This is a genomic window from Ruegeria sp. BJ6 (assembly GCF_056537885.1).
In genome coordinates this window covers 166094-223379 of record NZ_JBQFSG010000006.1, presented here as the reverse complement: position 1 = coordinate 223379, position 57286 = coordinate 166094, and the positions used below count along the sequence as shown (strand labels likewise).

The 57286-nt window shown below is 58.3% G+C and carries 54 protein-coding genes and 1 tRNA gene (2 of these 55 cut by a window edge); 22 read left to right on the top strand and 33 right to left on the bottom strand.

What is annotated here, in order from left to right; translation table 11 throughout:
- Positions 1-1016, top strand: partial view of an AMP-binding protein gene (locus ACR0D6_RS14555; RefSeq protein WP_480766003.1) — the 3' portion only. The gene continues 496 nt to the left of window position 1, outside the view; the window shows 1016 of its 1512 coding nt (coding positions 497-1512); the start codon falls outside the window, past its left edge; its stop codon occupies positions 1014-1016.
- A 257-nt stretch (positions 1017-1273) separates the two neighbouring features.
- Here ACR0D6_RS14555 and ACR0D6_RS14550 read toward each other — a convergent pair whose 3' ends face one another.
- From ACR0D6_RS14550 to ACR0D6_RS14520, 7 genes are all read right to left on the bottom strand, one after another.
- A complete protein-coding gene (locus ACR0D6_RS14550; RefSeq protein WP_480766002.1) occupies positions 1274-2461 on the bottom strand; it encodes an ABC transporter ATP-binding protein in 1188 nt (395 codons plus the stop codon).
- Between the two features lie 58 nt (positions 2462-2519).
- Positions 2520-3032: a cupredoxin domain-containing protein gene (locus tag ACR0D6_RS14545; RefSeq protein ID WP_480766001.1), complete on the bottom strand. Its 513-nt coding sequence runs from the start codon at positions 3030-3032 to the stop codon at positions 2520-2522.
- Positions 3033-3098: 66 nt separating this feature from the next.
- A complete protein-coding gene (locus ACR0D6_RS14540; protein ID WP_480766000.1) occupies positions 3099-3821 on the bottom strand; it encodes a copper resistance protein B in 723 nt (240 codons plus the stop codon).
- Positions 3818-5698, bottom strand: coding sequence for a multicopper oxidase domain-containing protein (locus ACR0D6_RS14535; protein ID WP_480765999.1), 1881 nt, complete (start codon positions 5696-5698; stop codon positions 3818-3820). The genes ACR0D6_RS14540 and ACR0D6_RS14535 overlap by 4 nt, the downstream gene beginning before the upstream one ends.
- A 580-nt stretch (positions 5699-6278) precedes the next feature.
- The gene (locus tag ACR0D6_RS14530; protein WP_480766018.1) at positions 6279-6683 is read right to left on the bottom strand and encodes a c-type cytochrome; all 405 of its coding nucleotides are present in this window, start codon (positions 6681-6683) and stop codon (positions 6279-6281) included.
- A 59-nt stretch (positions 6684-6742) separates the two neighbouring features.
- Positions 6743-7177: a c-type cytochrome gene (locus ACR0D6_RS14525; RefSeq protein WP_480765998.1), complete on the bottom strand. Its 435-nt coding sequence runs from the start codon at positions 7175-7177 to the stop codon at positions 6743-6745.
- A complete protein-coding gene (locus tag ACR0D6_RS14520) occupies positions 7174-7626 on the bottom strand; it encodes a hypothetical protein (protein WP_480765997.1) in 453 nt (150 codons plus the stop codon). Before ACR0D6_RS14520 ends, ACR0D6_RS14525 begins: the two co-directional genes overlap by 4 nt.
- Positions 7627-7736: 110 nt before the next feature.
- Here ACR0D6_RS14520 and ACR0D6_RS14515 point away from each other — a divergent pair, with 110 nt between their 5' ends.
- Together ACR0D6_RS14515 and ACR0D6_RS14510 are read left to right on the top strand one after the other, a co-directional pair.
- On the top strand, positions 7737-8207 hold the full coding sequence (locus ACR0D6_RS14515) for a hypothetical protein (protein ID WP_480765996.1): 471 nt from the start codon (positions 7737-7739) through the stop codon (positions 8205-8207).
- Positions 8208-8750: 543 nt separating this feature from the next.
- Entirely contained in the window at positions 8751-12059 is a 3309-nt protein-coding gene (locus ACR0D6_RS14510; RefSeq protein WP_480765995.1) for an ATP-binding protein, read from the top strand.
- 311 nt (positions 12060-12370) lie between these two features.
- On the opposite strand, the gene ACR0D6_RS14505 is transcribed toward ACR0D6_RS14510, so the two are convergent.
- Positions 12371-13567, bottom strand: coding sequence for an oxidoreductase (locus ACR0D6_RS14505; RefSeq protein ID WP_480765994.1), 1197 nt, complete (start codon positions 13565-13567; stop codon positions 12371-12373).
- A gap of 104 nt (positions 13568-13671) precedes the next feature.
- Between ACR0D6_RS14505 and ACR0D6_RS14500 the strand changes: the two genes are divergently transcribed.
- Positions 13672-14568, top strand: a complete 897-nt coding sequence (locus ACR0D6_RS14500; RefSeq protein ID WP_480765993.1) for a LysR family transcriptional regulator — start codon at positions 13672-13674, stop codon at positions 14566-14568.
- 318 nt (positions 14569-14886) lie between these two features.
- Here ACR0D6_RS14500 and ACR0D6_RS14495 read toward each other — a convergent pair.
- The 8 genes from ACR0D6_RS14495 to ACR0D6_RS14460 form a co-directional block, all read right to left on the bottom strand.
- Positions 14887-14963: transfer RNA gene (locus ACR0D6_RS14495), tRNA-Met, on the bottom strand.
- A 102-nt stretch (positions 14964-15065) separates the two neighbouring features.
- A complete protein-coding gene (locus ACR0D6_RS14490) occupies positions 15066-15950 on the bottom strand; it encodes an alpha/beta fold hydrolase (protein ID WP_480765992.1) in 885 nt (294 codons plus the stop codon).
- 88 nt (positions 15951-16038) lie between these two features.
- Positions 16039-17517, bottom strand: a complete 1479-nt coding sequence (locus ACR0D6_RS14485; RefSeq protein ID WP_480765991.1) for a flavin-containing monooxygenase — start codon at positions 17515-17517, stop codon at positions 16039-16041.
- Between the two features lie 86 nt (positions 17518-17603).
- Entirely contained in the window at positions 17604-18407 is an 804-nt protein-coding gene (locus ACR0D6_RS14480) for a PaaX family transcriptional regulator C-terminal domain-containing protein (RefSeq protein WP_480765990.1), read from the bottom strand.
- Between the two features lie 77 nt (positions 18408-18484).
- Positions 18485-20515 (bottom strand): phenylacetic acid degradation bifunctional protein PaaZ, encoded by a 2031-nt coding sequence (gene paaZ / locus ACR0D6_RS14475; protein ID WP_480765989.1) that lies wholly within the window; start codon positions 20513-20515, stop codon positions 18485-18487.
- Positions 20516-20646: 131 nt separating this feature from the next.
- Positions 20647-21999 carry a TRAP transporter large permease gene (locus ACR0D6_RS14470; RefSeq protein ID WP_170654363.1) on the bottom strand — a complete coding sequence of 451 codons (1353 nt, stop codon included), beginning with the start codon at positions 21997-21999 and terminating at the stop codon, positions 20647-20649.
- Positions 21996-22502 carry a TRAP transporter small permease gene (locus ACR0D6_RS14465; protein WP_480765988.1) on the bottom strand — a complete coding sequence of 169 codons (507 nt, stop codon included), beginning with the start codon at positions 22500-22502 and terminating at the stop codon, positions 21996-21998. Before ACR0D6_RS14465 ends, ACR0D6_RS14470 begins: the two co-directional genes overlap by 4 nt.
- A 61-nt stretch (positions 22503-22563) precedes the next feature.
- Positions 22564-23583: a TRAP transporter substrate-binding protein gene (locus tag ACR0D6_RS14460; protein WP_480765987.1), complete on the bottom strand. Its 1020-nt coding sequence runs from the start codon at positions 23581-23583 to the stop codon at positions 22564-22566.
- Positions 23584-23885: 302 nt separating this feature from the next.
- Here ACR0D6_RS14460 and paaG point away from each other — a divergent pair, with 302 nt between their 5' ends.
- From paaG to ACR0D6_RS14435, 5 genes are all read left to right on the top strand, one after another.
- Complete coding sequence (gene paaG, locus ACR0D6_RS14455; protein ID WP_480765986.1) at positions 23886-24671, top strand: 2-(1,2-epoxy-1,2-dihydrophenyl)acetyl-CoA isomerase PaaG; 786 nt, start codon at positions 23886-23888, stop codon at positions 24669-24671.
- 1 nt (position 24672) lies between these two features.
- A complete protein-coding gene (paaI, locus tag ACR0D6_RS14450; protein ID WP_480765985.1) occupies positions 24673-25101 on the top strand; it encodes a hydroxyphenylacetyl-CoA thioesterase PaaI in 429 nt (142 codons plus the stop codon).
- A gap of 15 nt (positions 25102-25116) precedes the next feature.
- On the top strand, positions 25117-26427 hold the full coding sequence (paaK, locus tag ACR0D6_RS14445; protein WP_480451734.1) for a phenylacetate--CoA ligase PaaK: 1311 nt from the start codon (positions 25117-25119) through the stop codon (positions 26425-26427).
- Between the two features lie 3 nt (positions 26428-26430).
- Positions 26431-27027: a TetR/AcrR family transcriptional regulator gene (locus ACR0D6_RS14440; protein ID WP_480765984.1), complete on the top strand. Its 597-nt coding sequence runs from the start codon at positions 26431-26433 to the stop codon at positions 27025-27027.
- A 63-nt stretch (positions 27028-27090) separates the two neighbouring features.
- Positions 27091-27303: a hypothetical protein gene (locus tag ACR0D6_RS14435; RefSeq protein WP_480765983.1), complete on the top strand. Its 213-nt coding sequence runs from the start codon at positions 27091-27093 to the stop codon at positions 27301-27303.
- Between the two features lie 140 nt (positions 27304-27443).
- On the opposite strand, the gene ACR0D6_RS14430 is transcribed toward ACR0D6_RS14435, so the two are convergent.
- The 13 genes from ACR0D6_RS14430 to ACR0D6_RS14370 form a co-directional block, all read right to left on the bottom strand.
- Positions 27444-28205 carry a Phenylacetic acid catabolic protein gene (locus ACR0D6_RS14430; RefSeq protein ID WP_480765982.1) on the bottom strand — a complete coding sequence of 254 codons (762 nt, stop codon included), beginning with the start codon at positions 28203-28205 and terminating at the stop codon, positions 27444-27446.
- Positions 28206-28217: 12 nt separating this feature from the next.
- A complete protein-coding gene (locus tag ACR0D6_RS14425) occupies positions 28218-29291 on the bottom strand; it encodes a 2Fe-2S iron-sulfur cluster-binding protein (RefSeq protein ID WP_480765981.1) in 1074 nt (357 codons plus the stop codon).
- 24 nt (positions 29292-29315) lie between these two features.
- Positions 29316-29777, bottom strand: coding sequence for a 1,2-phenylacetyl-CoA epoxidase subunit PaaD (gene paaD, locus ACR0D6_RS14420; RefSeq protein WP_480766017.1), 462 nt, complete (start codon positions 29775-29777; stop codon positions 29316-29318).
- A 6-nt stretch (positions 29778-29783) separates the two neighbouring features.
- Positions 29784-30545: a 1,2-phenylacetyl-CoA epoxidase subunit PaaC gene (gene paaC, locus ACR0D6_RS14415; protein WP_480765980.1), complete on the bottom strand. Its 762-nt coding sequence runs from the start codon at positions 30543-30545 to the stop codon at positions 29784-29786.
- On the bottom strand, positions 30545-30829 hold the full coding sequence (gene paaB / locus ACR0D6_RS14410; protein ID WP_170654343.1) for a 1,2-phenylacetyl-CoA epoxidase subunit PaaB: 285 nt from the start codon (positions 30827-30829) through the stop codon (positions 30545-30547). The genes paaC and paaB overlap by 1 nt, the downstream gene beginning before the upstream one ends.
- 24 nt (positions 30830-30853) lie before the next feature.
- Positions 30854-31846, bottom strand: a complete 993-nt coding sequence (gene paaA, locus ACR0D6_RS14405) for a 1,2-phenylacetyl-CoA epoxidase subunit PaaA (protein ID WP_480765979.1) — start codon at positions 31844-31846, stop codon at positions 30854-30856.
- Positions 31847-31914: 68 nt separating this feature from the next.
- Positions 31915-33117, bottom strand: coding sequence for a 3-oxoadipyl-CoA thiolase (gene pcaF, locus ACR0D6_RS14400; RefSeq protein ID WP_480765978.1), 1203 nt, complete (start codon positions 33115-33117; stop codon positions 31915-31917).
- A gap of 193 nt (positions 33118-33310) precedes the next feature.
- Positions 33311-33703 carry a carboxymuconolactone decarboxylase family protein gene (locus tag ACR0D6_RS14395; RefSeq protein ID WP_480451748.1) on the bottom strand — a complete coding sequence of 131 codons (393 nt, stop codon included), beginning with the start codon at positions 33701-33703 and terminating at the stop codon, positions 33311-33313.
- Positions 33704-33734: 31 nt separating this feature from the next.
- Complete coding sequence (locus ACR0D6_RS14390; RefSeq protein WP_480765977.1) at positions 33735-34475, bottom strand: sulfotransferase-like domain-containing protein; 741 nt, start codon at positions 34473-34475, stop codon at positions 33735-33737.
- A gap of 54 nt (positions 34476-34529) precedes the next feature.
- Positions 34530-35348 (bottom strand): aspartate racemase/maleate isomerase family protein, encoded by an 819-nt coding sequence (locus tag ACR0D6_RS14385; protein WP_480451751.1) that lies wholly within the window; start codon positions 35346-35348, stop codon positions 34530-34532.
- A 4-nt stretch (positions 35349-35352) separates the two neighbouring features.
- The gene (locus ACR0D6_RS14380; protein ID WP_480765976.1) at positions 35353-35772 is read right to left on the bottom strand and encodes a GFA family protein; all 420 of its coding nucleotides are present in this window, start codon (positions 35770-35772) and stop codon (positions 35353-35355) included.
- Between the two features lie 61 nt (positions 35773-35833).
- Entirely contained in the window at positions 35834-36925 is a 1092-nt protein-coding gene (locus ACR0D6_RS14375) for an aromatic ring-hydroxylating oxygenase subunit alpha (RefSeq protein WP_480729683.1), read from the bottom strand.
- A complete protein-coding gene (locus tag ACR0D6_RS14370) occupies positions 36922-37809 on the bottom strand; it encodes a MurR/RpiR family transcriptional regulator (protein WP_480765975.1) in 888 nt (295 codons plus the stop codon). The genes ACR0D6_RS14375 and ACR0D6_RS14370 overlap by 4 nt, the downstream gene beginning before the upstream one ends.
- A gap of 68 nt (positions 37810-37877) precedes the next feature.
- Here ACR0D6_RS14370 and ACR0D6_RS14365 point away from each other — a divergent pair, with 68 nt between their 5' ends.
- The 7 genes from ACR0D6_RS14365 (at position 37878) to ACR0D6_RS14335 (ending at position 46842) form a co-directional block, all read left to right on the top strand.
- Complete coding sequence (locus ACR0D6_RS14365; RefSeq protein ID WP_480765974.1) at positions 37878-40331, top strand: FAD-dependent oxidoreductase; 2454 nt, start codon at positions 37878-37880, stop codon at positions 40329-40331.
- Positions 40332-40425: 94 nt separating this feature from the next.
- The gene (locus tag ACR0D6_RS14360) at positions 40426-41508 is read left to right on the top strand and encodes an alcohol dehydrogenase family protein (RefSeq protein WP_480765973.1); all 1083 of its coding nucleotides are present in this window, start codon (positions 40426-40428) and stop codon (positions 41506-41508) included.
- Entirely contained in the window at positions 41505-42083 is a 579-nt protein-coding gene (locus tag ACR0D6_RS14355) for a dimethylsulfonioproprionate lyase family protein (protein ID WP_480765972.1), read from the top strand. Before ACR0D6_RS14360 ends, ACR0D6_RS14355 begins: the two co-directional genes overlap by 4 nt.
- Positions 42080-43186 carry a mandelate racemase/muconate lactonizing enzyme family protein gene (locus tag ACR0D6_RS14350; RefSeq protein WP_480765971.1) on the top strand — a complete coding sequence of 369 codons (1107 nt, stop codon included), beginning with the start codon at positions 42080-42082 and terminating at the stop codon, positions 43184-43186. Before ACR0D6_RS14355 ends, ACR0D6_RS14350 begins: the two co-directional genes overlap by 4 nt.
- Positions 43183-44298 (top strand): mandelate racemase/muconate lactonizing enzyme family protein, encoded by a 1116-nt coding sequence (locus ACR0D6_RS14345; protein ID WP_480765970.1) that lies wholly within the window; start codon positions 43183-43185, stop codon positions 44296-44298. The genes ACR0D6_RS14350 and ACR0D6_RS14345 overlap by 4 nt, the downstream gene beginning before the upstream one ends.
- A 106-nt stretch (positions 44299-44404) precedes the next feature.
- A complete protein-coding gene (locus tag ACR0D6_RS14340; protein ID WP_480765969.1) occupies positions 44405-45508 on the top strand; it encodes a mandelate racemase/muconate lactonizing enzyme family protein in 1104 nt (367 codons plus the stop codon).
- A gap of 53 nt (positions 45509-45561) precedes the next feature.
- Positions 45562-46842 (top strand): aspartate aminotransferase family protein, encoded by a 1281-nt coding sequence (locus ACR0D6_RS14335; RefSeq protein ID WP_480765968.1) that lies wholly within the window; start codon positions 45562-45564, stop codon positions 46840-46842.
- Between the two features lie 42 nt (positions 46843-46884).
- Here the strand turns inward: ACR0D6_RS14335 and ACR0D6_RS14330 are convergent, their stop codons facing one another.
- The 3 genes from ACR0D6_RS14330 to ACR0D6_RS14320 all read right to left on the bottom strand — a co-directional run bounded on the left by ACR0D6_RS14330 (position 46885) and on the right by ACR0D6_RS14320 (position 48947).
- Positions 46885-47103: a DUF1127 domain-containing protein gene (locus ACR0D6_RS14330; protein ID WP_480729705.1), complete on the bottom strand. Its 219-nt coding sequence runs from the start codon at positions 47101-47103 to the stop codon at positions 46885-46887.
- A 183-nt stretch (positions 47104-47286) separates the two neighbouring features.
- The gene (locus tag ACR0D6_RS14325; protein ID WP_480765967.1) at positions 47287-48105 is read right to left on the bottom strand and encodes a cyclase family protein; all 819 of its coding nucleotides are present in this window, start codon (positions 48103-48105) and stop codon (positions 47287-47289) included.
- Between the two features lie 128 nt (positions 48106-48233).
- Positions 48234-48947: a type 1 glutamine amidotransferase gene (locus ACR0D6_RS14320; RefSeq protein ID WP_480765966.1), complete on the bottom strand. Its 714-nt coding sequence runs from the start codon at positions 48945-48947 to the stop codon at positions 48234-48236.
- 270 nt (positions 48948-49217) lie between these two features.
- Here ACR0D6_RS14320 and ACR0D6_RS14315 point away from each other — a divergent pair, with 270 nt between their 5' ends.
- From ACR0D6_RS14315 to ACR0D6_RS14290, 6 genes are all read left to right on the top strand, one after another.
- Complete coding sequence (locus tag ACR0D6_RS14315; protein WP_480765965.1) at positions 49218-51314, top strand: 3-hydroxyacyl-CoA dehydrogenase NAD-binding domain-containing protein; 2097 nt, start codon at positions 49218-49220, stop codon at positions 51312-51314.
- Positions 51314-52489 carry an acetyl-CoA C-acyltransferase gene (locus ACR0D6_RS14310; RefSeq protein ID WP_480765964.1) on the top strand — a complete coding sequence of 392 codons (1176 nt, stop codon included), beginning with the start codon at positions 51314-51316 and terminating at the stop codon, positions 52487-52489. The genes ACR0D6_RS14315 and ACR0D6_RS14310 overlap by 1 nt, the downstream gene beginning before the upstream one ends.
- A gap of 103 nt (positions 52490-52592) precedes the next feature.
- Positions 52593-53783 (top strand): acyl-CoA dehydrogenase family protein, encoded by a 1191-nt coding sequence (locus ACR0D6_RS14305; protein WP_480765963.1) that lies wholly within the window; start codon positions 52593-52595, stop codon positions 53781-53783.
- Positions 53784-53787: 4 nt separating this feature from the next.
- A complete protein-coding gene (locus ACR0D6_RS14300) occupies positions 53788-54915 on the top strand; it encodes an acyl-CoA dehydrogenase family protein (RefSeq protein ID WP_480765962.1) in 1128 nt (375 codons plus the stop codon).
- A 61-nt stretch (positions 54916-54976) separates the two neighbouring features.
- Positions 54977-55327: a PaaI family thioesterase gene (locus tag ACR0D6_RS14295; RefSeq protein ID WP_480451780.1), complete on the top strand. Its 351-nt coding sequence runs from the start codon at positions 54977-54979 to the stop codon at positions 55325-55327.
- Positions 55328-55363: 36 nt separating this feature from the next.
- Positions 55364-56854, top strand: a complete 1491-nt coding sequence (locus tag ACR0D6_RS14290; RefSeq protein ID WP_480765961.1) for a class I adenylate-forming enzyme family protein — start codon at positions 55364-55366, stop codon at positions 56852-56854.
- Between the two features lie 158 nt (positions 56855-57012).
- Here ACR0D6_RS14290 and rpe read toward each other — a convergent pair whose 3' ends face one another.
- On the bottom strand, positions 57013-57286 hold the final stretch of the coding sequence (rpe, locus tag ACR0D6_RS14285; protein WP_170654294.1) for a ribulose-phosphate 3-epimerase. 413 nt of this gene lie beyond the right edge of the window; the window shows 274 of its 687 coding nt (coding positions 414-687); its start codon lies beyond the right edge, outside the window; it ends in the stop codon at positions 57013-57015.

Here is a 57286-nt window from a genome sequence, read left to right as displayed (position 1 = left end):
TGGTTCACACCCATTCCAGCCTGTTGGCCGGTGGCTGGACCACAGCGGTAGCACATGAATTGTCCGAAATTGATCGCGGGTTTTGCGTATTACCGATCTACCACATCAACGGGCTGTGCGTTACCGTCATGGGAACGCTTGTTTCGGGCGGATCACTGGCCATGTGTGAGCGTTTTTCGGCTAGCAGATTCTGGGGTAACCTGGGAAAGGTTGAGGCAACTTGGTTTTCGGTTGTGCCGACCATAATATCTCACCTGCTGCACTCCGATACCAAGCCAGATGCGGACACCCGCCAGCGTGTGCGTTTCGGTCGTTCGGCATCTTCGGCATTGGCGCCGGACGTACAACGCGCCTTTGAAGACCGGTTCGAAATCCCAATCGTTGAAACAATGGGATTAACGGAAACCGCTGCGCAAATTTTGTCCAACCCGTTGCCTCCAGGTGTTCGCAAGATTGGGTCTCCAGGCGTCGCGTACGGCAATGAGGCGGCGATCTTTGACACCAACCTTCGACGGGTTCCAAACGGAACCGAAGGTGAATTGGTCATTCGCGGACCAAATGTGATGCGGGAGTATCTCAAGGACGCCGATGCAACAGCAGGTACATTTACCTCTGATGGCTGGTTGCGAACGGGTGATCTCGCCCGAATGGATGCGGACGGGTACGTATTTGTCACCGGTCGGTTAAAGGAACTGATCATTAAGGGCGGTGAAAACATAGCGCCACGCGAGATCGACGAGGCGCTGTATTCCCACCCTGACGTTGTTGAAGCCGCCGCTTTTGCGCGCCCCAGCGACAGCTATGGCGAAACCGTCGAGGCTGCTGTCAAAATTCGCGAAGGTTCTGAACTGACATCTTTGGATTTGTCGAAGATTTGCGAAGCCCAGCTAGGTCGCTTCAAATCACCCGATGAAGTTCACATCTTGCTTGATCTGCCTAAAGGTCCGTCGGGAAAAATCCAAAGAAACAGAATACTCGAGATCGTTAACGAAAAGGCCGGTAACTCAACCACCTGAGTATCCGCGACACGGTTTGTAAAAAGACCAATATTCGCGTTGGCGAAGTTGCACTGCAACTCCAGCAGCGTGGTCAAATGGCGGTTTTAGGCCGTTTGCGAGGTTAGCGTGACTTGTTGTTCGGTCGATGCCGCGCTGTCTCCAATGTCGGTTACGAGCCCAACCTGTGAATTCGATTTTCATGGCGCAAGCGCTCGCAGCATGAAAACTGTTGCACCTGAATTGCTTTACCGGTCACGGCGCAGCCATGAATTCGGTCATTCGTGACATGCGCTATGCAAGAAGCGAAGGACTTCCCGGTATCTAACTTTTGTGTCTTGGAGCTGTTGGTAAAAGCGGAACAGCTCCTTCAGTGGGGCGGAAAAGTCCTTGTGAGCCGCGAGTACGGCAATCAGTGCCCCAAGGGTGATGCGATCTTGTAAAACGAGGAATCCACCCAGAAGGTAAAAAAAGAACGGCGTCAGTGAGGTCAGAAAGTTCGTGAGGGCCTTGGCCAGAAATTTTGCGCGGTGAATTCGAAGCCGCGTCTCTTCAAGTTTGCGCAGGGTTGCAATAATCTCGGACAGGTCGTCGGGCAAATCCCCCTCTGGTTCCATTTGCGACGTAAGTTTATGGCTCAACCGCCTCATGTGCATTATGCGCAAGCGGCTTAGTCGATTGATCAGCTTTTGAAGCTTGGGAAGGATCGTAAGCTGGACAGGCAAAATAGCGATAGCAGCTGCCCCGAGAATTGGATCCTGGGCAAACATGAATACCAAGATTGTCACGAACGTCCCGCCCTGCGTGATCGGAAGGGTCAAAAAGTCTGACGCAAACCCTCCCAAAGGTTCGATCTCAGGACCCATGACCTGGTGCACTTCCGGCTTTCTCGCCGACGTTTTCCGTAACCGCCATTCACGATAGATACGCAAACGCAGATGGCGCAAAAAACGCTCAGCGACCCGGCCCTTTGCCGTGTTCAGCTGATATTTTATCAAACCATTCAATGATATGGCCGCTAGAAACAAAAGGCTTAGGACACTCAGAAGCTCCGACTGCGAAAACGACCAATAGAGCCAGCTGACGTCTTGTTGGTGTGATGTGCCAAGTACATTGTTCACAATCTGTTTGGGCAACTCTAATGTCAGGTAGAAAACGGGCATCACTGCGAGGCTCAGAATGACAAGGTAGATTTGCCTTGGTTGGGTCCTTGCAAAGACATGCGCGAGCAATGACTTCTCCACGCCTTCAACTTCGATGAATGGCTCTGCTCGCCGGGCGCTGTTCGATCTGAATTTCTTTGTCAGGCGCGCCAAGTAATACACCGCCAGCGCTGAGAGCAGAGCGGGGCCAACAATTAGGACAATGTGCAACAATGCATGCAGCACTTGGGGGACGTCGTCGTCCAGGGCGATGCCGAAGAACCGCAATACAGCTTCAGCCGTTGCGTGAATCATAGTTTCCATTTTGGGGAATTCTTTTGCAGTGTGGCTGCGCGCCACTACAGCGCGCAGCTCGACTCGATTAACTGACGCTGGCGGTTCCGAACATGCCGGATTCGTAGTGGCCAAGGATCAGGCAGGCGAACTCGAACTCGCCGGCATTTGTGAACGTCCAGACGATTTCACCTTTCTCACCCGGTTGCAGAGTGATTGCATTGGGCATCTGATGGGCGTTTTCGTCCTGCCCCTTTGCCATCAGTTCCTTGTGAGTCTGGTTGTTCTCACGGGTATCCAGCACAAACTCGTGCTCAAGCTCGCCGCGGTTCGAGATCTTGATCCGGACGGTTTCCCCTTTCTTCACCGCAAATCTGTTGGGTGTGAAGATCATCTCACCGTCGTCGGTCTCCTTCATGGTGACGGGAATTGCCCGGCGGGCTTCGCCTTTGTTTCCGGGCATTCCCGCTGTCATCATCGCCGAGTGGTCCATACCATGCCCCGCTCCATGATCCGAACCATGGCTGCCGCCGGATGGCCCTGACATCGCTGGAATTGACATGGCAAAAACCATTGCTGCGCTGACAAATACTGCTCTCATTAAACTGTCCTTTCTAAGGTTGGAGAGACTGAAAATGCGCGGCGGTGATCCCGCCGCGCGGGGTTCTCAGAACATCAATCGGACACCGGTCACGATTGAGAATTCGTCATCCTCTTCACCGGCAGCTCGCATCATGTCAGCAGTGCCACCGAACGATTTCTCATAGTTGATGCCGATGTAAGGAGCGACCGATCGGTCGATGAGGTCGTAGCCAAGGCGCGCGCCGATCTCGACAGTGGCCCCTCCCGCTGCTTGCATGTAAGCCGGATCATCCTGCACAGGCAGAGTGACCTCTAAGGATGGTATCAGGGTCAAGCGGTTGGTCAGCAAAGCCTCATATTCCCCTTCAAACCGAAGGAACGACCGGTCTGACAGGTAGAGATCTGCGTCGATTTCAAACCACTGTGGTGCAAGTCCTTTGACACCAAGAACAGCTGCATATCTGTCGGGCAGTTGGTCTGGCGTTTGTGCGTACACCCCGACAACCGCATCGAAGAATCTGGATATGGGCATCTGCAATCGCAGCTGGTTTTCCAGACTCTCGATCTCACCAGAGCTTTCTGCGACTTCACCTTTGCTGCGCCACACGAACTTCAATTCGTCGGTCCCCACCAGAGCATCGAAATCCCAGACATATGTCCCGCCGTCATCGGTCGAACGATATTCCAGTTGCTCGACCTGAATGCCGTAAGTGAGAGCTTCTGCACTTGCGTGCTGCGCGACCCCACCCGCCACGATCGACAGCGCCAAAGCTGTCAGCTGATGGTTGAGTGATCGTTTCAATGTCATGACGGTGTTCCTTTGATAACGACTTTGCGGAACATCCCTGCGTCGGCATGGTAGGACAGGTGGCAATGAAAGGCCCATTGTCCTGTCACATCGACCTCTGTTTCGGTGTAAACGGTCGTGCCAGGGTTGACGTTGATTGTGTGCTTGATCGGGTCTCTGCGGCCTTTGCCGGTATCGAGGATCGACCACATACCGTGCAGATGCATGGGATGCGACATCATCGTTTCGTTGACGAATTTGAAGCGCACCCGCTCACCATAATAGAGTACCAACGGCTCCGCCTCGGAGAGCTTCTTGCCGTTGATGGACCAGATGTAGCGCTCCATGTTTCCGGTCAGCCGCAGCTCGATCTCACGTGTCGGTGGGCGATCCGGATAAAGCGGCTTTGCAGCCGACAGGTCTTGGTATGACAGGAACCTCCCGCCGTTCGCCGCCTCGGGGATCAACCCGCTGCCATCGGCATAGAACGGTGCTGAAGCCCCGTTCCCTGCGCCATGGCCCATTTGTGCATGTGACATGGCACTCATGGACTTGGGAGCCTGACCGTGACCGGCATGCGCAGGCATTGCCGCGGTCTTGGATGGTTCGCCATGACCCATTGCGGCGTGATCCACTTGATCATTGCTCATCTGGTCGTGACCCATGGCCGAGTGGTCCATCTGATCAGTGTTCATTTGGCTATGATTCATTGCACCATGGTCCATCTGGCTATGGTCCATCTCGCCCTGTTTCTTCTTTTCGACTGGGGCGGCTGGCGTCATGTCCATCATGGAATGGTCCGCCTGCATCACATGGTCTTCCATGTTCATGCCACCCATCATGCCGCTCATGTCGGCCATGGTGAGCAGTGGCGGTGTGCGCAGTTTGTACATCGGGCCCACCATGCCCTCGGCAGGTGCAAGCGTTCCGCGCACCACGCCGGTACGTCCCATGGATTCCGCAAAGATGCTGTAGGCTTGCGCTTTTCGCGGCTGCACAATCACGTCATAGGTCTCGGCCACAGCGATACGAAGCTCGTCAACCACCACTGGTTTCACATCGTTTCCGTCCGCCTGAACGACTGTCATTTTGAGGCCGGGAATGCGCACGTCGAAGTAGGTCATGGCAGAAGAATTGACCAAGCGGAGTCGAACTTTCTCACCAGGCTTAAACAGCCCTGTCCAATTCTGGCTTGTCGTCGCGCCGTTGATCATTGCGGCAAAGCCCTGAACATCCTCAACATCGGTGCGCATCATTCGCATGCGACCCCACATCTTTCGTTCTTCCATGGCTTGTTTGAATCCATCGGCGCGAGAATCTCGCACAAGATCGGCAACTGTGCGCTGTGTTCTGTTGTAGTAATCCGATGACATTTTCAGGTTGCGCATTATGCGCTTTCCCTGATGTGGATGCGTATCGGTAAGCTGCACAACATAGTCACGATCCGCGCGGATCATTTCCCCGCCCTTCGGTTCAATCACGATGGCACCGTAGGCCCCGTCCGGTTCCTGAAATCCGGAATGGCTGTGGAACCAATAGGTCCCAGCCTGCTTGATGGGGAATTGATAGGTGAAAGTTTCCCCCGGTTTGATCCCGTCAAAGCTGATCTCTGGAACGCCATCCTGATCATAGGGAAGGATCAGCCCGTGCCAGTGGATTGAAGTCGACTGCCGCAGGTTGTTCTTGACCCGGATAGTGACATCCTCGCCTTCTTTGAAGCGAAGAACAGTAGGTGTTTGGCTGCCATTGTAGCCAATACCCTTCTTTTTGAATGTGTCCGCATCAATCCGGATGCGGTCCACTGTGATATCGTACACGTCGGCAAGCGCACTTGTTGTCCCGGTCATTCCGACGACAAGACAAGTGGCAGCCACACGCATGAATTGCGTTGCTGTCATTGGTTTTCTCAAGTTTGGAGTGACGTCGGCATCGCGATCGGACGCGTTGAATGCCAACGAAATTTGATGAACGATAATATCAGCCGGGTTCAGTCAAGCGACCGGGCGGCTGACAGGACGTTCTTACGCGCGGGGAGGCGGCGTTTCAGTGAGCGACAAGGCTGACGGTTGTACGAGGTCGTAAAGGGGCAGAGTCATCGTCTTGGACAAGGGCAATGCAATCGCCAAGTTTGTCTGACCCGACATAGCAGCAAGACTGCACGCAACATGAACCAAGCAAGTCTCTGCATGAGTGCTGTTCACCGGATTGGGGTCGTGGTCCATTTGGGCATGTTCAGTGTTTACTGTTGTTGCCTGCGAAACATGCTCATGTGTTGACGAGAACGCGACAAACACCAAAAGCCCGACCGTCATCACGATCTGGAACATCTTTAGGGCTGTGCACTTCACTCTCATGGGCCTGTATTTAATGACTCTTCTGCTCGACTTTCGTAGTAGATAGGGTTTCCAGCAGGTGGAGGGTCAAGCATATTTCTCAGTTTTTTTGAGCAACTTTATGGGTAGCCGGAATTGCTAGGTATTACTGATGCGGCGGGTTGCGGCTTGCTTGCATATCCTGCACGCGCTCAGGCCATGTTGATCTGATATAAGCCAAGATGTCCCAGATCTCATCGTCAGACAAAATGTCGTCGAATGCCGGCATCCCGCTGTCAAAATCCTGCACACCTATTGCAGCAAGCGCGCGCCTCCCGCCCAGTTTCGTGTAGTCAAAGAGCAGTTGGTTATCATGGTGCCATGTGTGCCCCGTTTCGTCATGAGGGGGCGCTGGCAATACGCCGTCACTGTTGGGTGAACGCCAGTGTTCCTGGCCTTCGAGATTACTGCCGTGGCAGGAAGCGCATTGCTCTTGGTACAGCGCTAAACCAGCCTTGAGGTCACGTTCAAGAAGCTCATGATTCGCCATTGATGGTGACGTAAACAGCATCGATATGGCGATCCAGGTTGTTGTCGCGACAATCCGCTTTCCATCGAACTCTTGCATGATCAGTTGATGCCGTTGGCGCGCTGCAACTCGTGCACATCTTGTGTGATCATCGCAATATCCGCGCCCGTCAAACCTTCGACAGGATGCATGCTCCCGAAGGTCCAATGGTGGCTCCTGGCACCCTGTGCAACAGCGCGTTGAAAACTCTCATCACTGTGGCGATCCGGCTCGTAGATGACAGGGACCAGCGGCGGCGCGACGTCTTGCTGCCCGACACCGTTCAATCCATGACGGGTCGCACAATTCGCTTCAAAGCCCCGCTGGCCGATCAGCGCATTCGTGGACAGCGTTTCTGGCAGAACGATGTCAACGAGCGCTGTGCCCTGAGTTGTGGTTTGGCCTGCGGTCGATTGAACGGATTCAACGACAGGCCAGAAAATGTAGCCGGGGATACCTGCGGCTGGGACTGCTGAAATCATAATGGCTTTCTTCATGTTTCCACGTGGGTGATGTTGTTTCCTTTGGGGCCTACGGCTTCGAGTAAGTGGAAGGTCAAACTGTTTTTGATCACAGCTTCGAGAGCGTCCAGATGGCCATACCGACCATCCTCAGGTTCACAGTGAGTGACACAGAACTTCAGCGCCTGCTGGTTTAATCTCGCCAAAAGTGACTGCAATGAAATCGACGAATCGCCGAACTTTGCCAAGCGTTTATCTCGCGGACGCAACATAGACCGGATTTGTGAAGCTGCGCCGCGGCGTGATTTGATGAGGTGAATGTCCGCTTTGGGCCGTCCTGTCCTGCGCCAAGCACGACTGAAAACAAGATGCTGCGCTTGCTCCAACGACAACAGTAAGCCCATATTGACCAATGTTGCGCGAGTTTCGAAAGGCAGCTTTGAAAAAATGGTTATTGCGTTGGCACAGTTTGCTAACAAATCCAACGAATTCAGGTTCAGTTGGGCCTATGTGACGACAAGCCAACATGACAGTTTGGGTACAGCTGGCTATTTTGTTTACCCTCGCACTTGGAATAGTTAAAATGTAATGTGGTATGGAAAAACGGTTGGAGATCTGGAAGCTTCGGCTTCAAATATTTCAGGCATTTCTATCTGCTGTCGGACTTACGGCTCTCCTGATTGCTTTTGCGCAGTGGAGAGCATCGGAACGTCAAGACAACCTCGATACATACACTCTGCTCGCTAAGGATTGGAACGAGCATCTCATGGTGTTTGTGGATGATCCACAATTAAGGCCGTATTTTTGGAACAATAAGGAAGTCTCGCCTGAAGACCCCCTTAGGCTGAAGGTGTTCGCGGTCGCAGAGGTTCGGGTCGATTTGATGGATGCCATGTTGACATACATTCAGCAACATGGATGGGCATCAACACAGACACTTGGGTGGCGGAACACGTTCCGAGAAGCTTTTGTCGCCAGTTCGACCCTTTGCATTGTATTTGCCAATGGTCGCGAAAAATATGGTTTGATTAGACCATTGGCTGAAGATGGTTGCGATTTCCGCTAGTCTGAATGGCTCAATCGACAACGGCCAAAACTTGAGATTTGGAATGCCCAATAAACTCTGCAAATCAGCTCTTAAGCTACTTTTTGGGGAACCCGGAAGCGGCCAATTGACGAAGCTGCATTTGCGGCAGGTTTGTCTGCGATCAGTGAATTCGTTCGACGGCTGATCTCACTGCCGCAGCGAACGCCTGGTTTGAATGGCCGCACTACAGCATCTCGAAAGCTGGTCGAACGACCGGAATGCACCGGAATTGAAGGAAGAAAATTCTGTCACCTACGCGATGGCCCAGAGCAGGTCCTCAAGCAACCATCGAATTAGGACTGCGTGAAGCCACTAGCCCAGGTCCAATGCTGTGTGGCACAGCGTCAATAGAGCCGATGAAGTCCTTGACCTAATGTGGTACGATCGTCTTCATTAGAACAAGACACGATCTCATTGTTCGACAAATAGACCACCGGCTAAATGGCGGACTAAGTTAACGGGGAGATGCTTGCTGGAAAATGTACGAAGTGGTCCGGCTGCAACCGCAAGCAAAACTATTTGATGTCCGATATCGCGACCTGGCTCCAGAAACATGGTTTATCCAAGTATGCTGCTGCTTTTGCTGAACACGAAGTCGAATTTGGCGAACTGTCTGAACTAACTGACGAAGACTTGGTAACAATTGGGCTTCCCCTCGGACCGAGAAGGCGGTTCCTCAAGGCTGTTCGCGCAAGCACTGAAAAGGCGCTGAAACAGCACATCACTTCCGACGGCCCCGAAATCGTGGCAGAGCGGCGCCAGCTTACGGTCATGTTCATCGATCTGGTCGGATCAACGGAAATTGCGCAACGAGTCGATCCGGAAGATCTGGCTGATGTTCTTCGGCTCTTCAAAGAAACCTGTGCCTCGGCTGTCGCTGCGTTTGATGGCCACACCGCCAGTTATTATGGCGACGGTATCATGGTTTTTTTCGGATTTCCGCATGCCCATGAAGATGACCCCGAGCGTGCTATCCGTGCGGGTCTGCGTATCATCGATGAGATTCCGAAAATTCGCACCCACGCGAAACTCAATGTCCGAATAGGCATTGCAACCGGATTGGTAGTGGTCGGTGATTTGCGAGGCGAGAAAATGTTTGAGGACGGGACAGCGATGGGCGAGACACCCAACCTGGCCGCGCGTCTTCAGGCAATGGCGGATCCAGGGGCGATAATCATTGCCCCAACCACTCATCAGCTGGCCGGTGATGCATTTGAGTACGTTCTGCGCGGTGCGTTCAAGCTCAAGGGTTTTGCTAAGGAAGTCGAAGCTTGGCAAGTGACCAGGGCACGTGAAACGGTCAGCCGTTTCATGGCGATAGATGACGTGCTGCTCAAACCCTTGGTCGGTCGCTCTGTAGAACTGGAGGCGCTGAATGATAAGTGGGAGCTTGCCAGTGGAGGTCTAGGGCAAGTTGTGTTGGTCTCAGGAGAGCCGGGAATTGGAAAGTCGCGATTGGTAGAAGAGTTTCGACAAAGCATTGCCGATTTTCCACACACACAAACGAGATATCAATGTTCTCCATATCATTTTGCGACTGCGTTTTATCCCGTAGTTCGCCAACTTGAGAGCGCGGCAAATCTTCGTGCAGACCAGCCAAGCCAAGTTAAGCTTGAAAAAATCCGTGACGTGTTGGGCGATAAATCCGACGAAGCACTGAAGTTGGCCGCTACACTTCTTTCCATTCCGTTCGAAGATCAATTAGGCCCTTTGGAACTGACGCCGCAGCAGATTATGGATCATTCTCTAGATTTGTTGGTGAACAGTCTTTCGTCGGAGGCTGCGGGCGGTCCGGTTCTTTTCCTTTTTGAAGATGCCCATTGGATTGATCCGACAACTAAGTTGCTTCTGGATCGGATCGTTGACCGTATTCGTGATCTTCCAGTGCTTGTTGTTATGACATTCCGACCTGAGTTCGACCCGAGTTGGACACTTCAGCCAAACCTCACAAAGGTCGTCTTGAAGCAATTAGACTTTCAGCATGTCAAAACCATTGTTGACGAAGTCGCCGAAGGCAAGACGATTGCTAATGAGATGTATGACGTGGTCGCGGCAAGATCTAACGGTGTTCCGCTATATGTGGAGGAGGTGACCAAAGATCTCCTTGAGTCGGGCATCCTGACCAGGGGAAGGGACACCTACTCGATGGGTGGGGTCTCACCAGCGAACTCGGTGCCCAGTACGTTGCATGATGCGCTGATGGCGCGTCTTGATCGCTTGAGCTCCGCAAAAGAGGTCGCCCAAATCGGAGCTGTCATTGGACCGCAATTCACCTATCCGTTGATCTCGAAAGTGGCCGGCATCGGCGATAAAGCGTTGCGTGCGGGTCTCGAGCTATTGGTAGAGGCAGGTATAGTTACGGTTTCTCGTGCCGAGGGTTTTGAAACTTTTAGCTACTGCCACGCCCTTATTCGCGACACTGCCTACAATAGTCTTTTGAAGCGAGAACGCCGGGTTCTACACTCTCGCGTGGCGCAGCAATTGGATGACAGGTCGGCGCATAAGGGCGATGCGAGTCCGGAAATTCTGGCGCATCATTACACTATGGCCGGCATGAACAAGGAAGCCGTAGACTATCGTTACCTTGCGGGTCAGCGTGCGGTCCAGCGATCTGCCAACACTGAGGCTAGCACACAGCTTTCACTGGCGCTTGAGCAACTTGGCGAGTTGGAACAGAGTATTGAGCGGGATCGTAGGGAAATTGAGATTCTGGTTCTCAAGGCCGGTGTTCTGAGGTCGACCGCAGGGATTGCCGCCGATGAAACCGGTTCAGTTTATGCAAGAATACGTGACTTGTGCGACCGCGTTGAAGAAACGCAGCACCTGTTTCCGGTTCTGAATGGATTGTATTCCTTTCATTTGGTCCGTGCGGAATACGATTTGGCAAGATCTGTCGCAGGGCAATTGCTGGATTTGGCGGCCTCGACCGGTGAGACGCAGCATCAGATGGTGGCACATCGCGCGATGGGAGCGGTATTATTCCATATCGGAGAGTTAAGCCCGGCATATAAGCACTTAAGCAAGGCACTGGACCTCTACAGCCGAGAGCGTGACGGACAGCTGGCTTTTATCTACGGGTCGGACCATGCGGCAATTACCTCATGTTTTCTGAGTTTAGCCGTGTGGATGCGCGGCGACCCCGACGAGGCCCTTAAGATGCAAAATCGAGCGGTGGCGGGGGCTAAACAACTAGAGCACGCTCATAGCATTGCTCAGTCACTGACCTATTTGTGCATGCTTCACCTGTTGCGTCGCGAACCCGAGAAAGTATTGGAGGTAGTTGACGAGCTTGAGGAGATTTCAGCTGGGCATTCATTCACATTCATGTCTTTGACTGCGACCCTCTGGCGAAGCTGGGTTAATGCCTATGTTTCGCCAAAACAAGAAACGATCGATGCGCTACACAATGCGTCGATCGCATGGTGGGAAAGTGGCGCGGGAAACTACAAACCCTTCTTTCTGACCTTAGTCGCGGAGCTCACTTTGAAAATAGGTGACCGGAAAGGGGCTTTGGATATGCTGGCTCAGGCCCATGATCAGCAGCATCGCACAAATGAAGGATGGGCTCGGGCTGAGACGGATCGAGTTTACGCGCTAGCACGTTGCGAGAATGAGTTGGCGGAAAAGGAATTTCTTAAAGCTTTAGATGCAGCGAGAAGCCAGAAGGCAAGGATGTTCGAACTTCGAACGTCCGTAGATTACACAAAGCAAAGTAAACTTTTTGGACAGTCGCGCAGTGCGATCCCTGAACTTCTTACTGCTTTGGATAGGGTAAAAGGAGGTGAGAATACGGCCGATGTGAGTGATGCGCTAAAGCTAGTTGATGAATGATCTGTCATCTGAATCCCTAGTTTTTTCTAGGTTTCACGCCGTTTAATTGATTTCTGAAATTTTGCTTTTTGTTAGATCAAACTCGTAGACTGTCGAATTGCAACTATCACAAAATCCGTACTCTTTCCGCCTCATTTGGCGCGCACAGCGACTGTCTGGAATGTACGCTGCAAACGCGGCATGATCCGACCCCAATGAGTGACCGCTCTGGGTCGTTCGATGCATGTGAGATCGGGTGTTTTCCTGCCCCTCGCTGCAGATTGGGTCAATGACCGATTTGGGGAAAGCCACCCTTTCAGGGCTGGAACACCTTACAGAGCAGAAAACTTCCTCTTCCACTGAACTACGCGCAATTCATCGCGTTTCTCATATTCTGCAATAGCTTCACTGATGTCCCGGTTAGCATGGTCCTCTCGATCTTCTCCGAGATCGGTCATGCGCATGGTAAACCAAGCAGTCATTCCTCCGGGCGGCAAGGTGGCAAATTGGGGGAAAGAGGGATCACTTTTCCCGGCCTGCCATTTTGCGGGCAAGGAGGGATCAAGGACAATACCCCGCGCCATTCCCACGACATCCACATCCCTTGATCGGACTGCAGCTTCAGCCTCCTCTTTGCGTTTGAAACCGCCGGTGACCATAAGGTGAACTGATATCAGTCGACGCGCAGCGCGCGCAAAGTCGACAAAGTAAGGACCCTTCGTCGCGCGTTCTGAGCTGGAAGGTGCCCCGGGGAAATAGGTCCCGCCGCTGATATCCAGAAGGTCGACACCCTTGCCTTCAAGTCCGGCAATGACTTCGAGTGCTTCGTCTTCCGTGAGGCCTCCGTCGAGTTGATCAGTTGCATTCAGCTTTACTGCTACCACAAAGTCGGATGGGACCGACGATCGAACGGTTTCGACCGTTTCAATGAGTAGCTGCATCCGCGCCTGTATCGAACCGCCATAAGCATCGGTTCGGCGATTGAATAGTGGCGACAGAAACTGGCTCAGGAGGAAGCCGTGTGCGGCATGGATTTGCACGCCGCCAAATCCCAATTCCGCCGCACGCAGCGCGGTGCGGGCAAAGCGACCTGGGACGGCCCTTATCTCGGCGATTGACATGGCTTCGCTGCGGAAGTCAGGAAAGTCGATGGCGCTTGGCCCTCTGGGTTTGCTGATCGGATGATGAGCCATTGCCCCAGCATGCCCAAGCTGCAACCACAATTGGGTTCCGTTTGCCGACCCGCGCCGCGCAAGGTCGCGAAACGCCGTTTCGTCAGCTGCACCATCCAGTACCAGATTGCCCGGTTTCTCGGGATACCGCGGATCACCCTGCACCTCGCCGATGATCGACGCGGCAAGCCCCCCTTCAGCCCAGCGTTCATAAAGCCGCATCTGAGCAGCAGTTGGGTTTCCCTGGCCATCCGCCAACGAATCCGACATCGCTGATTTGATGATCCGGTTCTTCAATACATGCCCGTTCGGCAAAGTGAGTGGTGAGAATAGGGAGACGTTCGAAGCGGTGCGCAAGGCGGTTCTCCTTGGGGTTTCCAACTCAATCTGAGATACTTTGGATAAGTTCGTATGATAAGATGGCTATCAGGATCATCTCTTGATAGATTTTGGAACAAATGATGCAAAAGACAGAAATGGAGATCTTTCTGGAAGTTGTTGATCACGGCAGTTTCTCAGCCGCCGCCAGAGTGTTGGGATACACCCCGTCCGCTGTGGGTAAACGGGTGCATCAGCTGGAACAGCGATTGAAGGTGCCGCTTCTTGTCCGCTCGACCCGGCGTATGGCCTTGACCGATGCAGGGCTGCGATATGTGGAGGAAGCGCGGGGTCTTCTTGCTCGCCTGACAGCGCTGGAAGAGGATATTGCCGATGATGGCGACAGGCTGCGCGGCACAATCCGCGTGACAAGCGCTGCGGCTCTTGGCCGCCTGTATGTAGTTCCGCTGGCGATCGAATTCATGGAGCGACATCCCGAGGTTGAGATCGAACTGCTGCTGACCGACAAATTGGTCGATTTGGTCGGAGAAGGTTTTGACCTTGCGATCCGCAGTGGTGCGTTACGCGATTCATCCCTGGTCTCGCGAAAATTGATGGCCAACCGGCGGGTGCCATGTGCCGCACCTGACTATCTCAAACGGCATGGCATCCCTCAGCAACCGGAAGAGCTTACCACACACAAATGTCTGCGCCTGGGCCATGAGAGGCACATTTCGGATTGGGGAATTGTCCGAGCACCACACGGGCATGCACGGCTTGGCCCTGGCTTCATTTGCAACAGCCTGGAAGCTCTCTATGCAGCGTGCTGCGCGGGGCGAGGCATTGCTTGGCTGCCAGAGTTTCTCATCTCCCAAGACCTGCTAGATGGCCAGTTGGTGCCAGTGTTAACTGATTGCACTGAACAAGACGCCGGGGGCGGGATCTTCATTCTACGCCCGGAAACAACCTTCCTGCCGCGACGGGTGCGGGTTTTGATCGATTTCCTGGTAGACCACTTTCCTGGCGTCCGAGCCGATTGAACCCGGGGAAATGGGGAAGCAAAGCTCGTTGAAGCGAAATCCCAATTGAGGAGGGCGCAAGAAGAACTGCATTCATCGGATGCGAGCAGTGACGCGATCTCCTTTGATCCCGCAACCGAAACAGGATATCTGCGCTATTCAGGGTCTCCTGGCCTCAATGGGTAATCCCGCTGAAAAACCAGAGGCCCAAACGCTGGGCGTCATCAGGTCTCTCATTTCTGAAATCGTTGTGTCCTCGGTGGAAAATGACGCCATCCCGTCGAGGTTAAGGGGCACAAAAGCGCCTTCGTCTGAACCAAGAATGTAAGGTGGGGGTGGTGGTAGCGGAGGAGGGACTTGAACCCCCGACACGCGGATTATGATTCCGCTGCTCTAACCAACTGAGCTACTCCGCCATGAGTGAGAGGCGATTTAAGGGAGGTGTGGGTTAGGGTCAAGAGGGAAAACCGTGGAATTACCGGTTTCTTCCCTCTTTCCATTTTCATCATTTGAACCTGTTATTGCGATCCGGCGGTCTCCTGCGGGATTTGATGTGAGGTCGCTACATTTCGAATGAATGCGGCACATTCTGCGGGAGCGGTGATCGGGATCATGTGCCCTCGTCCTTCCAGTTCCTCAACAGCGATATCGAATTGGCGCATCGGCTCGCCATGTTGCCGCGGTGACAGGATTTTATCCTCTGCGCCAAACAGGATGGCCCCGGGAACTGTCAGGGTATTGTAGCGATCGGCTTGGTGCTGGATGCTCGAATCCGCACCAATCACGTCCTGAGACGCGGTAATATAGGCAGACGGGCGCAACCCCAGTGCGCCTCCGGCTTTGTAGATGAAGTCGTCAGGGACATTTTCGGGCGCGAACACATCAGCCAGAACCTGCGGGGCAGTTTTCCGCGCCATGGGCACCGCAATGGTGTTACCAATGAGATTTCGCAGCCATCCGGTGCGTATCTCCAGAGCTTTGAATGCAGCCGGTGTGTCGGGCACTTTGTGGGTGAGCGGGCACAACAGGGCCAGAGCCGAGACGTCCTTGGGATAGTCCAGCGCCATCGCCAGTGAAACCGCCCCACCCAGAGAATGGCCGACCAGAACGGCGTCTGACACGCCCTTGATCTGAAGGAGCTGATGAATCATGCGCGCCTGCTCGGGCAGTGTGCCAAGCTCGGCACTTTCCCGCGTGGAATATCCGCACCCCGGCCGGTCGACCGCGATAACGTGATACTCCTCTGCAAGCAGGTCCATCAGGGCGTAGGTATAATGCTGTAACTGGCCGGACAGACCATGGATCAGAACAATAGTCTGGCGGGCAGGGTCCCCCGCTTCAACATAGTGAATGCTGCCGCCGTCAACCGGGATGACCTTGCCAAGTTGAGGAACCAGTTCCAATCCCTGCCGGGCGAGCCGCCGGGTCCAGAGATGGAGCCCAAGCAGTAGACCACCGATGAGTAGGACTAAGATCAAAAGCACATTCATATCAATTTTCCCCGGTCAATTCAGATGGATCAATTCCGTGGTATTGTTCCAGCCCGCAGCGAGCCATGCGTTTTTTGTACTCGGCCACAGTCCCCGGCCAAAGCGTCGTATTCCGGCCCTCAGCGTCCTGATACCACGAGGTGCAACCACCTGCTTGCCACACGCTGTTTAAGTGGCGTTCTTGCATTTCGCGGGTGAACGCAGCCTGCTTCTCGGCATCCGGAGTTATGATGCTTAGCCCGTCTGCCTTCATCTGTGTCAGCACCTTTCCGATATGCTCCACCTGCGCCTCGATCATCAGCACGACCGAGTTGTGGCCCAGCCCGGTATGTGGCCCGAGCAGGATGAAGAAATTCGGAAACCCCGCAACTGCAGTGCCAAGATTGGCCTGCATGCCGTTGGCCCAGGCCTTGCGCAACGTCTGCCCCTCGACGCCGCTTATGTTCAGCCGTTCCATTGCGTCGGTAACACGAAAACCAGTGCCCCATATCAGAACGTCCGCTTCGGTCTGGCTGCCGTCGCTTGCAATGATCCTGTTTCCCTCGATGTATTCGACACCACTTGGGATCAGTTCGACATTTCTGCGGGCCAGGGCCGGATACCAGTCGTTCGAACTGAGTATGCGCTTGCACCCGATCCGGTAATCCGGCGTCAGCGCTATTTGCAGAGCCGGATCGGAGATGGCGTCTGTCAGTGACTTCCGCCACATTTTCATGGCGAAATTGACGGCCCCCTCTTCGCCGCGAAAGACCCGGTGGCGGAATTCGAATATCCTGTAGATCAGTTCCCGCCGCAATCTGGGCAATGCCTGAAACCGGCCGTAGAGCTTACGAACCCATGGCGCGATCGGTCCGTCCGGGCGAGGAAGGACATAGGGCGGAGTGCGCTGGAAAATCGTGATTTCTTCTGCGGTTTTTGCTATTTCCGGAACAAATTGCACCGCGGATGCACCTGTTCCAATGACCGCCACACGCTTGCCTGACAAATCCCGGGAATGATTCCATTGGGCTGAATGAAATGCAGGGCCGGGAAAGCTGTCGGCGCCCGGTATTTCCGGGATCAATGGAATGTGCAGCGCACCTATCGCAGACACCAGAATGCGCGAAGACCACCTGTGGCCGTCTTCGGTTTCGACATGCCAGCGGCCGCCCGCCCATCTGGCGGACTTGAACACCTGATGAAAGTGGCAAAGATCATACAATCCCTCATCCCGTGCGACACGCTGCAGATAGGATTGAATCTCAGCGCCACCGGCATAGGCAGTGCTCCAGTCTGGGTTGAGGTGTGTCGCCATTGAATACAGGTGCGAGGGTACATCACATGCGACACCAGGATAGGTGTTCTCACGCCATGTGCCGCCGATATCGCCGGCCTTTTCCAATATCGTGATGTCCGAACTCCCACGCTTTCGCGCCTCGATCGCCATGACAAGGCCCGAGAATCCGGCGCCTATGATAAGCATGTCGGTCTGGTGCGTCATGGCGCGCCGATCCTCCGCTGGGCGTTCAGCCTGAAGCGTAACAAAAGGAATTGGATCGCGCAGCCTGTGTGGCAGATGCCGTTGGGTCAATCCGATTGATTGACGTCGGCGACTTTCGGGCAAGGCAGGGTATCCAGCAGTCTGAATACTTCGGTTCGGCAGGACGGCCCGGCCCAGTCCTTCGGAAAAAAGATCGGTGGCAAATCCGGGTGCCGCAAAACGACCCGGCGCCATCTGTGGACAATCAGTGTACGCAAGGTCGCAACTTGCGCCGGGGATGGGTCCCAGCCCGACGGGCGCGTATCGTGGGCACGCCGGACAGCATCACGCAGGCTTTCGCAGGCTTCGCGCAACTCCGGCGGGCAAATGCGGGTCTGCAACCACATGGGGACCGAGCGCGCGGTTACCTCGAACGCCATAAGGCCCTCGCAATTCCGGGGTGGTGGTCCCGACGCCATGGCAATGTTCTTGCCCATGGATGTGTAATCACGGGTCAGCAGCAGATCATCCAGCGTGCGAATACCTGGCCCTTCCTCGGCAATCAGTATGTGCCACGTTTCCGGCGTCACTTGTTCGGTTGCATAGATACGGGGCGTGACTTGGGCGGATTGGGTTCGGCCAAAATCAGTCAGAAAATGCATTGAGACGCGGCCAATACGGGCGCTTTCAATCCATCCATCCTTGCGCAGACGGTGCAACGCGACACGGATCGCTTCGGGTTTGATGCCGATCGGTTCGATGATGCGAGTCAGCGCGCCGCCTGAAATCTGTGCGCCCCGCTCCTGTGCGAGGTCGCCGAACAGCGAGACGATGATCGACCAGACGCGCAGATTGTGCGGGTCAGTCAGATCGGCCACTGCGGTTTCGAACCACCTTTGGTCACTGGTCATGGGACCAGTTTAAACCCTTAGCGCGGATAAGAAAAACACAAACACCGAAATTGAAGGTTCCGATTGGACCATGGTCCTCAATAAGCGTTCATGGTCAGCAACTCGTACTCCGCGACTTTGTCGTCATCCTGATTGGTCAGGGTAACGTGCCAGCGAACCTCGCCGTATTCGTCGGTGCGGCGGGTCTTTTTCCTGACCGTCAGGCGGACTTTGATGCTGTCGCCCGCGCTGACCGGTTTCATGAAGCGCAGGTTGTCCAGTCCGGTATTGGCCAGAACAGGTCCCTCGTTCGGTTCGACAAACAGCCCTGCGGCAAAGCTGAGCAGCAGATAGCCATGTGCCACGCGGCCGGGGAAGAATGGATTCCTTTTGGCCGCTTCTTCGTCCATGTGGGCATAAAACGTGTCACCCGTGAAATGGGCGAAATGTTCGATGTCGTCCATCGTCACGGTGCGGGACGTGGTATGCAGCGTCTCACCGATCGACAGATCTCCGAATTTCCGCGTGAAAGGATGGCTCGGGCCTTTGACTTCGGTCGCGCCGGGAACCCAGGTTTGACCGATTGCGGTCAGCATCTCGGGTGAGCCCTGAATGGCGGTGCGTTGCATGTAGTGCTGGACGCCGCGAACACCGCCCAGTTCTTCGCCGCCTCCCGCGCGACCGGGGCCGCCATGCACCATGTGGGGCAGGGGGGAGCCGTGCCCGGTCGATTCCTTCATCGAGTCGCGGTCGTTGATGTAGATGCGCCCGTTATAGGCCGCAGCCCCCAGCACCACATTGCGCGCGATGTCCGGATCATGCGTGATCAGTGAGGTAACCAGCGACCCCTGACCTCGATTAGCAATTGCAATGGCATGATCTGTGTCGCGATAGCCCATGATGGTCGAGACAGGCCCAAAAGCTTCGGTATCGTGAACGCGATTGGCGTTGTCCGGGTCGGCGCAGTGAAACAGCATCGGCGGGACAAACGCGCCTTTTTCCGTATCCGCGCCTTCGATGGCAAACGACTCAGGATCACCAAAAACCCGCTCCGCCTCTTGCCCGATGATTTCTGCCTTGGCCAGAACATCAGCCTTTTGTCCGTTTGAAACCAGCGCCCCCATTCGGGTCGTTTCAAGCCGGGGATCGCCAATGGTGGTTTTTGCAAGACGGGCCGAAAGCGCCTCGATAACCGGTTGGACAAGCCCTTCGGGGGCGATGATGCGGCGAATGGCGGTGCATTTCTGCCCGGCCTTCGTCGTCATCTCGCGCGCGACCTCTTTCACGAACAGGTCGAATTCAGGTGTGCCGGGTGCCGCGTCCGGACCGAGGATTGAGGCGTTGAGGCTGTCCTGTTCGGCAACAAAACGGACAGAATTCTGCAGGATCACAGGATTCTGCCGCAGCTTCAGTGCGGTATCGGCCGACCCCGTAAAGCTGACCACATCCTGACAGGTCAGGTGATCCAGCATGTCGCCGATCCCACCTGAAACCAGCTGCAGCGCCCCGGCGGGCAGAATGCCGCTGTCCAGCATGACTTTCACGGCCAGCTCAGTCACATAACAGCTGTTGGTCGCGGGCTTCACAATGGCGGGAACACCCGCCAGAAGGGTGGGGGCCAGTTTCTCAAGCATGCCCCAGACCGGAAAGTTGAACGCATTGATGTGAACGGCCACGCCGTGCAGCGGTGTGCAGATGTGCTGCCCCAAAAAGGTGCCGTGCCGCGATAGTTGCTCGACATCTCCGTCCAGATAGACATGGCTGTCTGGCATCTCGCGGCGACCCTTGGAGGCAAAGACGAACATCGTGCCGATACCACCGTCAATATCGATCAGGTGGTCGTTTTGCGTGGCGCCCGTGTTGAAGCTGAGATCGTATAGCGCCTGCTTGTGCGTCGTCAGGGCCTGAGCCAGCGCCTTGAGCATCTTTGCGCGTTCATGAAAGGTCAGCTTGCGCAGGGCCGGACCGCCCGTGTTGCGTGCAAATTCCAGCATGGCCTTGGTATCAAGCGACGAATTTCCGGCGCTTGCAAAAGCCTCACCTGTGATGGCCGAAGCGATGGTTCGGGCGCCTGCGTCGGGTGCGATCCATTCTCCGGCGGCAAAACTGGAAATCTGTTGCAAGGTCATCGGACTCTCCTGTTCCTGTTACACCGCCGGGCAGCACGGTATCGTTAGAATATAATTAACCGAATGATCGGTCAATAAATGAATGTTTAACGCAATGAGGCTGCGACCGGCGGTTGCTCCGGTCGCCGTTTTCAGTGACCCAGTGCGCCCATCTGCTGCGGCAGGTACAATACGACAATCGGGACTAGAACGATCAACGCCAGCCGGAAAATGTCAGCGACCCAGAAAGGTGTCACGCCGCGAAAGATCGTGCCGGTGGACACATCTCCGACCACGCCCTTCAGGATGAACACGTTCAGACCAACAGGCGGAGTGATCAGGGAAATTTCCGTCACAACAACAACGACGATACCGAACCAGATCGGATCATAACCCAGCGAGGTCACCAGCGGAAAGAAGATCGGTACCGTCAGCAACAGCATGGACAGCGATTCAAAAACGCAACCAAGGATGATGTAGATGCCCAGGATCATCAGGATTACGACAAACGGCGAAACGTCATAGGCCGTAACCAGCGCAATCAGCGCCTCGGGCAGACCAGCGAGGTTGATGAAGTTGGAAAAGATCTGTGCGCCGATCAGTACCGCGAACAGGGCGGCCGCCGTAAAGCATGTTTCTTTGAGGACTTCGAAGGTCGATCCGATGGTCAGGCCACCGCGGAACAAGGCGATCAGGAATGCGCCGGCGGCACCCATGCCCGCGGCTTCGGTGGGCGAAAACGTCAGGTTCAGCGGCTCGAAATCGAAGGCGCCGTAAAGCCCGCCGATAACGAGAAAGAACAGCAAGAGCACGGCCCAGACCGAACCCAGCGCGCGAAAACGCTCGCCCCAGTCGGCGCGCTCACCCGCCGGACCTGCTTCGGGGTTGCGCCAGACGGTCCAGCGTACGGCAAAAAGATAAAACAGGATGCCGAGCAAGCCCGGAATGATACCGGCCATGAACAGCTTGCCGATCGAGGTTTCGGTCAGCAGGCCATAGATGACCAGAATAACCGAGGGCGGGATCAGAATGCCCAACGTACCGCCTGCCGCGATGGATGCGGTGGACAGCTCGTCTGAATAGCCGTAGCGGCGCATTTGCGGCATGGCGACCTTGGACATGGTGGCGGCGGTAGCCAAGGACGAGCCGCAGATGGCGGAAAACCCACCGCATGCCGCCACGGTCGCCATGGCGATTCCACCCCGCATGTGACCCAGAAAGGCGTTGGAAACTGCATAAAGCTCGCGCGCCATGCCACCTTTGTTGACGAACAGACCCATCAGGATGAACAGCGGCACAACGGACAAACCGTAATCCTGCGCGGTGTCTGTGATCTGGCGGCCCACCATCGACATCGCGGCTTTGAGCCCGCGCTCATCGAAGATTGAGCCTCCGCGTTCATAGGCAAAGCCAAAGGTGCCCACGAGGCCCATTGCAAAAACGATGGGCAAGCGCACAAGTACCAGAACAAGGACAAGTGCAAATCCGATAAGCGCGGCGGTCATTTGGCATGCTCCGACAGGGTATTGGGGGCAAAGAGATGAAGCAGGCCGGTGATGATCATGACCACTGCCGTGATTGCCACGGATATGGTGATGAACCAGCCGACGAGATAGGTCGGGATCGACAGATATTCAGTCACGTCGCCATAGTCGCGCGCGCGTTCCGCCAGCACCCAGACCCGCTGGACGGGCCAGAACAGCATCACGCCACTGACCAGATAGATCACAGCGTCGCGAATTCGGCTCAGACGCAGACGATGGAATATTCCGTCGGTCAGGTCGACGGCAATATGGCCGTTGGTGACCGATATGATCGGAAGGACCGAAAAGACCAGTATCGCCATCAGGATGCGGGTCAGTTCCGTTGCAGCCTCGATCGGGGAATTGAAGACGGATCTGAGGATCACATCGCAAAACGTCATGATCATGAGGATGAACAACGCTGCGCTGGCTACGAAAACCGGCAAAATGCTGACCCGCCGAACAAGCTGGATGAGAGAGGTCATTTGGCTGCTCCCGAAAGGGGTTGGCTGGGGGCGGCGGCGTCGCGCCGCCCCGCAGACTGGATCAGTTGGACGCCATTTCCGACCGGATCATGTCATAGGCCGCCTGCGCGTCCACGCCGGTTTCGCTGACTTCGGCGATGACTTTTCCGCGCACATCCTCTGCAATGACCGAGAATTTCTCAAGATCGGCGTCAGAGGCTGCGTTGATTGCATTGCCATCGGTGCTTTCCGTTGCTTCGCGACCGATCGCGTCAATCTCGTCCCAGATTTTACCGATCTCCCGGCTCAGCGGTTCACCAAAGACGTTTTCGTCAAGCGCCGCCTGCAGGTCTGCGGGGAGGTCGGCAAAGGTGTCTTCGTTCATGATGAAGGCGAAGGAACCACGATAAAGGCCACCGGGCATCTCGTAAACGTTCTGTGCCACTTCGGTCAGTTTAAAGCCCTTGCGGGATTCAAAGGGCATCACGACACCGTCAGCCGCCTTGGAGGCCAGCGTCTCGTAAACCTTGGGGGCAGGCACCTGGATGCCCGTCGCGCCCAACGCGGTTCCCACGTCGCCACCAACACCACCTGGGATGCGGACCTTGAGGCCGGAAATCTCACCAAGTTCGGTAACAGATGAGCTGGAGTGCAGCTGGGCGGGGCCGTGTGTGTGCAACGCGACGACCTTAACCCCGCGATGCTCGTCCGCGTCTTTAAGGTATTTGTCATAGGCACGCCAATAGGCAACTGATGCAGCCTCGGCCGAACCCTCATATCCGGGCAATTCAATCAGCTTCGTGGTGACGAAGCGGCCCGGCTGATAGCCGTGAAAGATGATCGATGCATCCGCCGCACCATCCATGATCAGGTCCATCTGTGCCGGGGGCGGGGCGATGCCAAGCTTGAGTTCGGCGGTGACTTTGCCGTCTGTGGCCTCTTCAACCATCTCGACGAACTTGGGCCACATCTTGGCGTTGATGCCGTGCGTTGGCGGCGCCCAGCTGGAAATTGTCAACGTGTAGTCGGCTGCCGTTGCAACTGTTCCGCTGACCGCAAGAGCTGCGGTGGCAAGCAAGGTTGAAAGCCTGGTGAATTTCATGACTGGTATCCTCCTCCGAAACATAAGTCATTAATGTGTTAATAGTCAATTTTGTAACTATCAACGGGTTGGTAAATCGCGAAACAGATATCGGGCAGGTTTCTGCTGGGGCCCCAAGGCTTTGGTTTCGCGATTTTTTTCAGAAAGACTGCAAATCTGATCCGTTTGTGCCGGACAAGTTGAACCTTTCCGAGTCATCATTTCCCCCTTTTCTTCACGGGAATCGAGATTCGAAGAATTTATTGACCAACCGTTCGGTTTATGCAAGAAATTTGTAACAACATCTGAAAAGCGGGGAGGTCATGTCAGATACGATTGTTGCGCAGGACCATGGAAATTGGGTCGAAATAACTCTCAACCGTCCGGATCGCCTGAACAGTTTCACTGCTGAGATGCACGCGGCCCTGCGGGGCGCACTGGAAGCCGCGCGTGATAATGGCGCACGTGCGATTCTGTTGACGGGCGCGGGACGTGGTTTTTGCGCGGGGCAGGATCTGGCTGATCGTGATCCGTCAAAAATGGATGGACCGCCGGATTTGGGACAGACAGTGCGTTCTTTCTATGCGCCGCTGGTGCGCCTGATCCGGTCACTGGAGTTTCCGGTGATCTGCGCGGTAAACGGCGTCGCGGCCGGAGCGGGGGCGAACCTTGCGCTGGCCTGCGATATCGTTATGGCGGCGGAATCCGCCAAGTTCATTCAGTCTTTCTCCAAAGTCGGGTTGATACCGGACACTGGCGGCAGCTGGCATCTGCCGCGGTTGTTGGGTGAAGCGCGGGCCAAGGGGCTGGCCCTGACCGCGCAACCGCTGCCCGCGAAACAAGCGGAAGAGTGGGGATTGATCTGGAAATCGTTGCCTGACGATCGCCTGATGGACGAAGCCCGTGCCATGGCCGAACAGTTTGCGAACGGGCCGACTCTGGGGCTTGGTCTGACCAAAATGGCTATTCAAGCCGCAGCGGTTGACACGTTGACCGATCATCTGGAGCTGGAAGCCGACGCAATGAAGGCCTGTGGCGAAAGCGCCGACTATGCGGAAGGCGTCACGGCGTTTCTCGAAAAACGTGCGCCAAAGTTCCGGGGCGAATGATATGACGCCAAAGGAACGCGCCGAAAAAGCCGCCGCGGCGATGTGGGCCGAAGATATTGCGTCAAAATGGGCTGGAATGGAAATCACTCATATCGACGAGGGGACCGCCGCACTTGAGATGACCGTTGCGCCGCATCACTGCAACGGGCACGGCATTTGCCACGGAGGTGTGACTTTCATGCTGGCCGACAGTGCCTTTGCTTTTGCCTGCAACAGCCGCAATCAATCCACGGTCGCTCAGCACAATGTCATCAGCTTTATTGCTCCGGCCCGGCAGGGTGATCGTTTGACCGCAACGGCAACCGAGCTGAGCCTGACCGGGCGCAGCGGAGTATATGACGTAACAGTAACCAATCAGGACGGACGCAGGATCGCGGAATTCAGGGGGTTTTCCCGCGCGATCAAAGGTGCGTTGTTTGATGAGAATTAAGGCGAGGAGGACACCATGAAGGATCTGACCCCGAACAAATCCGATCTGGATCCGATTGAAATCGCGTCAATCGATGAAATCCGCAAGCTTCAGCTGGACCGTTTGAAATGGTCGGTGCGTCACGCATACGACAATGTACCGATGTACAGGCAGCGCTTTGATGAGGCCGGAGTGCACCCCGACGATATGCAATCCTTGGGCGATCTGGCGAAATTTCCGTTTACCTACAAGAACGACCTACGCGACAACTATCCCTTTGGCCTGTTTGCCGTGCCGCGTGAGCAGATCATCCGCCTGCATGCCTCGTCCGGTACGACCGGCAAGCCAACAGTGGTCGGATACACGCAGGGCGATATCGATAACTGGGCGGATCTAGTGGCGCGGTCGCTGCGTGCAAGCGGTCTGCGCAAAGGCGACATGGTTCACAATGCTTATGGTTACGGCCTGTTTACGGGCGGGCTGGGCGCGCATTACGGGATCGAGCGTCTTGGCGCGACTGTCGTGCCGATGAGCGGCGGCCAGACCGAAAAACAGGTGGGCCTGATCACCGATTTCAGGCCGGACGGGATCATGGTAACGCCGTCCTATATGCTCAACATTCTTGAGCAATATCATAAGGTTGGCATGGATCCCCGCGAAACCTCATTGTCTGTGGGGGTATTCGGGGCCGAGCCCTGGACCGACGCCATGCGCAAGGAGGTTGAGCAGGCGTTCGACATGCATGCGGTCGACATCTATGGACTCAGCGAAATTATGGGGCCGGGCGTTGCCAACGAATGCGTTGAAACCAAGGATGGACCGGTGATCTGGGAAGATCATTTCTATCCCGAAATCATTGACCCCGTGAGCGGTGAGGTGATGCCCGACGGCGAAATGGGAGAGTTGGTGTTCACGACCCTTACAAAAGAGGGCCTGCCAATGATCCGCTACCGTACCCGCGACCTGACGCGCCTTCTTCCGGGAACCGCGCGCTCGATGCGGCGGATGGAAAAGATCACCGGACGATCGGACGACATGATCATTCTGCGTGGCGTGAACGTGTTCCCCAGTCAGGTCGAGGAACAGGTCATGGCGACGGGCGGTCTTGCGCCGCATTACCAGATCGAATTGTACAAGGCAGGCCGGATGGATGCCATGCGGGTCTTTGTCGAGGCTCTGCCGGACGCAGCGGACGAGCTGAGCAAAACCGCGGCAGCCCGCATGCTGACCAAGCGTATCAAGGACATTGTTGGTGTTTCCACCGAGATTGTTGTAGGCGAGCCCGGCGATGTTGAACGCAGTCAGGGCAAGGCCAAGCGCGTTGTCGATAACCGGGATAAGGAGTGAGGTTTGGCCCGCACGATAGCCAAAGACCATGACCAGAAGCGCGCGCAGATACTGAAATCCGCCGCGCGCGTCTTTGCGCGTGAGGGGTTCGACCGCGCGTCGATGACCCAACTTGCGCGCGAATGCGGAATCTCCAAGGCCAATATCTATCACTACTACGACAGTAAGGATGCGATCCTGTTCGACATCCTTGAAACCTATCTGCGCGAGCTGCGCGATCTGATTTGCGGGATCGAAATCGAAGGCCTGAACGCTGCGGATCGGCTGCAGAAAGTGGTAGCGGAAATCCTGCTGGCCTATCAGGGTGTCGATGACGAACACAGGGTACAGACCAGTGGAATGTCGGCCCTTCCTGCGGACCAGCAAAAGCTGCTGCGCGGGTATCAACGGGATATGATCGAGTTCCTGAGCGGCATAATCACCGAGATTGCCCCGGACGTGTTCCGGGGTGACGTGAACAAGCTCAGATCCACGACGATGTCAGTCTTTGGTATGCTGAACTGGTACTACATGTGGAATTCCGGGGCCGATACGGCTGCGCGCGAGGACTATGCCAATCTGGTCAGCAATTTGACACTTCATGGTGTTCAGGGTCTCTGACGCGCGATAAATTGACTTGGGTGCCTCCGGGAATGCTGCTTCAATGAGGCAGGGAGGATCGCGATGCAAACCCCGGAAAGTTTCGAGAAGTTCTACTTCACCAAAGTCGGGCTGGGCGAAGCCTGTGGCTGCGCTGAAAAAGTGATCGACGTCTATGAATTCAATCGTAAGGGCGGCGCAAATGATGCTGTGGTCAAAACAGGCAGCGGAAAAAAGCGCGGTTCGTTACGCTCCTGGGCTTTGAAGTTTGGACTGATCAGCCGCTCGCGTGAATGAGTGCGTGGCGGCGGGTTACGCTTGCGCAGGGATTTGAGAATGTGCGCCCGCCGCGCGCGCTCCGGCGTGCGCGGCCCGGCCCAACGGGAGGCGGCGCCGAAGGCGTCAACGACAGGCGGGAGTACCCCAAGTGGGGTAATTTACTCCGGTTTTTTTAGGCCGAGGTTTGTCAGGATTGCGCCGGCTTCCGCGTCCCATCTGGTTTTGAGCTCGGAATTGGATGACTTGCGCAGGCCCATCTCGCGAAGGCTTACCAGCTTCTGTGATGACCCCGTCCCAAAGCTTTCCGAAACACGCGGCCACCAATAGTCAACGGCGTCCTGCATCTCGTTTGTATGACCCTGTTCCAGAAGCTTCACCGCACCCTCCAGCGCAAGTTCGCCGTGATGTGCCTCCACCGGGGCAATGGTCCGGAAGGCTTCGGCAAGCGGTTGATATGAGATCAGGGAAAACTCAGCCAGCTGTACGGCGACGGCACGGCTCATCAGAAGGTTCATAACAACGGCGTCTACCCAACCCTCAATCGGGTAGTTGAAGACCGCAAGCCGCATGTCATGTTCGGATCTGGTCGCGCCGACATCCGCCCCACGATCAAGCCGGGTGGTCCACGGGTGGTGGCTTACATACCGTTCGGCATTGGCGCCAAACTCTCCCATGATGCGCAGGACCCGATCAGCATGGTCGGTCTTTTCCAGAACGATTCTGGCGGCTGCAATCCGCTCTTTGATGCCCGGCCCTTGATTGATGATGTCGGCAAAACCCGCTGCACCGGCCAGCTCACTGTCCACGAATGTCGCCATCAGCTTCATCAGCTCGGCACGATAGCGCGGCGGGACATTGGTGGGGTTGGTCAGAACACCACCGGCGGCCAGATAGCTTTCGATCGTCATGTCTTCGGCCATAGTTCTTCTCCCTTACTGGTCGTAGTCGACGACAACGGTGTCTGTCAGCGGGAAGGCCTGGCAGCTCAGCACATAGCCTTTCTCTACCTCATAATCTTCCAGCGCATGGTTCGCGACCATCTCGACATCGCCCTCGATGACTTTACAGCGGCAGGTCGAACACACTCCGGCTTTGCATGCATAAGGTGCATCCATGGCGTTTTCCAAAGCCGCGTCGAGGATCGACAGGTCCTTGGGCATGGTGATGGTTTGCGTTGCCCCATCCAACGTGATCGACGTCTTGGTCTGGTTGGCGCTTGTCGCGGCATCCGCCGACACGACCTTGCGTTTCGCCCGTCCGGGTTGGGCGCTTGCAAACAGCTCGAACTTGATCTGACCGTCGTCTAGACCATGCGCACGCAGGGCTGCGGCGATACCCAGCATCATCGGTTCAGGGCCGCAGATAAAGGCTGTGTCGACGTTTTCGATATCGATCCAGTGTCGGAACAGCTCGGCACATTTTTCCTGCGTTACCAGCCCGGTGAACAGGTCAATTTCCTGCGCATCGGATTCCAGCACATGGATCACGTTCAGACGGCCCATATAAAGGTTTTTGAGGTCTTCCAGTTCCTCGCGGAACATGATCGTGTTCACGCCCTTGTTGGCGTAGACCAAGGTAAACCGAGCATCGGGTTCGCGCGCCAGAGTCGTCTTGAGGATCGACAGAACCGGTGTAATGCCCGAGCCGCCCGCAAACCCAAGGTACTGTTTTTCAGCACCGGGAGTGATGGCCGTGAAAAAGCTGCCCATTGGCGGCATGGCCTGCAATCTGTCACCGACTTTGAGTTCTTCGTTGGCCCAGGTGGAAAAGGCACCGCCGTCGACGCGCTTGATGCCCACTTGCAGCACCCCGTCATCCTTGCCCGCGCAAATCGAATATGACCGGCGCAGTTCCTCTCCGTCGAAGTCCCTGCGGAATGTCAGGTACTGCCCCTGGGTGAACTCGAACTCTTCGGCTGCACCGTTGACCGGTGCAAGCGTGACCACCACTGCGTCACGGATCGTTTTATGGATGTCTGTGACTTCCAGTTCGTGAAAGCGTGCCATCCGGCTGTTCTCCTTTTCTAGGGCTCAGATACACTTGAAATAATCAAATGGTTCCAGGCAATCGGTGCAGCGCCAGTGGGCCTTGCAGGGGGTCGAACCGAATTGACTGACCCTTTCTACTGCCTTGCTGCCGCAATTCGGGCATCGCTCCGGCCCACCCGCGGGCTGGGGTGGAGCGATGCCATATTCCTCAAGCTTTGCGCGGCCCTTCTGACTTAGCCAGTTGGTCGTCCAAGCCGGAGAGATGCTTGTTTCCAAACGGATATCGTTGATGCCGTGATCGCGCAGGGCCGTTTCGATATCCATGCTGATCACCGATGTCGCCGGACAACCTGAATAGGTTGGCGTCACCGTGACCTTCAGTGTTTCCGCATCCCATTGAACATCGCGCACGATACCCAGATCCACGACCGAGATCACCGGGATCTCGGGGTCGGGAACGGTATCGAGCCACTCCCAAATCTGATCGACCGAAGCGCGTGTCATCGTCATTTACCAACTCGCATTCGGATAGGCGCGTTGCAGCCACTGCATCTGCGTCAGAAGATGCCCAAGGTGTTCGGTATGCATCCGTCCGTCGCGCCCGCCCTTGTGGGCAAAACGGCTTTCCGGAATGGTCAGCGTCGCCTCAGTCAGCACGCGCCCTACAAGGGCGTCAAATTCTTCGCGCAACCCGGCGGGATCAGGCGCGATACCCGCGGCGGACATTTCTGCATCCACGTCATCGCCAGCAAACATCTCACCGACGTAGGGCCAGAGGTAGTCCAGTGCATCCTGCATCCGGGCGTGGCTTTCCTCGGTTCCATCGCCAAGACCGACCACGGTATCGCCCGAGCGTTCCAGGTGATAGGCAACCTCTTTGCTTGCCTTCTCTGCAATTGCGGCAACACGTTCGTCGGATGATTTCATCAGACGACCCAGCATGATCGAGTGCCAGGCATCGAACAGAAATTGGCGCATCAAAGTGCGGCCAAAGTCGCCGTTGGGAACTTCGACCAGCAGCACATTGCGGAAGTCCCACGCATCACGCAGAAACGCCAGATCATCGGCGCTTTTGCCTTCGCCCTGAACATCGCCCGCAAGACCCAGCCACATCTGGGTTTGTCCAATCAGGTCCAGCGCCGTGTTGGCCAAAGCAATGTCCTCTTCCAGCACAGGTGCATGACCGCACCATTCGCTGACACGGTGGCCGAGGATCAGGGTGTTGTCCCCCATCCGCAGCAGGAATTGCAGGAATGCCTCATCGCGGGTCATTACATTGCCCCCACTTCTTCGGGGATGTCGAAAAAGGTCGGATGGCGGTAAACCTTGCTTTCGCTCGGCTCATACAGAGGGCCTTTGTCGCCGGGCGAGCTTGCCGCGATGTTGTTGGCCTCGACCGCCCAGATCGACACGCCCTCGTTCCGGCGAGTATAGACGTCGCGGGCATTCTTGATCGCCATCTCTGCGTCAGGGGCGTGCAGCGAACCGACGTGCCGGTGGCTCATGCCGTGCTGGCCACGGATGAAGATTTCCCAAAGGGGCCATTCGTTTTTCATGTGCAGTCCTCCATACGAGTGGGGTTATTCGGCGGCCAGGCCGGTGGCTTTTTTCTTGCGGGCATGCGCCAGCAAACCGTCGCGCACCCATTTCCCGTCGTCCCAGGCCTTGTTGCGCGCTGCCAACCGGTCAACGTTGCAGGGGCCATTTCCCCGCACAACGTCGAAGAATTCGGACCAGTCCGGGTCTGAATAGTCGTAATGGCCGCGCTCTTCGTTCCATTTCAGGTGCGGATCGGGGATCGTCAGCCCCAGATATTCTGCCTGAGGTACTGTCTGGTCCACGAATTTCTGGCGCAGTTCATCGTTGGTGTTGATCTTGATTTTCCAAGCCATCGACTGGGCGCTGTGGACGGATTCCTTGTCGGATGGTCCGAACATCATGAGGGACGGATACCAAAGCCGGTTCAGGGCGTCCTGCGCCATTCGCTTTTGCTCAGGTGTGCCTTCGGCCATTTTCCGAATGGCATCGTAGCCCTGCCGCTGGTGAAAACTCTCTTCCTTGCAGATGCGGATCATCGCACGCGAATAGGGGCCAAACGAGGTTCGCTGCAACGGCACCTGATTCATGATCGCCGCACCATCGACCAGCCAGCCAACCGCGCCGATATCGGCCCAGTTCAATGTCGGATAGTTGAAAATGGACGAGTATTTCATACGGCCATCCAGCAGCATTTCCGTGATCTCATCGCGCGACACGCCCAGCGTTTCGGCTGCGCAGTACAGATACAGGCCATGCCCTGCTTCGTCTTGTACCTTGGCCAGCAGGATCGCCTTGCGTTCGAGTGTCGGCGCGCGGGTGATCCAGTTGCCTTCGGGCAATTGTCCGACGATTTCCGAATGCGCGTGTTGGCCAATCTGGCGGATCAGCGTCGCGCGATAGTCGTCCGGCATCCAGTCCTTTGGCTCGATCTTGATATCTGCGTCGATTTTGTCCTGAAAGGCACGTTCCTGATCCGTCATCTCTTCACGGGATTTGACGCCGGTTCCAGCTGTCTTGATCATCTGAGCGTACATATCGGATCTCCTCACGTTTTCTCTGTCGCGCGGCGAATGTTATCTGTTCCCGCTGTTCAGCCCGCGCCTTAGACGCGTTCAAGTATAAGTGCGGCCCCCTGACCAACCCCAACGCACATGGTGCAAAGCGCATAGCGCCCGCCTGTACGCTGCAGTTGATAGGCTGCGGTCATCACAAGACGTGCGCCGGACATGCCCAAAGGATGACCGATGGCAATCGCGCCGCCGTTGGGATTCACATGGGGTGCATCATCGGCGACACCAAGTTCGCGCAGGGTGGCCAGGCCCTGAGACGCAAAAGCCTCGTTCAATTCTATCACATCCATCTGGTCGATGGTTAGCCCGGCGCGCGCCAGCACCTTGCGGCTGGCAGGTACGGGACCAATTCCCATGACGCGCGGTTCAACGCCTGCAACAGACATGCCTACGACGCGGGCAATCGGCGTCAGGCTGTTCTTGGCTGCGGAAGCCTCGTTTGCCAGCAGGATTGCCGCGGCACCGTCGTTCACGCCCGAGGCGTTTCCGGCCGTCACTGATTTGTCTGGCCCGTTGACGCCCTTGAGCCCGGACAGCTTGTCGGCGCTTGTGCCCGGTCGGGGATGTTCATCGGTGTCCACGATGATTGGATCACCTTTGCGCTGTGGGATGGTGACCGGGGTGATCTCCTCCTTGAACACCCCGGCCTCATGCGCCGCGGCCCAGCGGGCCTGGCTGCGTGCGGCAAATGCGTCCTGATCGGCGCGGCCAATATCATAATCATCGGCCACGTTGTCAGCGGTCTGTGGCATCGAATCCGTGCCGTACATCTGCTGCATCTTTTTGTTGACGAAGCGCCAGCCGATGGTGGTGTCGTAAACCGCGTTTGAGCGGGTGAAGGCGCTTGTTGCCTTGGGCATAACGAACGGCGCGCGCGACATGCTTTCAACGCCGCCTGCGATGGCCATGTCATAATCACACGCTTTTATAGCGCGCGCAGCCATGCCCACAGCGTCCATTCCTGATGCGCACAGCCGGTTAATCGTGGTGCCGGGAACCTCGACCGGCAATCCCGCCAGCAAGGCGGCCATCCGCGCGACGTTCCGGTTGCTTTCCCCGGCCTGATTGGCATCGCCAAAAATGACGTCATCGACACTAGACCAATCCACTTGTGGGTTTCGCTCTTTCAGAGCCGCAAGCGGAATAGCTGCCAGATCGTCCGTGCGAACCTGTGACAGCGCACCGCCGTAGCGTCCGATCGGGGTCCGTTGTGCGTCGCAGATAAAGGCGTCCATGCGTCAGAAACTCCAGTCATGCGTAGGGCGTCATTAAGTGACCGATTGGTCGGGTAATACGCGAGGAAGCGATTCGCAGCAAGAGAAATGTAACGAGTATGATGTAAAGGCACTAATTTTGTAACATATCAGGATGAGATCAAAAAAAGACCCGCCTGAAAGCGGGCCTTCTTTTTGGGCAATTGGCCGAGGGTCAGAGTTGCCCGGCTTCGTCCAGAACTTTGCGGGCCACACGGAAACATTCCAGGGCCTGTGGGACGCCGCAATAAATTCCAACCACATGAATAATAGCGCGAATTTCCTCTTTGCTGACGCCGTTGGTGATTGCGCCCCGGCAATGAATTTCCCATTCGTGCATCTTTCCCAAGGCGCCGATCATGGACAGGTTCATCATCGAGCGCGTTTTTGCGTCGATCACGTCATCTCCCCAGCCGAAGCCCCAGCACCAGGCTGTCATGGCTTCCTGAAACGGGCGCGTAAAGTCATCGGCAGCGGCAAGATTTTTTTCGACATATTCCGCGCCAAGTGTGCCTTTGCGCTGTTCCAGCCCTTTTAGGAAAAGGTCTTCGTCAAAGATGTCTGCCATTGGGGTCTCCGTGATACTCGGTGTTATGGGATCAGGCTGTCAGCCGATGTTTATATAGGTGATCGTAGTGCGGCTTCATCCGGCGGTGTACCTGTTTCACCCGATCCGGGGCTTCATCCAGCGAAATGTGTTTGCGCGGCTGCGGGGTCAGCCCGGTGGACTTGGCGAGATTGCCGTGAAACGAGCCGCCATCCCACCAGCTATGGGCCGACGGATCCCCACCCGCTTCCCAGCTGAGGGCCTCTTCGATGAACGGTATCCTCATGTTTTCGCAGAATTTTTTCGTTATACTATGAGGATTTTCCAGCAAGTCGTCGCTGTCGATTACGCAAGGTGGCGTACCGTTCAGGGCGGTCAGCAGGTCAAACAGTGCACGCTGTTCGGGAAAGCCGACCTCGCCTTCGGCAAAGTCCGGCCATTGCTTGTACATCGAGGTGATCGTCTTGGCCGGATCGCGGATCAGGAAAGCGTGGTTGAAGTTCGAAAGAAACTCAGCATCCCACATGTGATTGATATAATGGGGGAAATCCTTCATGAAGACCGGCCCTTTGCGGGCGCGGTCCTGCACATCCGCCCAAACGGTTTCCAGTGTCAGGCCAGGTGTTGTTTTCTCGCCCGGCTGAAAGCGGTGCCACAGGGGTTCCTCGCCCTGATACCAGGCTTCGCCAAAGGGTTCGTGCAGGCAGTCCAGATCGCCGCGCTGTCGCATCATCCATTCGAAGGCGGTCGAGGTCGAGCGGGGAACAGCCCAGAGGGCAAGGATTTTGTGCATTTTGTACCTGTTTCTGAGGGGGTTTCTTCCGGTTTGTACAACCTGTTTGTGCGCCTAGAGGCTTTGTAACAGTCGCCCGCGCGGCGTCTCGGGGGCAAGGCCCAGCGATTTGAAGATGCGCCAGTAAAGCGCGATGTCGTGACCGATGACCGGTTTGCCCAGAGCGGTTTCCAACTCGTCCGCCAGATGCAACGGGCGTTGCGGTAAACCGCCGGGGCCAGTGCGGAAGTTGCACATACCGTTAATCAGGATCGCGTCTGCTTGCGGGGCCTGTTCGGCAACATATTCGAAACTCTTCCGGGCCAGATCACCGTCAAATACCCAGCGATAGGAGTTGACCTCTTCCTGATCGGCGAACCAGCCCTGATCGTGGAAGTTGCCCGCATAAAGCACGTCGAACCCGGCCTCGCGCAGAAAGCCGACCGTACCCTGCCACCATTCGGGCCAGTGATAGGCGGCGTTGAGGGCGACCTTTTCCACATTCATCTCGCGCAGGGCCTCGACCATGGCGTAACCGGCCATGTGAAAACGGATGCCGTGTTTGTCGGACAGATCCTCGCAATGCTGACGTACGCCTTCGACCCCCAGCCCGCAGGCATGTACCCAGTTCGAGCCGACCTGACCGCAAACATCGACGCCATTGCGGGACATGCAGTGGACGAAATCTTCGAGCATGCCAAAGTTCTTTTTGCGTTGGTCCAGCCCGTGCACATAGTCGGGCACATGCAACATCCAGCCATGCACGCCAACCGTCTCGGGGCACATGCGCAGGAAGTCCGAAGGGGCCGCGTCAAAGTCGAAGGGCGGAGATGTAAAGCCCACCTGATAGGGGAACAGTTTGTGTTCGGGGCGCCATTCGCCGGGCATGAGCATGGGGTTACTCCTTGTTCGCTATGGCGGGATCGGCCTGGAAGCTGTGATGTTTGGGAATGTCATCCGACAACTGCAGCCACGAAACTGCGCTGCCCATGACCACATGGGCGTCCGGGGCGTAACCTACATCATCATCCAGTGTTGCCGCGTGAATGTGGATTTCGCCCGGCCATTTGTCGGACCTGAAATACAGACGTGATCCACATTTGGGGCAAAAGCCACGATGGGTGCCGGGGGAACTTTCGAAATGGTTGACCTCACCCACCCATTCGACGGTTTCAGGGACCAGCCCGACAAACGTCGTGAAGGGAGAGGACGTGGCCTTTTGACAGTCGCCACAATGGCAGGACAAACGGCGCGTCACGGTCCCGGTCGAGGACCACGTTACTGCGCCGCACATGCATTGACCTGAAAGGCGGGTCATTCCGGGTGCTCCGGGACCAAGAAAAATCGAAGAATTTTCTTGGCTGTGGCGACTGTTGGTTTCATGTTTCCACACCCTCGCGCATCCATTGTTGCAAGCGGGCGATCGAATGTTCCGACATCACGCCACAGCCGGGGTCCAGCACCAGAGGGCCCGGGCGATAGCCGCGGGATTTGAGGCCGCGGTGGACGCTTTCGACCAGACGGATGTCTTCCTCGACGGTGGTTTCACGATCCTGTACGGCCAGTTGCCGGATCACCGCGCTTTCCGAGCCGCCCTCGGTGTACCAGCCGCGCCAGACGGTGCAGTGGTCGGCATCACCTGCGCGCCAGTGATAGGTGTTCAGCACATTGCCCGGGTAGCACTGGAACGAGAACATCGGCCACAGGAACCACGACTGATAGTCGCCCGCATGAGGAACTGACAGATCGATGGGATAGGTCATCTTGTCGAGGCTTTGGCATTCCGTCGTGTGGCGCAGGACATAGCCGCCGCCTGCGTCGGGCTGGATGTCATAGGTCTCGGGCTTGACCACGCCTTCGGCAAAGGTCGGGTGGTTGGTCGGGCAATGGTAGCATTCCGAGTAATTCTCGACACTGACCTTCCAGTTGCAGTTTTCGGGAATCTCGACCCATTCCAGCGGTTCCAGATCGTCGATATGCGGAACAAAGGCGCGGATTTCCTCGCGCACACCGGGGTACCATTCGTCCATCGGGGCGGCGTCATCGTCGAGGTTGACGAAGATGAAACCGTTGAAGACCTCGGTGCGGACAGAGGTCAGGCAGATGGCGCTGCGGTCGAACCCGGGGACGGATTTGATGTTGGGACCGGCGCGCAGCTGACCGGATAGCTCATAAGTCCAGGCGTGGTAGGGGCAGACCACGACGCGGGTGTTGCCTGCGCCCGTCACCATCTCATGCGCGCGGTGCTGGCAGACATTGTAGAAGGTTCGGATCTCTCCGTCGCGGCCGCGAATGCAAAAGAGGTTCTGTCCGGCGATCTCGAAGGCGAAGTAATCCCCTGTCTCGCGCACCTGTGCGACGTGTCCTGCGAATTGCCACGTTCGGGCCAGTAAACCCTGCATCTCCTGCTCGAAGATCGCTGGGTCAGTGTAATACCGGGCGTCCAGTGAGTGGGTCAGGGGTGCGTTCATTCGGGCTCCTCCGCGTAGAGGCCAAGTTGGTGTCTGCGTTGGTGAAACCGTTCCACCCGCTCGACGATCTCGTCGCTGGAGACGGCGATCACGAAGGACAGCAGCGTTTCCAGCAGCGCGATGGTCGAAACGGAGGACGGGAAAAATTGCGGCGTGTCGGCGGCGACGACAAAGCCGTGATGGGCGTTCAGGATGATCGGGCTGGCCGGGCTGTCCGAGAGGCCGACAACGGTCAGCCCCTGTTCGCGGGCCAGCTTCACGGCCTCGATCACTTCGGTGCGGTACGGTTTGCAGGTGATGGCGATCAGAACGTCCTGCTTGTCAGCCCACGCCAGATCGTCCACCGGGGTCGAGCCGGGGCGGGGGATGGCGTGGAACTGTTTCATCCCCGTCGAGGCAAGGTAGGTGAAGTTGCGGGCGTTCGAGTTGTTGACGCCGACGCCCAGCGTAAAGATTTGGCGCGAGTTCCAGATATCTTCGGCGGCGGCCTTCAGGCGTGCGGCGTCGATACCCGCAAATGTTTCTTCGATGTTGCGGATCGCGGACCCGACCATATCGGCATAGAGCCCGCCCAGTTCCCCCGACTTGCCGATGCCCTGCAGCCAGCGGGCGCGGTCCGGAAACGACACCGCGCCTTGTCGAATCGCTTCGCGGAAGGGAGCGCGGAAATCCTCGTACCCGTCAAAGCCGACCTGCCGCGCCATGCGCACGAAGGTGTTGGGTTTGACATTGGCGGCCTCGGCGATCTCGCGCACCGTTGAAACCCCAACATCCGTGGGGTTTTCCAGCACATAGCGCGCGGCCTTCTGCGCCTCGGGCGTGAGGGCGTCCCATTCCTCGGTCAGGCGATCCAGAACGGATGATGATACATTTGTGTCATTCATGATTGACGATGGTACATTTGTGGAATTAGCCTGTCGAGCAGAAACGCGACTCGGGAAGAGGAAAAATCATGTCCGGGAAGGAACTGCCGTCACAGGCCCGCGTGGTGATCGTGGGCGGAGGTGTCATGGGGGTCGGTCTGGCCTATCATCTGGCACATGAAGGTTGGACCGATGTGGTCCTGCTGGAAAAGGCCGAACTGACCAGCGGCAGCACGTGGCATGCGGCCGGTCAGATCACCCATTCGACTAGCTCCTTCGGGCTGGGCAAATGTGTGGATTACAACATTGGCCTGTATTCCGGCGCATTGGAGGCCGAGACAGGTCAGGCAGTGACATGGCACGGCTGCGGGTCCTTCCGGCTGGCTTATACCGAAGACGAGATGGACTGGCTGCGCCACACGCTGTCGGTGGGTCGGTCGCTGGGCTTCAACATCGAACTGGTGGGGCCGGAAAAGGTGGCCGAGCTGCACCCGTTCTACAATCTCGAAGGCGTGCTGGGCGCGCTGCACACACCTGATGACGGCCACGTGGACCCGACCAATGTGACCATGGCGATGGCCGCCGGGGCGCGTCAGCTGGGGGCGAGGATCATCCGTCATTGCCGGGCGACGAACATCACGCAGGCCAAAAACGGCGAATGGGTGGTCGAGTCTGAGAAGGGCACGATCCGCTGCGAGCATGTGGTGAATGCAGGCGGTACCTATGCCCGTCAGATGGGCGAGTGGTCGGGGCTGCAACTGCCGATGACTTCGATGACGCACCACTATTTCGTGACCGAGCCGGTGCCCGAGTTCGAGGGGCTGGACAAGGAATTGCCGGTTATCCGCGATGACAAGAAAGTTTCCGGCTATATCCGGATGGAGCAAAAGCGCGGGCTGATCGGGATTTACGAGAAAGAGAACTCGAATTCCGTCTGGCACGATCATTGCCCATGGGATTACGAGAACTGGCTGTTCGACGCCGATTACGACCGGATCATGCCGTGGCTTGAGGAAAGCCTGAATCGAATGCCGATCTTTGCCGATCTGGGCATTCAGCGCGAGGTGCACGGTGCGATTTCGCACCCGCCGGATGGCAACCCGCTGATCGGACCTGCGCCTGGAGTCCGGAACTATTGGTGCTGCTGCGGGACGCAAATCGGCATCGGCTGGGGGCCGGGTCTGACCCGCGAACTGGCGCGCTGGATGGTGCATGGGGCGGCGGATATCTCGATGCGCGACTACGATCCGCGCCGGTTCGGGGCTTATGCAACCAAGGGCTGGCAGGTCACCAAGGCGCATGAGGATTACAAGCTGCGCCACGAGATTCCATTCCCGCATTTCAACCGGCTGGAAGGGCGTCCGATCAAACCCTCGCCACTCTACGAACGGCTGAAGGACAAGGGCGCGGTTTACGAAGAGGTTTATGGCCATGAACGCCCGCGCTGGTTTGCTAAAGACGGTGTCGAACAGCGCGATCACTACTCGTTCCGCCGCAACGTGGTGCACGACATGGTCGGGGCTGAATGCAAGGCCGTGCGCGAGGCTGTGGGGATCATGGACATCTCGGCCTTTACCAAGGTCGAGGTGACGGGACCCGGTGCCGGGGCGCTGCTGGACCGGCTGGTCGCAAACCGCCTGCCACAAAAGGTGGGGGGCATCGCTCTGACCCATATGCTGAACCGCCGTGGCCGGATCGAGTTGGAAACCACGGTCGTGAAGCTGGACGAAGAGCGCTATTACCTTGTCTGCGCGGCCTTCTTCGAACAGCGCCTGCTGGATCATCTGAACCACCAGCGCGCGGATGAAGATGCCCGGATCATCCTGCGATCCAACGATTGGGCGGCGCTGAGCCTGAACGGCTCAAAGGCGCGCGAGGTTCTGGCCGCCTGCACCGATGCGGACCTGAGCAATGCCGGATTCAAATGGTTGACCGCGCAGGAGATTGAGGTGACCGGGCGCAGACTCTGGGCGTTCCGCATGTCCTATGCCGGGGAGCTGGGATGGGAGTTGCATATCCCGCGCGACAGCGCGCTGGCGGTCTATGATGCGCTCTGGGCGGCGGGTGAGGCGCATGGGATCACTGATTATGGCTCCTTCGCGATGAACGCGTTGCGGATGGAAAAAGGCTTCAAGGGCGCTGGTGAGTTGACCAATGAGGTGACACTTGCCGAGGCGGATGTTCTGCGCTTTGCGCGCACCGACAAGGACTACCTGGGCAAAGACAAGACCCTGAACACCGATCTGCCGTGGGTCTGCGCCTATCTGGAGATCGAACCGGATGGGGTCGAGGATGGCCATGGCGGTGAGGCGGTGCTGTTAGAGGGCAAGGTGGTCGGCTCGACCGCTTCGGTTGCCTATGGTCACACCGTCGGCAAGATCCTTGCCTTTGCCTATGTCAAACCGCACGCCAACGTGCCGGGGACGCAGATCGAGGTTGTGATCGCGGGACAGCCACGTAAGGGGCGCGTTCTGGGCGAACCCGCCTATGACCCGCAGAGCCTGCTGCCAAGGGCGGACGTCGCCATGGAGCCTGCGGAATGAAACCACAGCTTCATCTTTTCCAAAATACTCCGGGGGAGACGCGCGAAGCGCGGCGGGGGCAGCGCCCCCCGATACCCGCAACAGGAGCGCAACAATGACTATTCCCGCAACGATGAAGGCTATGGTCCTGACCGGACACGGTGGTCTGGACAAATACGAATGGCATGAGGATTGGCCAACCCCGCAACCGGGACCGATGGAGGTTTTGATCCGGGTGGGTGCCTGTGGGCTGAACAATACGGACGTGAACACCCGATCGGGCTGGTATTCCAAAGCAGTCAGCGAGGCGACCACCGGCGGCGCCTATGAAGAGGTTGCCGAAGAGGACCCGACATGGGGCGGCCGACCCCTGACCTTTCCGCGCATTCAGGGGGCCGATGCCGTGGGCACGGTCGAGGCGGTTGGTGACGGCGTGGATGCGGGTCTGATCGGACGGCGTGTCATGGTGAATGGTTGGCTGCGCGACTGGTCCGAGCCGGAGAACATGGACAGGACGGGTTATTACGGGTCGGAATGCGACGGTGGTTTCGCGCAATACGCGGTGGCGGATGCACGCGGGGTGGCGGCGGTGGAAACGCCTTTGTCGGATGCCGAACTGGCCACCTTTTCCTGCTCGTACACAACCGCCGAAGGGATGCTTGCACGGGCGGGTGTCGGGCCAAGAGATACCGTTCTGGTTCCGGGAGCGTCCGGCGGCGTGGGCGGTGCCTTGGTTCAACTGGCCAGATTGCGCGGGGCGCGGGTTATCGCCATGGCGTCCGAGGCCAAGCAGGGCGAGGTGGCCCGACTTGGCCCGGATCGCATTCTGCCACGCGCGCCGGGTGACCTGCGTGCGGCGCTGGGCGATGAAAAGATCACCGTGGTCGCGGATGTTGTCGGTGGAGATTACTGGCCCCGGTTGATCGAAATTCTGGAACGCGGCGGGCGGTATACCTGTTCGGGTGCGATTGCCGGACCCATTGTCGAGTTCGATCTGCGCACGTTCTACCTGCGCGATCTGACCTTTACCGGCTCGACCGTTCTGCCACCCGAGGTGTTCGAAAATGTCGTGCGCTATATCGAACAGGGTAAGCTGCAGCCGGTTCTGGCGGCGACCTATCCGCTGAGCGAGCTGCGCGAGGCGCAGCAGGCATTTATCGACAAGACACATACCGGCAACATTGTGGTGATCCCATGACACTGGACGACGTTCTTGCAGCCGCGCAGCGCCTGCATCAGTCACACTCGGCTCTTTCCGAATTCGGGCCCTGGCCCACCGATCTGTCCGCGACAGACCTGCAACCCTGCGCGGTTCCGGCGGCGGACCTGGTGAGGGATTTTGAACGCCCCGGAACCGGGCGGACGCAGGCGCTGATCGATGCCGTCAGGGCGACGACGCATCTGGCGCATTGGAAACGGACCTATACCGAGGAAGAAGTCGGGGCAGACTTCCTGCAACGCTATGGGTATTATGAGCTTTTTGGCCCCACCGGACATTTCCATTCGACCCAGCTGCGCGGTTACATAGGTTATTGGGGTGCGGGCCTGAACTATGACTGGCACAGCCATCAGGCAGAGGAACTGTACCTGACCCTTGCAGGCGGTGCGATGTTCCGCATCGAAGGTAACGAGGCGTTGGTGGGGCAAGACCAGACACGGGTCCATGCCAGTTGGCAGAGCCATGCCATGATCACTTCGGACCAGCCGATCCTGACCTTTGTCCTGTGGCGGGGCGAGGGGATGGCCGATCTGCCGAAGATGGACGCCGCATGAAAATCACCCGTATCCGCATCTTTCAGACTGGCCTTCCCTATGTGGGCGGGGCCTATGTCTGGGGGGCGGGCAACGCCATCGAAACGGCCATCGCCTCGGTCGTGGTGATCGACACCGACGCCGGTTTGCAGGGATGTGGCGAATTCACGCCCTGTGGTGAAAACTACATGGTGGCCCATTCCGAAGGTGTGTCTGCGCTGGCCCGGCTGGTGGCGCCGCATCTGTTGGGCGAGGACCCGCGTAATGTGGCGCGTATCGAACAGATCATGGACCATCTGGTGCAGGGGCATGGCTATGCCAAGTCGCCCTTCGACGCGGCCTGCTGGGATATTCTGGCGCAATCCTTGAACGCGCCGCTTTATACGGTGTGGGGCGGCAAACTGACCGATGGGGCGCCGATGTACCGGGTCGCGCCGCAAAAGGGCACCAAAGAGACCGTCGCTGAAATGAACGCGTACCGTGAACAGGGGTACCGCCAGTTCCAGATCAAGGTCGGTGGCGACTGGGCAGCGGATATCGAGCGTATCCGGTCGACGGTGCCGCTTCTCAAGCCAGGCGAAAAGGCAATGGCAGATGCCAATCAGGGTTGGCGCGTCGACAATGCGCTGCGCGTGGCGCGCGCCACGCGGGATCTGGACTACATCCTAGAACAACCCTGCCGCACCTACGAGGAATGCATGCAGGTGCGCGCCCGAACTGACCTGCCGATGAAGCTGGATGAATGCGTCACCGGCATGCCCATGGCGCAGCGGATCGTGGCCGATCATGCGGCCGAACTGGTCTGCCTGAAAATCTCGAACCTTGGCGGTCTCAGCAAGGCCAGACGGGTGCGGGACTATCTGGTCGAAAACCGCATTCCCGTGGTCGCCGAGGACACTTGGGGTGGCGAGATCACCACGGCCGCGCTGTCCCATTTCGCCGCCACGACGCCGACCGAGTACCTGCACAACACCACCGATTTGATGAACTACAACACCCGCTCGACCGGTTTGGGTGGGGCGATTGCGCGAGGCGGCAAACTGTATGCTCCGGACACGCCGGGGCTGGGCGTGACACCTGATTTCGACAGCCTCGGCCCCCCAATTGCGGAGTTCACCTCATGAAAATCACCCGTATTTCGGTCTACCATGCCGACCTGCCGCTGGAGCACCCCTATTGGCTGTCCGGCGGGCGGCTGAAATTCGAAGTGCTGGACGCGACTTTCGTCAAGGTCGAAACCGATGCGGGGCTGACTGGCTGGGGCGAAGGCACGCCATGGGGCCATACCTACGTCCCGGCACATGGTCCGGGCATCCGCGCCGGGATCGCGACGATGGCATCTTTCGTGCTGGGGCTGGACCCGCGCAAGGTGCTCGAGGTCGAGCGCGCGATGGATCTGGCCCTGCCCGGGCACCTTTATGCCAAATCGCCGATCGACATGGCGTGCTGGGACATCGCCGGGCAGGCGGCGGGCCTGCCGATCGCCGATCTGATGGGCGGCGGATCGCGCACGCCTGCCCCTATCGCCTCGTCGGTCGGGGCCAAGACCGTCGACGAGACCCGCGCCGTCATGGAGCGTTACCGCGACCGTGGCTACTGGGTGCATTCGGTCAAGGTGGGCGGCGATGTGGAGCGCGATATCGAGCGCATACGCGATGTCGAGGCGCACCGCCCCCGTGGCGAGCGCATCCTCTATGACGTCAACCGCGCCTGGACCCGGCAACAGGCGTTGCGGGTGATGAAGGCGACCGAGGATCTGGGTGTGATGTTCGAACAGCCCGGCGAAACGCTGGACGATATCGCCGCCATCCGCGCCTTGCATGCCGCCCCGGTCAGTGTGGACGAATGCCTGGTGACGCTTCAGGATGCTGCCCGCGTCGCCCGTGACGGTCTGGCCGAGGTGTTCGGGATCAAGCTGAACCGCGTCGGCGGACTAACCAAGGCCGCGCGAATGCGGGATATCGCGCTGGCGCATGGTATCGACATGTTCGTCATGGCCACTGGCGGCTCGGTTCTGGCCGATGCCGAGGCGCTGCATCTGGCTGCGACCATCCCTGATCACAACCGCCTTGGCGTCTGGGCCTGTCAGGACATGCTGAGCACCGATATCGCAGGCGGCCGCGGACCAAGAAATCAGGACGGTCACCTGATCCTGCCCGAAACACCCGGCCTTGGCGTCCACCCGGACGAAGATGCTCTTGGCCCACCTGTCGCAACCTATGAGGCCACGCGATGATCCGCCCCTTCATCTGGCCAGAAATACACTGGGGGGTGAATTGGCCGCAGGCCAAGAAGGGGGCAACGCCCCTATCCCTCCTGTCCCCCATCCCTGAGAGACATCCATGAAGATCACCCGAGTTTCCCTGTGGCACGTGCCGCTCAGCAGTCACCAGCCCTATTACATGGCCGACGGCAAGACCTGCGATACGGTCGATACCGTGATCGTTGCCCTGGACACCGACGAAGGGCTGACCGGTTGGGGAGAGGTCTGTCCGATCCCCCATTACCTGCCCGCTTATGCAGGCGGTGTCGCCCCGGCGATAGAAGAGATGGCGCCGGTGCTGCTGGGGGGCGATCCGATTGGTCCCGAGGCGCTGATGGCGCGGTTGGACCGGCATCTGCAAGGGCATGTCTATGCCAAATCCGCCATCGATATAGCCCTGTGGGATCTGACCGGTCAGGCGGCGGGATTGCCTCTTCACACGTTGCTTGGGGGGCGGCGTGCTGAAACTATGCCCCTCTATCACTCCATTACCTGCGTCGCGCCGGATGAAATGGCGCGGATCGCGCGTGACGCGCTGGCGAAGGGCATGACCCAATTTCAGGTCAAGCTGGGTGCCGATGGCGACTGGCAGGCCGATGTTGCCCGGCTCCGGCAGGTGCGCGAGGCGGTGGGTGACGGGCCGCTGGTCTACGGTGACTGGAATTGCGGGGCCTCGTCGCTGGATGCGACACGGGTCGGGCGCGCGGTGGCTGATCTGGATGTCATGCTGGAACAGCCCTGCGCCACGATCGAGGATTGCGCGCGGGTCCGCGCCGCAACCGGATTGCCGATGAAGCTGGACGAAAACGCCCATGACACTGCAAGCCTGCTGACAGGGCACCGGCAGGGATGCATGGACGCGGTGGCGATCAAGCTGTCGAAATTCGGCGGGCTGTCACCGTCAAGGCGCGCGCGCGATCTTTGCCTGCATCTGGGGGCGAAGATGTGCATTGAAGATACTTGGGGGTCGGACATCACGACCGCCGCGCTGCTGCATTTGGGGGTTACGACCGATCCGGCGCACCTGATGAATGTCTGTGACCTGTCGGGCTATGTCTCGCCCCGGCTTGCGCCAGACGGGCCGGTGCGGGACGCAGGCAGGATTGCACCGCCAACGGGCGCAGGGCTTGGCGTGGCGCCCGACCGGCAGGCGCTTTCGGCGCCGCATATGATCCTTGACTGATTTTTGACTTTTTGGTCAAAATTGAAAATCCACACGGCAACAGGACAAAACCCATGGACAAAATCCTTACACAGACCGATTGGGCGGAACGGGCCAGAACGGTTCTTCCGGGTGGCGGGTTTGGCAATTTCGACCCGTCGATCTTCGTTCGCGATGGCAAAGGCAGCCGCGTCTGGGACGAAAACGGCAAGGAATATGTCGATCTGCTGATCGGGTCCGGCCCGATGCTGCTGGGCCATGGCCATCCCGAGGTGCTGGAGGTGGTGGCCGAACAGATGCCAAAGGGCATGACGTTCTTTGCCAACAACGCCCGTGCCATCGAGCTGGCCGAGGAAATCTGCTCTGCCGTTCCCTGTTCGGAACAGGTGCGCTATGTCTCGTCCGGTGGCGAGGCGGACATGTATGCGATCCGGCTGGCGCGCGCCTTCACCGGTCGGGACAAGATCGTGAAATTCGAAGGCGGCTATCACGGCATGAGCGCCGAGGCACAGATGAGCCTTGCGCCCGCGAAGATGGTGAATTTTCCGCAGGCGGTGCCGGACAGTGCCGGAATTCCGGAAAGCGTCCGGTCGGAAATGCTGATCGCGCCGTTCAACGATCCCGATTACATCCGGTCGCTGCTGGCGGAACACGGCAAGGACGTCGCGGGTATCATCGTCGAGCCGTTGCAGCGGATCATCCCGCCTGAACCCGGCTTCCTGCAATTGCTGCGGGAAGAGGCCGACAAATACGGCATCGTGCTGATCTTTGACGAAGTGGTGACGGGGTTTCGCTTTGCCTATGGCGGGGCGCAGGAGCTTTACGGCGTCACGCCGGATATTGCGACCTTGGGCAAGATCATCGGCGGGGGCTTTCCGCTGGCGGCCATCGCGGGGCGTGCCGATATCATGGCGCATTTCGACAAGGCCGCGGTCGGCGCGGAAAAGTGGCTGATGCAACTGGGTACGCTGTCAGGCAACCCGGTCGCCGCCGTCGCGGGCCTCAAGACCATGGAAGTGCTGCGGCGCGACGGGCAATACGACCGGCTGCGGGCCAATGGTCAGCGTCTGATGGACATGGCGAAGGCGGCGCTTGACGGGCAGGGCATCGCCCACCGGATCGTTGGCGACCCGACCCTGTTCGAGATCGTGTTCACGACCGGAGATATCCGCGACTATCGCGACGTCTTTGGCTCGGACACGGCCAGGGCGACGAAGTTCAATGCGGTTCTCATGGAAAACGGCATGTTCAAGGCGGCGGGCAAGACCTATCCGTCTCTTGCCCTGACCGATGCTGATTTTGAATTGTGCGAAGCGGCCTATGCCGAAGGGGCAAAAGCCATCGCCGGGATGTAAACGACGGTTGGTCCCGCCGCCTTTGGCGGCGGGATGGCCGGTTCAGACGACGTCCGCCATCACCAGCCGGATGATATCCTCGCGCCGCATACCACGGGCGGCCAGCTCGTCGTCGCTCATGTCGGACAGCGCCTTGATCTGGCGCACCTTCGAGTTCGCTTCGCCAATTCGGGTAAGCGCATCAAAAATGCCCACGAAGATGTCCGCAACAAGTGCGAACAGGGTGATGACGGGGGAACGGTGTGTTGTCGATTGTGCCATGTCCTGAACCTCGGGCGGCGTATGTGCTTGCGGGTTCCGTTTACGCGCCCATGGCAACGCCAGCCAGCCGTGATTGGGAATAGCAGCCGTGCAGCAGGTGCAAATCTGCGGCAGAAATGTTGGTTTTCGCGAAGGCGTTGGTTTAGTCACTCAACCCATAGCCCACGCGAAAACTATGCGATTTCACACCATGGCAAAGATGCGCGCAGGGCCGCCTGTCCCGCCGCGATGCGTCGGAGCGCCGACAACCAGTGTCGCGCCACTGGCGGGCACCTTGTCGAGATTGGCGAGGTTTTCGATGCCATAGCGATTTGTTGGCAGCCACGCATAATGTGTCGCGAAATCCGCCGAAGGCCCGTGATCCAGTGACAGTGTATCAACCGCTATCGCCACGGCCCCGGTATCGTCCATCAGCATCTGGGCGGCTTCGACGTGGAAACCGGGGAAGTGCATTTTTCCTTCTGCATCGGCATTGCGATAGTCGCTGCCACCGGTTTTTCCGGACCAGCCTGAATACATCGCCACGCAGGCGCCATCGGGGATCGGACCATTGGCGTCGATCCACGCCTTCAGGTCGTCTGGCGTGACCTGCGCATCGGCATCTTCGGCGGCGCGTGCGACAATATCCACAACGCATAGCGGACAAATCAGGTTCGAGACCGGAATCTCGTCAACCGACTGGCCGTCCGCCGAGAAATGCAGCGGTGCGTCAATATGGGTCCCGGTGTGTTCGTTGACCGCCAGATTGAGCAGGTTGAAACCGTGCTCCTTGAGATTGAAACCTTGCGTGGTCTCGATCCCCGGTGCGCCGAAATAGGTGGGGAAGTCGGCGTCGTAGACATGTGTCATGTCCACGACCTCTCCATGTCCTTGCGCCATCGCCGGTGGTGCTGTCACCGCACCCAGAGCGGCCCCCGCCGCCATCATGCCACCGGCCCTGAAAAAGGACCGACGAGACAGCATCCGGTCTTTGACAGAATTCATTACGCAAACGTCGCACATATTCGTTCTCTCCCCTGGCATATTGGTGCGACGCCCCGTTTCAGATACATCGCTTGGGAAAGAAGCTAGCATGATCTCCGCGAATTCTACGCGGGTTGAGGTAACATGTGCGTTTGTCGTTGCCTCGGTCAGCCCTGTTTCGCCTGTTCAAAGAAGCGGGCGATGCTATCGGCATAGACCCTTTGATCGGCGGGTTCGGCCAAAGAGGCCAGTGCGCGCTGGCAAACATCCGGCCCGAGAGTGGCAGAAATTTCTTCGGTCAGGGCGATGACGAACTCTTTGGTCATCTCGGGGTGGTGCTGGGTGGTATAGATGTGGCGGCCGATGGCGAAACCGGTTGTTGCGGCCTCGGTCGAGCGCGTCAGGTTCACCGCGCCCTCCGGCAGTTGGGTGACCTGTTCCGAATGACAGCCATACAGGCGCATCTGGTCGGGCAGGTCATCTGCCCAACCCGGTCGTGACAGAACAGGGTTGACGGTCAGCCCGTGCACCCAGCCGCCGGGATTCCAGTCGACCGTGCCCCCAAGTGCCATCGCGATAGCCTGATGACCGAAGCAGGCGCCAAATACCGGCTGTCTGCGCCGGTGCATGTCCCGGATCAGGTCCAGAAGCCTGAGAACCCAACCCTCGCCGCTGCGTACCGAGGCTGGGCTGCCAGTGATCATCGCGCCGTCAAAATCCGACAGGTCTGTGGGAAAGATGTCGTCCTTCACGGAAAATACAGTGGTCTTCCAGTCGGGCCGGACCAGTTGGATGAGTGTAGTGAAGGCTTCACCATCCTTGGGGTGGGCCTGCGCAAAGGCGCTTTCGTCGGTGTTGGTCATCAGGATGGCGAGGTGCATTCTTGTTCCCGGCAGGCTGTTTGTTGGGAGAGGTCGCCAAACGGGTTACTTCCGGGATACCGTCTTTTCAAGATGCCAGGCCAGTGCGCGGGACTGACCGTCCGTCACCATTGGCAAATGGGGTTGATATTGGGCGCGGTCTGGGTAGTTTGCTGTGAAACGGAATTCCGCAAGGCGGAATTCTATATGTCAGATGCGATATTGCGATCTGAACATGGGATGTAATTCAGGGCGGCCCGACAAAGCGCCCGACCGTTTGAGGAGGCGTGGATGTCCGAGGCTATTGAATATGAACTGATTGGTGACATTGCGGTGCTTGCCGCCAACAATCCGCCGGTCAATGCGCTGGGTGTCGATGTCCGGCGCGGGCTGCAGGCCGGGATAGAGCGTGCCGAAGGTGAAGGCGCAAAAGCGGTTCTGATCTATGGCAAGGGCCGGACCTATTTTGCTGGTGCAGACATCCGCGAGTTTGGCAAACCGCCGCAGGACCCGTATTTGCCCGCGCTGTGCACCCGGATCGAGGCGTCGCCCCTGCTGGTCGTGTCCGCGATACATGGCACCGCGCTGGGCGGTGGACTTGAGGTGGCGCTGGCAAGCCACTATCGGGTCGCGCTTCCTTCGGCGAAGGTGGGCCTGCCCGAGGTGAACCTTGGCATTCTGCCCGGTGCTGGCGGCACGCAGAGGCTGCCTCGGGTGGCCGGGGTCGAGGCGGCGCTGGACATGATCACGTCGGGCCGTCATGTGCAGGCCGCTGAGGCCGCGCAGCTTGGGGTGGTCGACAAGGTGCAGGATGGCGATCCGCGCGAGGTTGGTCTGGCCTATGTTCGGGAGTTGCTGGACAGCGGTGCAGCGCGCCGCGCCGTGTGCGACATGCCCGCCCCTGCACCGGTCGATTTCGATGCGGTTTATGAGCAGGTCCTCAAAAAAGGGCGCGGCCAGCTGTCCCCGGCGGTTGCCGTTCGCGCGGTTCAGGCTGCTTGTGAGGCCGAGAGCTTTGATGCGGGGATGAACCGGGAACGCGAGCTGTTTTCGGAACTGATGGCCTCGGATCAGCGCAAGGGACTGATCCACGCCTTTTTTGCCGAGCGCGCGGTTGGCAAGCTGCCGGAACTGGATGGGGTGGAGCCGCGGGCACTGCACCAGATCGGTGTGATCGGCGGCGGTACGATGGGTGCCGGAATCGCGACGGCGGCCCTGTTGTCGGGCCTGCAGGTGGTTTTGCTGGAGATGTCAGCCGAGGCGGCGCAGGCAGCCAAAGGGCGGATTGCTTCGAACCTGAGCGGTGCGCTGAAGCGCGGGAAAATCAGTCAGGAGCAGCATGACGAAATCCTTGAAAACACACTGACTCTGGCCACGGAATATGAAGCGCTGAGCACCGTCGATCTGGTGATCGAGGCGGTGTTCGAGGACATGGAAGTCAAGAAACAGGTCTTTACCCGGTTGGATGCGGTCTGCAAACCGGGGGCGGTGCTGGCGTCGAATACGTCCTATCTGGATGTCAACGAAATTGCGGCCATCACCAAACGACCCGAGGATGTGATCGGGCTGCATTTCTTTTCGCCCGCCCACGTGATGAAGCTGCTGGAGGTGGTTGTCGCCGACAAGACCGCGCCGGATGTGGTTGCGACCGGCTTTGCCCTTGGCAAGCGGCTGAAGAAGGTATCGGTGCGCGCAGGGGTTTGCGACGGTTTCATCGGCAACCGCATTCTGAGCACCTATCGCACCTGCGCCGATCACATGATCCTTGATGGGGCCAGCCCCTATCAGATCGACAAGGCGTTGACCGGTTTTGGCTTTGCCATGGGTCCGTTTGCCGTGGCGGATCTGGCCGGATTGGATATCGGCTGGGCGGTGCGCAAACGTAAACGGGCCGAGGGGCTGGACCCGGGCGCGCGCGACAGCACTTACGCGGACAAACTGTGTGAGGATGGTCACTTCGGGCAGAAAACCGGCAAGGGCTATTACGTCTATGAGGCCGGAAAGCGCGGCGGTGTGCCGAACCCGGACGTGATGCCTCTGATCGAGGCGGATCGCACTGCGCAGGGGATCACGCCGCGTGACTTCTCGGATGAAGAGATCGTGCGCCGCTATATGGCCGCGATGGTCAATGAGGCGGCTAAGGTGGTCGGTGAGGGCATTGCCCGGCGCCCGCTGGATGTGGATGTGACGCTTTTGTATGGCTATGGTTTCCCACGTTATTGGGGTGGGCCGCTGAAATGGGCGGACATTCAGGGGTTGCCCGGTTTGCTGGCCGATATCCGGAATTGGGCCGAGGAAGACAGCCATTTCTGGCAACCCGCACCGCTGCTTGAGAAACTGGTGGCGGACGGGCGAAGCTTTGATGATCTGAACAAGGAGTCTTTGTGATGAAACAGGCTGTGATCGTATCCGCAGCACGCACGGGTTTGGCCAAGTCCTTTCGCGGGTCGTTCAACATGACCCATGGCGCGGAAATGGGTGGTCATGCCGTTCAGGCAGCTGTCAGCCGCGCTGGACTGGACGGTGCCGAGGTTGAGGATTGCATTATCGGCTGCGGCTATCCCGAAGGTGAAACGGGCAGCAATATCGGGCGGCAGATCGCCATTCGGGCAGGCTTGCCGGTGACGGCCTCTGGCATGACCGTGAACCGGTTCTGTTCGTCCGGGCTGCAGACGGTTGCGTTGGCCTCGCAGGCAATTACCGAAGGCGGCTCGGGTCCGATGGTTGCGGGCGGGGTCGAGAGCATCTCGATGGTGCAGCCACAGGCCCGGCGGGCGCAGGACAAATGGATCGAAGAGCATAAGCCTGCGATTTACATGACGATGATCGAAACCGCCGATATCGTGGCCGGCCGCTATGGCATAAGTCGCGAAGAACAGGATGAATATGGCCTGAGGTCGCAGCAGCGGATTGCGGCGGCGCAGGCTGCTGGCAAGTTCGATGACGAGATCGTGCCGATGCAGGCCACGATGGGTGTGAAGGACAAGGAAACCGGCGAGGTCTCGACCCGCGAGGTGACGGTTGACCGGGATGAGTGCAATCGCCCCAACACGACCTTGGACGGTCTGGCCGGGCTGGATCCGGTGCGCGGTGAAGGCAACTATATCACTGCGGGCAATGCCAGCCAGCTGTCGGACGGGGCGGCGGCTGTGGTTCTGATGGACAGCACCGATGCTGAAAAACGCGGGCTTGAGGCAATGGGCGCCTTCAAGGGGTTCTGTGTCGCGGGCTGCGAGCCCGACGAGATGGGGATTGGCCCGGTCTTTGCGGTGCCGCGTCTGCTGGAGCGGCATGGGCTGAAGGTTGAGGATATCGACCTGTGGGAGCTGAACGAGGCGTTTGCATCGCAGGCGCTGTATTGCCGGAACAAGTTGGGCATTGATGACGAAATCTGCAACGTCAATGGCGGCTCGATCGCGATCGGGCATCCGTTTGGCATGACGGGCACCCGGATGGTTGGCCATCTGATGCGCGAGGGCAAACGGCGCGGCGCGAAGCTGGGTGTCGTGACGATGTGCATTGGCGGCGGCATGGGCGCTGCAGGTTTGTTCGAGATTTATTGATCAGGGGCGCCGGACCCACCCATCGAGGGCGGGTCCGGCGCGGCCCGGCGTGGTACGCCGGGCTTGCACTGTACCACTTGCGGCTTTGGGGAGGAGAGCAGGGATGGATTTGAACTATACCGCCGAAGAACAGGCGTTTCGGGAGGAGGTGCGCGGCTTTCTGGCCGAGAAACTGCCCGCAGACGTTTCCGACAAAGTGCAGGCGGGGCAAAGCCTGGGCAAGGAAGGGCACGAGTGGTGGCACGCCACGCTGAACGAAAAGGGGTGGCTGAATTTCAACTGGCCCAGCGAGTTTGGCGGGGCAGAGTGGGATGCGGTTCAGCGCCATATTTTCGAAGAGGAATGTGCCAAAGCCCATGCCCCGCGCATCGTGCCGTTTGGCCTGTCGATGCTGGGGCCGGTGTTGCAGAAGTTCGGATCGAAGGCGCAGCAAGACTATTTCCTGCCGCGAATCCTGAATGGTGAGCATTGGTGGTGTCAGGGCTATTCCGAGCCCGGTGCCGGGTCCGATCTGGCCTCATTGAAAACACGCGCTGTGCGGGACGGGGATCACTATGTGGTCAACGGGCAAAAGACCTGGACCACGCTGGGGCAGTATGCCAACTGGATTTTCTGCCTTGTGCGCACCGATCCGGACGCCAAGCAGCAGGAGGGTATCTCGTTCCTGCTGATCGACATGGACACGCCGGGGATCGAGGTGCGGCCCATTGTACTGCTGGATGGCACGCCCGAGGTGAACGAGGTGTTTTTCGACGACGTGCGGGTGCCGGTCGAAAACCTTGTCGGGGAGGAGAACAAGGGCTGGACCTATGCCAAGTATCTGCTGACCCATGAGAGGACCAACATTGCGGGCGTGGGATTCAGTCAGGCCGGGCTGGATGCCGTCCGGCGTATTGCGGGGATCGAGTGCGCCAACGGACGGCCTCTGATCGAGAACCCGCATTTCGCGGCGCGGCTGGCGAAGATCGAGATTGATCTGATGGCCATGGCGACGACGAATATGCGGATCATCTCAAAGGCGGCTGCGGGGCAGGCGCCGGGAGTGGAAAGCTCGATGCTCAAGGTCAAGGGAACGATCATCCGGCAGGAGATCAACGATCTGACGCGGCGCGCGGTCGGGCCTTATGCGATGCCTTTTGCCTCGGAAGCGGTTGAGGGGGACAACGATCCGGTCGGACCGGATTACGCGGGCCCGGTGGCGGCGCAGTATTTCAATAACAGGAAACTGTCGATCTTTGGCGGGTCGAACGAGATCCAGCGCGGTATCATCGCCAAGGTCAAGATGGGGGGCTGAACGGATGGATTTCAATCTGACCGAAGAACGGCAAATGCTGCAGGATACGTTGCGGCGGTATCTGGCGGACAAATACACGACTGCTGTGCGAAATGAGACGCTGGACAGTGACGCGGGCCTGAATTCCGCAATCTGGAGCGAACTGGCCGATCTGGGTGTGATCGGCGCGCTGTTTCCAGAATCGGACGGCGGGTTCGGCGGTACCGGGTTCGACATATCCACGGTTTTTGAAGAGCTGGGTCGCGCGGGTGTTGTGGAGCCATTTCTGGATACGGCCATTCTGGGCGGGCATCTGATCGCGTCGCTGGGCAGTGAGACACAGAAGGGCCTGCTGGGCGATGTGATCGCGGGTAGCCTGCATCTGGCACTGGCTCATGGCGAACCTGCCAGCCGCTATGATCTGAGCCGGGTGGAGACCTCGGCAAGGGTCGACGGGGATGACGTGGTTCTGAGTGGGCGCAAGGCGGTTGTGGTCAATGCCGAAGCCGCCGGTTACCTGATCGTCTCGGCACGGGAAAATGGCGGGTTCTTTGATCTGGACGGCATTTCCCTGTTTCTGGTTCCGGCAGATGCACGGGGTATGAACCTGCGAGGCTATCCGATGCTGGCCGGTGGCCGCGCGGCTGAGGTTACGCTGGACGAGGTCCGGGTTCCCTCGACGGCTCGCCTTGGCGAGGCCGGGCAGGGCTATGCGCCCCTGATGACGGCCATTGCCGCTGCCAATGTCGCGTTGGCAGCCGAGGCCTTGGGTGCGATGGAAAGCGCGGTGGAACTGACCCGTCAGTACCTGCTGACCCGGCAACAGTTCGGTCGCCCGATCGGGACGTTCCAGGCGCTGCAGCATCGCTTTGCCGATCTGTTGATCGAGCTGGAACAGGCGCGATCGGCCGTCATCAACGCGGCGGGTCATCTGGAGGCCAACGATCGTGATCTGCAGATTGCGGCGGCGCGCAATCTGATTGCGCGGGCCGGGCGTCTGGTTGCGGAAGAAACCATTCAGATGCACGGCGGGATCGCGATGACGCAGGAGTATGAGCTGGCCCATATCGCCAAGCGCATCGTCATGGCAGATCACCGGTTCGGCGATGCGGATTATCATCTGGAGCGTTTCATTGCCCTCAGTGCAGCCTGACAAGGATCGACCCGGACCCAGACGGTCCGGGTGCCAGAATGCCGTAGGATTCGAGATTGACATGTCCGATCCCGAGGGCTGCGCACGGTGCGATCTGAAAATTCGCCCGGATCACCTGAACGGCCAGGATTTGTTGCATGGTGGGATCATCGCCATGTTGCTGGATGTAGCCTGCGGAAATGCGGCCTCGGCCTGGTTTGACCGGGATGCGCATCCGATGGTGCTGACCGTATCGCTGAACATCAGTTATGCGTCGGCGGTGAACGAGGGTCGGGTGACGGCCATTGGGCGGCCTGTCGGCGGTGGGCGGAAGCTGGCACATATTTCCGGTGAGCTAAGGCATGAAAACGGTGATCTTGTTGCAACGGCTGCGGGAGTGTTCAAGCGAAAGACCGTGGCGAAACAGCGGTAGAGCCTCGGATTCAGAGCCGGAGGAGGGTTCGCGGAGATGAGCAGTTGGCATGACTTTCTGGCGGCCCGGATCAAGGATCGGCCGGATGCCCCCGCATTCGAGGATGATGGGGGAACCCGGTGGAGCTATGCCGATCTGGACCACGCGGCGGGGGATCTGGGCCGGGCGCTGACGGATGCTGGTGTTCGCCGCAATGACCGGGTCTTGATTCTGGCTGAAAACTGTTGCTCTGCGGTGGCGGCCCTGTTTGCCTGTTCGCGGATCGGGGCCTGTGCGATGCCGGTCAATGCACGCCAGACGGCCGGTGAGGTCGGGCGCATTATCGAACACACAGAGCCTGTGGCCATTCTGTTCACCTCGGCATCTTCGGCAGAGGCGGCAGAACATGCCCGGCGGCTGGATGCCATACAGATCAATGGCGCGTTCGGAGCGTTACACATGGCACGCCCAAATCCCAGCCTTCCCGACCCTGTTCTGGCTGATGTGGCCGTCATGCTGTTCACCACCGGAACGACCGGCGCGCCCAAGGGGGTCATGCTGACCCACGAAAACCTGTGTTTTGCGGGTAGGTCCTCGGCGGAGCTGAGAGGTCTGACCGGGGATGACGTGATATACGGTGTTTTGCCCATCACACATGTGTTCGGTTTGGCTTCGGTCGTGACGGCCGCCATCTGTGCCGGTGCGCTTGTGCGCCTTGAGGCGCGGTTTTTGGTGGCAAGAACGTATGAGGCGCTGAATTCCGGGATCACTTTGTTTTCGGCGGTTCCGCAGATGCATGCCCTGCTGATGCAGTACACCAAGGAACAGGGGTACGACAGGCTGCCAAACAACACCCTGCGCTATGCCTCGTCCGGGGCGGCACCGCTTGATCCGGCATGGAAACGCGAGGCCGAGGCCTTTTACGGGATCGCGCTTCAGAACGGGTACGGGATGACGGAAAGCACGGCTGCCGTCAGCATGTCCCGCAATGCATTGGGGGACCCGGATATCTCGGTCGGCCCGCCGATACCGGAGGTGGAGGTGCGTGTCGACCAGACCGTCGAGGGCGGCGGGGACGGTGTGGGCGAGGTTCTGCTGCGCGGTCCTAATGTGATGAAAGGCTATTATCGCAATCCGGATGCAACGGTGGCCGCGTTTGACGGCGTGTGGCTGAGGACCGGCGATCTGGGCCAGTTCGACGAACGGGGGCACCTGCATATCGTGGGTCGGTGCAAGGAGTTGATCATTCATGGCGGTTTCAACGTCTACCCGCCCGAGGTTGAGGCGGCGCTGAACGATCACGCCCTTGTGGTTCAGTCGGCGGTCATTGGACGGATCGTGGATGGCGACGAGAAAGTGATGGCCTTTGTGCAGGTCGCCGACGACTCCGGACTGACCGAGGCCGAGCTGCTGGATTTCGTTGCGGATCGGCTTGCCGGTTACAAGCGGCCCAGCCAGATCGTTGTGACCCGCGAATTGCCTGCCTCAGCCACCGGCAAGATACTCAAGCACCAACTGCTGAAGGTTTTTGCCAACAGGTTGCGATAGGCGCAACCCGTATGCTCCCGCGTCCGCGCGAGATCGGCTTTGCCAATCCCGCTTGCGGCCTTGGGCCCGGCATCGCGCAAGGCGCGATGCCGGGCCCAACAGGAGGAGGCGTTCCGCAAGGAACGTCGACGACTGGCGGGAGACCCCCGGGCTATCCGTTAAAGCGCGCTTTCCGCGGCTGTGCGCACGGCGCGGATGTTGTCCCCGTACACGTCTGGATTGCTGACCGAGCCGCCCTTGAACACGGCGGAACCGGCGACCAGAACATCCGCTCCCGCCGCCGCAACCAGCGGAGCGGTCTGCGGATCGACGCCACCGTCGATTTCGATATGAACCGGGCGGTCACCGATCATCTGGCGCAGACGGCGGACCTTGTCGGTCAGGTCGATGAACTTCTGCCCGCCAAAGCCCGGGTTCACGGTCATCACGCAG

Coding starts and splice junctions, on each gene's coding strand:
- ACR0D6_RS14550 (WP_480766002.1), bottom strand. CDS start 2,461: ATGGAAACTATGATTCACGCAACGGCTGAAGCTGTATTGCGGTTCTTC.
- ACR0D6_RS14545 (WP_480766001.1), bottom strand. CDS start 3,032: ATGAGAGCAGTATTTGTCAGCGCAGCAATGGTTTTTGCCATGTCAATT.
- ACR0D6_RS14540 (WP_480766000.1), bottom strand. CDS start 3,821: ATGACATTGAAACGATCACTCAACCATCAGCTGACAGCTTTGGCGCTG.
- ACR0D6_RS14535 (WP_480765999.1), bottom strand. CDS start 5,698: ATGACAGCAACGCAATTCATGCGTGTGGCTGCCACTTGTCTTGTCGTC.
- ACR0D6_RS14530 (WP_480766018.1), bottom strand. CDS start 6,683: ATGCTGTTTACGTCACCATCAATGGCGAATCATGAGCTTCTTGAACGT.
- ACR0D6_RS14525 (WP_480765998.1), bottom strand. CDS start 7,177: ATGAAGAAAGCCATTATGATTTCAGCAGTCCCAGCCGCAGGTATCCCC.
- ACR0D6_RS14515 (WP_480765996.1), top strand. CDS start 7,737: ATGGAAAAACGGTTGGAGATCTGGAAGCTTCGGCTTCAAATATTTCAG.
- ACR0D6_RS14510 (WP_480765995.1), top strand. CDS start 8,751: ATGTCCGATATCGCGACCTGGCTCCAGAAACATGGTTTATCCAAGTAT.
- ACR0D6_RS14500 (WP_480765993.1), top strand. CDS start 13,672: ATGCAAAAGACAGAAATGGAGATCTTTCTGGAAGTTGTTGATCACGGC.
- ACR0D6_RS14485 (WP_480765991.1), bottom strand. CDS start 17,517: ATGACGCACCAGACCGACATGCTTATCATAGGCGCCGGATTCTCGGGC.
- ACR0D6_RS14480 (WP_480765990.1), bottom strand. CDS start 18,407: ATGACCAGTGACCAAAGGTGGTTCGAAACCGCAGTGGCCGATCTGACT.
- paaZ (WP_480765989.1), bottom strand. CDS start 20,515: ATGACCTTGCAACAGATTTCCAGTTTTGCCGCCGGAGAATGGATCGCA.
- ACR0D6_RS14470 (WP_170654363.1), bottom strand. CDS start 21,999: ATGACCGCCGCGCTTATCGGATTTGCACTTGTCCTTGTTCTGGTACTT.
- ACR0D6_RS14465 (WP_480765988.1), bottom strand. CDS start 22,502: ATGACCTCTCTCATCCAGCTTGTTCGGCGGGTCAGCATTTTGCCGGTT.
- ACR0D6_RS14460 (WP_480765987.1), bottom strand. CDS start 23,583: ATGAAATTCACCAGGCTTTCAACCTTGCTTGCCACCGCAGCTCTTGCG.
- paaG (WP_480765986.1), top strand. CDS start 23,886: ATGTCAGATACGATTGTTGCGCAGGACCATGGAAATTGGGTCGAAATA.
- paaI (WP_480765985.1), top strand. CDS start 24,673: ATGACGCCAAAGGAACGCGCCGAAAAAGCCGCCGCGGCGATGTGGGCC.
- paaK (WP_480451734.1), top strand. CDS start 25,117: ATGAAGGATCTGACCCCGAACAAATCCGATCTGGATCCGATTGAAATC.
- ACR0D6_RS14435 (WP_480765983.1), top strand. CDS start 27,091: ATGCAAACCCCGGAAAGTTTCGAGAAGTTCTACTTCACCAAAGTCGGG.
- ACR0D6_RS14430 (WP_480765982.1), bottom strand. CDS start 28,205: ATGGCCGAAGACATGACGATCGAAAGCTATCTGGCCGCCGGTGGTGTT.
- ACR0D6_RS14425 (WP_480765981.1), bottom strand. CDS start 29,291: ATGGCACGCTTTCACGAACTGGAAGTCACAGACATCCATAAAACGATC.
- paaD (WP_480766017.1), bottom strand. CDS start 29,777: ATGACACGCGCTTCGGTCGATCAGATTTGGGAGTGGCTCGATACCGTT.
- paaC (WP_480765980.1), bottom strand. CDS start 30,545: ATGACCCGCGATGAGGCATTCCTGCAATTCCTGCTGCGGATGGGGGAC.
- paaB (WP_170654343.1), bottom strand. CDS start 30,829: ATGAAAAACGAATGGCCCCTTTGGGAAATCTTCATCCGTGGCCAGCAC.
- paaA (WP_480765979.1), bottom strand. CDS start 31,846: ATGTACGCTCAGATGATCAAGACAGCTGGAACCGGCGTCAAATCCCGT.
- pcaF (WP_480765978.1), bottom strand. CDS start 33,117: ATGGACGCCTTTATCTGCGACGCACAACGGACCCCGATCGGACGCTAC.
- ACR0D6_RS14395 (WP_480451748.1), bottom strand. CDS start 33,703: ATGGCAGACATCTTTGACGAAGACCTTTTCCTAAAAGGGCTGGAACAG.
- ACR0D6_RS14390 (WP_480765977.1), bottom strand. CDS start 34,475: ATGCACAAAATCCTTGCCCTCTGGGCTGTTCCCCGCTCGACCTCGACC.
- ACR0D6_RS14385 (WP_480451751.1), bottom strand. CDS start 35,348: ATGCTCATGCCCGGCGAATGGCGCCCCGAACACAAACTGTTCCCCTAT.
- ACR0D6_RS14380 (WP_480765976.1), bottom strand. CDS start 35,772: ATGACCCGCCTTTCAGGTCAATGCATGTGCGGCGCAGTAACGTGGTCC.
- ACR0D6_RS14375 (WP_480729683.1), bottom strand. CDS start 36,925: ATGAACGCACCCCTGACCCACTCACTGGACGCCCGGTATTACACTGAC.
- ACR0D6_RS14370 (WP_480765975.1), bottom strand. CDS start 37,809: ATGAATGACACAAATGTATCATCATCCGTTCTGGATCGCCTGACCGAG.
- ACR0D6_RS14365 (WP_480765974.1), top strand. CDS start 37,878: ATGTCCGGGAAGGAACTGCCGTCACAGGCCCGCGTGGTGATCGTGGGC.
- ACR0D6_RS14360 (WP_480765973.1), top strand. CDS start 40,426: ATGACTATTCCCGCAACGATGAAGGCTATGGTCCTGACCGGACACGGT.
- ACR0D6_RS14355 (WP_480765972.1), top strand. CDS start 41,505: ATGACACTGGACGACGTTCTTGCAGCCGCGCAGCGCCTGCATCAGTCA.
- ACR0D6_RS14350 (WP_480765971.1), top strand. CDS start 42,080: ATGAAAATCACCCGTATCCGCATCTTTCAGACTGGCCTTCCCTATGTG.
- ACR0D6_RS14345 (WP_480765970.1), top strand. CDS start 43,183: ATGAAAATCACCCGTATTTCGGTCTACCATGCCGACCTGCCGCTGGAG.
- ACR0D6_RS14340 (WP_480765969.1), top strand. CDS start 44,405: ATGAAGATCACCCGAGTTTCCCTGTGGCACGTGCCGCTCAGCAGTCAC.
- ACR0D6_RS14335 (WP_480765968.1), top strand. CDS start 45,562: ATGGACAAAATCCTTACACAGACCGATTGGGCGGAACGGGCCAGAACG.
- ACR0D6_RS14330 (WP_480729705.1), bottom strand. CDS start 47,103: ATGGCACAATCGACAACACACCGTTCCCCCGTCATCACCCTGTTCGCA.
- ACR0D6_RS14325 (WP_480765967.1), bottom strand. CDS start 48,105: ATGTGCGACGTTTGCGTAATGAATTCTGTCAAAGACCGGATGCTGTCT.
- ACR0D6_RS14320 (WP_480765966.1), bottom strand. CDS start 48,947: ATGCACCTCGCCATCCTGATGACCAACACCGACGAAAGCGCCTTTGCG.
- ACR0D6_RS14315 (WP_480765965.1), top strand. CDS start 49,218: ATGTCCGAGGCTATTGAATATGAACTGATTGGTGACATTGCGGTGCTT.
- ACR0D6_RS14310 (WP_480765964.1), top strand. CDS start 51,314: ATGAAACAGGCTGTGATCGTATCCGCAGCACGCACGGGTTTGGCCAAG.
- ACR0D6_RS14305 (WP_480765963.1), top strand. CDS start 52,593: ATGGATTTGAACTATACCGCCGAAGAACAGGCGTTTCGGGAGGAGGTG.
- ACR0D6_RS14300 (WP_480765962.1), top strand. CDS start 53,788: ATGGATTTCAATCTGACCGAAGAACGGCAAATGCTGCAGGATACGTTG.
- ACR0D6_RS14295 (WP_480451780.1), top strand. CDS start 54,977: ATGTCCGATCCCGAGGGCTGCGCACGGTGCGATCTGAAAATTCGCCCG.
- ACR0D6_RS14290 (WP_480765961.1), top strand. CDS start 55,364: ATGAGCAGTTGGCATGACTTTCTGGCGGCCCGGATCAAGGATCGGCCG.